Below are 57,671 nucleotides of genomic sequence, written 5' to 3'. Positions count from 1 at the left end.
TGGTGCGGGCGTTCCTGGACACCAGCGCCGCCGAACGGAGCAAGGACTACCGGTTCCTGTTCACGCTGCTCGGCTCGGAGTTGGCCAACAACGCGATCGCTCACTCGCTGTCGAGTGAGCACGGCAGCACCTACTCACTCACCGTGGACCGGGGTGCGACGGGGATGACGTTGACCTGTCAGGACCAGGGCACCCTGCGCCCCGTGGCCCCCGGCCCGCTCACTGCCGCGACTCCCCAGGAGATTGCGTCGGGGAGCGCGAAGGGCCAAGGGATCGGATTGGGGCTGGTCAACGCCCTCGCGGACCGGTGGGGAGACAACGGCAACCCGAAGTTCCGACAGGTCTGGTTCCACCTCTCCTACGACCTCACCCACAACCCCTGGGCGCACCTCAACACCGCAGAGGACAAGGTGGAGTGCTGATGCTGGACATCGACACCCGGGACCTGCTGGCCGTGGCCGAAGACGCCCTGACCGCCCCGACTCATCTGACTCCGGCGCAGGTGGACGTGTGGCACAACCACACCCTGCGCAACCGCCTCCCCTTGGTCCTGGAGGCTCTGCGGATCGCGCGGGAGGAGAGCGATGGGGAACTGGCGGTCCGGTTGATCGACCAGGCCATCCACGACCACCCCGCACCCACCCGGGTACCCGGCAACAGGCCAGTAGCGGGCACAGTCCCGAAGCAGGAGTCGCTGCCGATCCCTGAGCACGTGCTCTGCGCTCTGCTGCACAAGCACTGGTCGATGACGGTGGAGGGAACGGCACCTGGCGAGACCTTCGTGGCTCGGCGTCCCCTCGGATGGTCCGGCGACGGCGACCCCTACGAGCGCATCACCGCCCCCAACCGCACCGAACTCCTCCGACTGCTCGCCCACCGCCACCTCGGTGTTCACCGGAGCGATCCGGAACCTCCGCCCGCTGCCTGAGAGGCCCCGAGCTCTTCCATAAAAAAGCTCTGGCGGGTGCAGCAACACCCCCAGAGCAGGCCGACAACAACCACACCTTGAAGAGAAGAGATTGCCGACATGGCCATTGTGCCGCACACCCCTGCCCTCAACCACACGAACAGCCCACCCAACGAGTCCCGGTGGGAGTGCCGCGTCTACCCCGGGCACCTCTCCCAGACCAGCCAGGTCCGCACCGACTTCACCGTGGACCTGGACCGGATGACCAGCCTGCCGGTCGAGGCGCGGGAGGACATGGTGTTGTGTCTGAGCGAGATGTTCGCCAACGCCTGTGCGCACTCCCGCTCTGGACAGGACCCCGACGGCAGGGTGGTCCGGACCCTGGACCTGCCTCGGCCGGGGACGGTGCGGGTCTCGATCATCGATGACGGCACCCCCGCCGACGCCGTTTCCGATACCTCTCCGAGGATGCCCCACAGGCGCACGAAGCGGGACTGGGAGCGCGCCGAACGCGGACGCGGCCTGCTCCTACTCGGCCACCTAGCCACCCGGTGGGGGTTCCGGCCGGTGCTGGATTTCCCGTTCTGCGCGGGGCTGGGCACCGTGATCTGGGCCGAGTTCACCCACCCCACCCTCACCGCCGCTGGTGGGGACGCCTGTGGTGGTGTCCGATGAACCGGCCCCAGGTCAGGGAGGAGATCAGGTCGGTCCTGACCGCACCCCGAGGCCACCGCTTCCCCCGGACCAACACACGCCCACCCCAGCCAGGAGTCCCGGCCCTGGAATCAGCGTCCGCCTGGACCGAGACCCACCAGGACCGCCAAGAACGTCTCCTGCGTCAGATGGGCGACAACCCCCGAGTGGCGTACATGCTGCACCACGGGCCCCTCCCGCACTGGGTCACGGTGGCCCGCCACCACCGCGAACAAGCCGCACAAGAAGCCGCCGAGGCCGCTTCCCCCGCCGAACCCGAACCGGAACCCGCTCTGCCCCGGGGCCGCCACAGGGCGCCCCGCCCCTGGTGGGGATGGCCCGCCACCGCCATCAGCTCCACCCTGCTCCTAGGCCTCAACACCCTGGAGATCCTGGGCCAGAACCTCACCCACCCCATCAGCTTCCTGACCTAGCAACACAGGACCGGGGCCCGGCAGACGTCGGGCCCCACCCGTCAAACGTCCGAGACCGACTCGGCGCCGCCGGTGTCGTACCCCTGGGCCGCTCCATCCCCGTGGGCGCGGGAGCAGTCGTGTTGACCTGCACGTTGTTGAGCATCGGATTCTTCGCCCAGCTTCACTGTCGTCGCTCGCTGAAACTGGCAGTTGCTCACTCAAGGTGTCAGGAGGCTTGGCAGATAGGGGGTGTCGGTAAGCGGAGTGTGTCACCAAGTACGAAGCAACCGGTGAGTAGCTTGTCGATGGTTCTCGCTGTTGCGATACTGAGAGAGCGCTGGATTGAGCCCAGCACTGCTGGGTTCCGGACTGTTTGTACTCGTGGCTCTGATGTTCCGTCACCTTCCCAAGCCTGTCGGTGCTGTTCAGACCGTTCGCGAGAGGATGATGGCCATGGTGATGTCCCTGAGGGATGCTGGTCGCCAGGTGATTGCCGGCGTCTGTGAAGGTGTCGTTGGCGGAGTCTGCTCCGCCTTGATGATGGGTGCAGCAGTGCCGGGCTGAGTTCAGCGAAACGATGGCGTGCTGAAGGTCCTACATCCAAGCGGGTGTAGGACCTTCATCTGACTCAAGCGAACATTCGCGCTGCCTGGCGACGCGCCCCTTACCGATGCCCCAGGTACGACCTGCCATGTGTCAGTCCGCAGAACGGAGCGCTGGCCATGCGTGCACGGGCGCCAAGGAGCCCGATAACCTGCCACCTTTGAGAAGCAGCGGGATCCACCGAGGCTGCTCATCAAGTTGTCAGTGCCCAGGTCAGTGCGGTGCAGTGCTGACAACTTCGGTGAGCGCCAACATTCACTGTGGCTCCCTCTGCCCTGGCTGCCGCCTCCTGGGTTTTCGTGACTGGGCATCCGGATCCAACGATCATCGGATCCACTGTGGCGACAGTGAGCCCGGGCGTTGCTTCTGTGGTCACGACAGCTCCACCAACAGTGACTTTCCCGCCCTGTGGGCGTGCTCGGTCTGATCGGTTCCCTTGCCTCGGCGCCTGGCTCCCAGGACCCTGTTCGCGCAGACCCACAGCTGGCAGAGCTTGCCGTCACGGCAGGCGAGGTCTGGGGCCAGCCGCTCTGTGATCTCCTCTGCGAAGTCGGGAACTCGGAACGCTGACTCCCACAGCTTCGCCGCGTCCAGGCCTCGGGGCATGAGCCCCCAGCTGTCCCAGTCCAAGAGGAACAGGCGGGGCGCGGTCAGGTTGGCCCAGTGAAGATCCCCGTGGCCGATCACCCATTGGGAGACGGTCGTGTCGATCTGGGCACCGAATGCTTCCCGGATGGAGCGGTCGATGTCCTCCTGGATGAGGGCGACACGATCGGTGTCCGTACTTGCCAGACGCTCCAGAGCGGCAGATAGCTCCTCCCACCACTGGCCGCTCAGCTCAGGAGCCCTGTCCAGCGTGTAGGCGGTGGAGACCACCGGTTCGCCGATGAGCGTCATCTCCTCGGCACGGCAGACGAGGCCGTCGTTCATCCAGTGGACCGTCTGGATGAACGACGGCTTGGGCACGGCATGCACGGCCACCGACGCCTCCAACCCGCTGAACTCGCGGGCGAAGACTCTGGCTGGCGGGCGCCAGCTGATCCGCGCCCAGGTCCCCCGCTTTGTCGGCGCCCCCACCGATGGGCGGGATCCACGTACCACCAAGCGGTCCTCAATGAGACGAACGCCAAGTCTCTCTTCCGCCTCCTCAAGCAGGTCTGGCGGTCTCACTTGGTCTTGGAAGTGAAAGGTCGTTGGAGCGGCGTGTTCGGGGGTGGGGGCGCTCAACCGGTCACCTTTCGAGGCGTTCCCGAAGATCGGTGCTGGCCTGTGCCAAGGGGACGCGGCTCTGGTCGCCCGAGACCATGTCGCGGACGGTGACCTCGCCGGACTCCTGCTCCTCGGAACCGAAGATCACCGTGAACCGCGCGTTCTGCGCGTTCGCCCACTGCAACTGCTTGCCGAGCTTGCCAGAGGACCCCAGATAGGTGCCCACCCGCAGCCGCTGCGCGCGCAGCTCGCTCGCCAACTTCATCAGCTCAGCCTGACCGCCCAGCACCGTGATCGCCACGTCGAGTCCGCCAGCGGGAGCGTCGTCGGTCTCCTGAAGCGCCAGGATGCGCTCGATGCCGATGGAACCGCCGCAGGCGGGCATGTCCGGGCCGCCCAGCGAGGCGACCAGGCCGTCGTAGCGCCCGCCCGCCGCGATCGATCCGGGAAATCCCTCGGCCTCGACCTCGTAGATCGCACCGGTGTAGTAGTCCAGGCCGCGCACCATGCGCGGGGCGAACACGGCGCGGTCGCCCAGACTCGCAGTCAGCTCCAGCAGGCTGTCGATCTGAGCGAGGCCGCGCTGGCCGCGCTCGTTCGTGGCGAGCTTGGACCGGATCAGGTCCTGGTCGTCGGAGGCGACGTCCTCGGCCAGGCGCTCGGCGCTCGCCACGTCCAGGCCGCGCTCATCAACCAGTTCCTTGGCCACCGCGCCAGCGCCTACCTTGTCGAGCTTGTCGAGCGTCGCCAGGACCCCGTCACCGTTCTCCTCCGCGACGCCGTAGACCTCCAGCAGACCCCTGAGCGCTTCACGACTGTTGACGAGGAAGCGGAACCGCTTCACCCCCAAGGAATCCAGGCCCTCGGCCAAGGCCAGGACGACCTCGGCGTCAGCCAGCGGGGAGGAAGAGCCCACCGTGTCGATGTCGCACTGCACGAACTCCCGGAACCGGCCCTCCTGGGGGCGGTCGGCCCGCCACACCGGGCCGATGGCGTAGCGCTTGTAGGGGTTGGGCAGCTTCGCCCCGTGGGTGCCGATGACCCGGGCCAGGGGAACCGTGTGGTCGTAGCGCAGGGCAAGGTCGGGCTTGCCGGAGGCCTCGTGCACCCCGCGTCGCAGGATCTTGAACAGGAGTTGAGAAGCCTCTTCGCCGTACTTCCCGGTCAGCACCTCCAGCCGCTCGAACGCGGGAGTCTCCAGCGGATCGAACCCGTAGCGCTCGAAGATGTCGCTGACGGTGGCGAACGCCGTTCGACGGCGGCGCAGGTCGTCGGCGAGGAAGTCCCTCGTTCCGGAGGGGGCTGCTGACTTGGCCATGTGAACGCTACTCCTGCTGTGACTTCACGGTTCCCGGGACGGCGTCAGACTACTGTGGGTCAGGCTCGCTAGCCGACCAGTCAGGGAAGTGCCGGGCCAGGAGCGCGACCAGTGAGTCGCGGTCTCCGGGGCTGCCGTGACCGGTGTGCAGCAGCGGTGTACCGTCGACGGCCTCCAACTCCTCCCAGCCGTTGAGCGAGTCCATGAGCGCGCGCACCCCCGTCATCAGGGACAGGGACATCTGCGGCACGATCGCGTCCAGGGCGTGTGCCTGGTAGTAGATCGAGGAGCGCCGGGGCGCGGTGGAGTCGATGCGTTCGGCGTAGTTGACCTCGCTCACCTGCGGATAGCACGAGTCCAGCAGGACCTTGGGCACGTCCCACACCGGCATGAAGCAGTCCACCTCACCGGTGCGTCGCTTGGGATAGGGGAGCGGGCGGCGGCCGTTCATCAGGCAGAACAGCAGTTCGGCCATGACGTCCTCACGGTTGTAACCCATCAGGAGGCTGGAGCCGCCGATCTCCTTGTTGAGGGCACGGCCCACGAGGTTGAGCAGCCAGGTACCGAAGAAGTGCGAGGAGTCGGGCCCGTAGACGGACCGGATCTCAGCCCACAGGGCCTGGGGCGTGGTACTCATCCCCAGCAGGGCCGAGATGTCCTCCGGATAGAGGACACGGTGGCCGAACCCGTGTCCCTCACAGAGCTCCCGTGCCCTGTCGGCGGCGGTCCCCCTCCAGAGGGGGTCGAGAACCACGGTGAAGCACAGGACCTGGTCCGCGGGAAGGTCCTGCGCTGTGGCGTAGCGGCGCAGTCCTTGGACGATGCTGCTGGAGTCGCCACCGCCGGAGATTCCGGCGACCAGCGGAAGCCCCACGCGGTGTTCGTGGAGGAAGTCCGCGATCTTGTCGAAGACCATTTCGCGGAGCTGCTCGTCGTCCACGAGGTGGACACCGTGAAGGGAGTCCTTCTCCGCGTACTTCAGGTCGTACATGGCCGCGACCGGACGGTCCGTGTGCGCATATGTGCTGAGGGCGGGCGGAACCAGTTCAGCGTCGGTGTTGCGCATGCACTGCAGGATGACGTTGCTCGCCTCCGGAACCTCCTCCAGCGTGTGTGAGATGGGAACGGGCCGCAGGCTCCCGTCGCCGGGTACTTCGTAGGCCTGGAACATAGACGGCGGAAAGCGGTTCGCGCGCAGCAGATCGGCGAACGACAGTGCGTCCTTCTGCGCCAAGGGCCTCGCCCCGTTGGCGAAGAGCAGTGTGACCCGTTCCCAGTTACTCACTCATGGCTCCTTCGTACTCTCAGGCGGACGGACTCGTCGGTCTAGAAGTGAGCGGTCAGGGCGGAGCAGGCCAGGGTCTCCTCCACCCGGGGCGCGGTCATCCTGTCCATGCCGACCAGGGGCAGGGTGAGCGTCATGATCCTGTTGAGGTCGGAGGTGGTGAGCTGCGTCGTGAGGTCGGTGGACGTCGTGAGGCCGGTGTCGTAGCTCATGTGCGCCTTTCCCGTGGGGTCGTCACCATCGCGATGACCGGAAGCGGACTGCCGTCCAGCGGGATTCGTGCTGCGAACGGCGACCGGAGCCAAAAGTGTCGCGCAGACCGAGAGCCTGACCTATGCGCACGCGCATAGCTCCACCGTTCGATGCATGCGCTGTGTTCGAAAGATCCGGCCCGGCCAGCACGAGGGTGTGCAGGATGTCGGAGGCGGATGCCCCGACCCGTCGCTGGTCCTACGCTGAACGCCGAGAGTGCGATGCACGTCATGTCTGGAAAGAGCAGGAGAGCATGATTCGCTCAGTGGTGTTCGACGTCGGAGAGACACTCATCGACGACACCCGGGAATGGGCGCGGTGGGCCGACTGGCTCAACGTCCCCCTCCACACCTTCTCCGCCGTACTGGGGGCTGTGACAGCCGAGGGCCGCAACAACGCGGAGACCTTCGACTACTTTCGTCCGGGCTTTGACCTGTCTGAGGAGCGCCAACGACGTGAGGACGCGGGCCGTGGGGAGCTCATCGAGGACGTGGACCTCTACTCCGACGTCCGGCCCGGGCTGCAGGCCTTGCGGGACGCCGGACTCTGGGTGGGGATCGCCGGCAACCAGACCGCCCGTGCCGGGGAGCTCCTCCGCCAGTTGAACCTACCGGTCGAGGCCATCGCCACCTCCGGCGAATGGGGAGTGGCCAAACCCGGCCCCGGTTTCTTCGACCGCGTCATCGCCATGGCTCCCGGGGAACCGCAGGAGATCGTGTATGTCGGCGACCACCGTGACAACGACGTCCTTCCCGCCAACGAAGCCGGGCTGCGATCGGCGCTGATCCGTCGCGGCCCCTGGGGGTACCTGTGGGCGGATCAGCCTCGGGTACGTGAGGAAGCGCACTGGGTCATCGACTCGATCAAGGAACTGCCAGGTCTGCTCACCGCCAGGGACTGACACCGGCCTCAGCGACGAAATCACGAGTCTGGACCTGGATTCGCCCGGACGACAGAAGGAGACCGGACAGCGCTCGCACGTGAGGATTGAGGCGCGTGTGCTCCGGTGCCCTTTGCCACGCGGCTCGGAGGTTGGCCAGAGCCACTTCCTGGCGTCCCAGGAGGTGGTGGGCGCGGGCCACGTCGATGAAGTAGTGCGAAGCGCGCTCTGCGGGAAGCCCCTGGGGCGGAGTCCAGCCCGCAGCCACTTCAAGTGCCTGGTCGGGGTCCTCGCACTCCAGAGCCAGAGTGACCTGGTGGACACGCACCGAAGCGCTGCCGAAGGCCGTTCCGGTGTAGACCGCCTCCCGGGTGTGCTCAGCGGCGAGGCGCGCTTGCTCCAGGTGAGGCGCGGCCTGCCGGGGGTGGCGGTTCCGCGCGGCGAACACAGCGGCACGCATGTGCAGGGATCCATAGGCCGCCCAAGAGCGCGCGTCCGAGGGCGTCAGATTCTCCGCTGCCCGTTCGAGTAGACGACGTCCCGCTTCGTGTTCGCCGGAGCAGAAGAAGGTCTCCCCGCGCACGTAGGTGGCGGCGGCCCGTGTCACCTCGTCTCCGGTCTGGTCGGCTGCCCACAGGAGAACCTGGATGGTGCGGGCGGAGAGGTGGTGGAGGCCGAACTTGTCCGCGATCGCGTCGGCGGCCCGGTACGCCTGGACCAGCAACCGGGCCGTGTGAGCACGCTCTTGCCCTTGATGACTCAACAGGGCGCGGCTCAGTTCAGGGAGAAGGTCGGGAAGGCGTCTCATCAGGCAGCTGTAATGGGAGTTCAGGCGGCATCGGATGATGCCGCTGACTTCGCGCTGGAGCTGACCGAGAGTGCGCACCCTGCCGTCATCGGGGAGGTCGTACCGGTTGACGAGGGATTCCAGCAGCACGATGCCGCGATCCCAGTCGACATCGTCGCTCCAGCCTGCCGAGGCCAGTTTCTCGGGCTCGCGTTCCGTGGGGACTCGGGGCGCCCTGTCGTGTGGGTGCTGATCCAGGGCACCGAGTCCTCGGAGGGCTTCGTGGATCTTGCGTCGGTCGCTGAGTCCCCTGCCAGCTTCAGCGCGCGTGATGGTGCTTTGGGCGACCCCACACATCCTGGCCAGAGCTTCCTGAGACAGGTTCCTGACCCGTCGGCGCAGGAAACGGATCACCCGCTGAGCGTCGCGTTCTCGGACGGCGTCCGCCATCTCCGGATCCCGCCATACCCAAGATGGGATGCACTCACAGGGACTGTGACGGGCGCTGCGGTCCCGTCCGCAGTTTCCACAACGCATCGAGGGGCTCCTCCGTTACCTGGGGGCGCAACGAGATGACTCCACAGTAACCACGGTTCCCTCTCCATATTCAGGTTCGCGCCATCGAACGTAAGCCGATGAGGAGTGGCCGGGCCTGTTTTTGTCCCCAGCCTGTGGATAACCCGGTGGAGAAACGTTACGGCGACCGCCGCCGGGAGCGCCCCAGCGGCGGCGGTCGGCTTTCGTTGCGTATTTTCGTCACGGTGAGTTGCGTCCCCGCGGCCGTTCCGCCGCAGGTCACCGCGTCATCCTCGCACCTCGGCACCGGTGGACTCGGTGCTGCGGGACCTCCTTGCGGTGGACGGGCCCACCGGGCTCAGAGCTCGGGGAAACCCACCGTGACCACCAGACCCCCCTCCGGACGTGCCCTCGCGGTGGCCTTGGCGCCATGGGCCGTCGAGATCGAACGGACGATGGACAATCCGAGCCCGCTCCCGGGCCGGTCCCGGTGCAACCGTGCCGCGTCACCACGGTGGAAGGGCTCGAACAGCTCCTCCGCGTCACCCACCTCCGCCCCGGAGTTGGTCACCCTCAGCACCGTGCGCCCCGCCGCCGTGCGTACTCGCACCTCCACCCACCCGTCGGTGGCGTTGTACCGAACGGCGTTCTCCACCAGGTTGCGCACCAGGTGCTCCAACAGGACCGGATCCCCGTCCACCGGAGCGGACTCCGCGTCCACCCGCAGGTCCACCCCCTCCTCCTCGGCCGCCCCCGCGTGCTGGGCCACCACACCGTGGGCCACCTCGGCCAGGTCCACCTCCTCGGTCCGCGCCAGCCCGCGATCGGACCGGGCGAGCAACAGCAGCCCGCTGATCAGCGCCTCACTACGCGCCACCGAATCCAGCGCCCGACGGAAGGTCGGCCGCAGATCGTCCGGGACCCGGTCCTGGGCCAACGGCACCTCCAGCGCCGCACGCTGCACCGACAACGGCGTGCGCAGCTCGTGCGAAGCGTTGGAGACGAACCGGCGCTGGGAGTCGAAGGCCCGCTCCAACCGGGACAGCATGCCGTCGAACGTGTCACCCAGCTCCCGGAACTCGTCGTCGGGCCCCCTCAGGTCCAACCTGCTGTGCAGGTCGTGCTCGGACAGGGTGCGCGCCGCGTCGGTCACCCGGTGCAGCCGCCGGAGCGGCCCGCCCGCGATCACCCACCCGGCCAACGCCGCCAACAGGGTCACGCCCAGGAGGATCAGCACCGAGTTCAGGAGCAGGTCCGACAACACCCCCACCTGGTAGTCGTCCACCAGGACGGCCAGGGGCTCGGCCCCGGTCGCCACCCAGTCGGTGGTCGGAGCCGCCTCCCCGGTCTCTCCCGGCTCCCCGCCCTCGCCGGTCGGCGCGGGAACGGTCGGAGCCGGAATGACGAGGGTCTCGGCCGGATCGCTGGTGGGCAGCGCCGCCGTCGTGGACAGCTCCACCCCCCGCATCTCCAGACTCGCGGAGACCATCGCGTAGTTGGCGGAGAGCAGCAGCGCCCCGCCGACGGCGAAGACCCCCGTGTAGACGAGGGCGAGCTTCGTCCGCAGGGTCAGGCTGGCGAACCGGTCCAGCCATCGACGCGTCACGCCGGAGACGGCGGAGTGCGGTGCGGCCACGTCAGATCCGGTAGCCGTGGCCGGGCACGGTCTCGATCACCGCGGGCGCACCGAGCTTGCGGCGCAGCCCGTGCACCACCACCTTCAGCACCCCGCTGAACGGGTCCAGGTGGGCGTCCCACACCTTCTCGATCAGGTGCGTCGCGGTCACCGGCGCACCGTCCGCGCGCAGCAGCTCCTCCAACACCCCCAACTCCTTGGGGGAGAGCGACAGCGCGCGCCCGTCACGGGACGCCGTCCGCCGCGTGGTGTCCAGCACCAGGCCCGCCCGGCTCAGCGTGGGCGGCGCCGCCGGACGCGCCCGACGGCCCAGGGCCCGCACCCGCGCCACCAGTTCCAGGTACGCGAAGGGCTTGGCCAGGTAGTCGTCGGCGCCCAGGTCCAGCCCGTCCACCCGATCCTCCAGACCACCGGCAGCGGTGAGCATCAGCACCCGGGCCTGCACACCGGGGTCCTCCGCGATCCGCAGGCACACCTGGTCCCCGTGCAGCACCGGCAGGTCGCGGTCCAGGACGACGACGTCGTAGTCGTGCACGGTGGCCATCTCCAGCCCGGTGTCACCGTCGTGGCACACGTCCACCGCCATGCCCTCACCGCGCAGCCCCTCGGCCACGGTCTCCGCCAGGTCGGGCTCGTCCTCGACCACCAGAATGCGCATGCGTTCCCCTCGCCCCGAGCCGATCGTCGGCGTTCCCGACTGACCAGCACTATCCACCGCCCGGTTAGGCCGAGGTTAACCCCGCGAAGCCCCCGCGACCGGGCGACCGGGGGCCGCAGGACCCTAACCACCGGCTAACCGCGCTCCCGCTGACATGTGCCGTGCACCCACCCAGCGGCGTCGGCCCGACCGGCGCCCGGACCAGGAGGACCACATGCGCTCACTGACCCTCACGGCCGTGGCCGCGGCGGCGGCCGGGCTCCTGCTCACCGGCTGCGGAGCCCTCGGCGGGGACGACGCGGCGGACCCGGAGGCCGCCCCCGAGAAGTCCATGGACGAGGCGATGCTCGACTACGCCGCCTGCATGCGCGACGCCGGTTTCGACATGCCCGACCCCGACCCGGACAGCGGCATGATCTCCCTCCCCACCATGGAGGAGCCCGACGAGGAGATGATGGCGGCCATGGAGGAGTGCGAGTCGCTCCTCCCCGTGGACGAGAACGCGCCCTCCGAGGAGGAGCAGTTCGAGATCGACCTCCGGATCGCCGAGTGCCTGCGGGAGAACGGCGTCGACGTCCCGGACCCCGAACCCGGAATGGGGCTCGGGATCCCGATCGAGCCCGACGACGACGAGCACATGGCGGCGGTCAGCACCTGCACCGGTGCCGAAGAGGGCGGCGGCGTCGAACTCGAATCCGTCGAGGGCGACTCGTGAGCACGGACACCGACCTCCTTCCCGAGGAGGAGACCCGTGACGAGGAGCCGCCTCGGCCCCGTCGGGGGAAGGGGTTCGTGTGGCTGGCGGCGGCGCTCCTGAGCCTCGCGGTCCTGTGCGCGGGAGCGGCGGTGACGGTCTGGGGCTGGCCCCAGGGAGCCAAGGAGGAGGAGACCACCGCCCCCGGCGCCACCGCCTCGGTCGAACGCACCACCCTCCTGCGGGAGGAACGGTTGGACGGCGTCCTCGGGTACGCGGGCGGCGGCTCGTTCTTCGCGCGCTCCGACGGCGTGCTCACCTGGCTCCCCGAGGAGGGCGCCGAACGCTCCGCCGGGCAGCGGGTCTGGGAGATCGACGGCCGCCCCGTGGTCCTGCTGCGGGGCGACACACCCGCCTACCGGACCCTGGAGCCGGGCTCCAAGGGGCCGGACGTGCGCCAGTTCGAGCAGGCGCTCTCCGAGCTCGGGTACGGCGGCTTCACCGTGGACGACGAGTACACCTGGCTCACCGCCGAGGCGGTGAAGCGCTGGCAGCGGGACACCGACGGCATGGAGGTCACGGGCACGGTCGAGCCGCACCAGATCTGGTACACCTCCGGCCCCATCCGGGTGACCGGACACGAGGCCGCGGTGGGCGAGAACGTGGGCCCCGCGACGCCGCTGGTCACCACCGCGTCCACCCGACGCGTGGTCCGGGTGGACCTGAAGGTGGGCGACCGCGACCTCGTGGACGAGGGCGACGAGGTCACCGTGGAGATGCCGGACGGTCAGACGGTCACCGGAGAGGTGGAGTCCGTGGGCGACGTGGCCCAGGTGGAGGAGGACGAGCCCGGCGGTGGCGGCGGGGGTTCGCCCACTGTGGAGGTGCTGGTCTCCCTGGACGCGGACGCCGAGGGGGCCGAGGGCTTCCTGGACCAGGCGCCGGTCAAGGTCCTCGCGCAGGGCGAGTCGCGCGAGGACGTGCTCGCCGCTCCCGTGGGGGCGCTGATCGCCCTCTCCGGCGGCGGTTACGGGCTGTCCGTGGTGGACGGCGACGGAACGGTGCGGGACGTGCCGGTGGAGACTGGCTGGTTCTCCGACGGGCTGGTGGAGGTGAACGGTGACGGCGTCGACGCCGGTACCGAGGTGGTGGTCCCCGAATGACCGCCGTGGAGTTCACCGGGGTGAGCCGCCACTATCCGGGCGGGGTACGCGCGCTGGACGGGGTGGACCTGCGCGTGGAGCGCGGGGAGATGCTCGCGATCGTCGGCCCCTCGGGGTCGGGGAAGTCCACGCTGCTCAACCTGCTCGGCACCCTGGACGCCCCGACCTCCGGGAGCGTGCGCGTGTTCGGACACGACGTCGGGGAGCTCGGTGACGACCAGCTCGCCGCGCTCCGGGCACGGACGATCGGGTTCGTCTTCCAGCAGTTCCACCTGGCGCCCAACGTGTACGCCGTGGACAACGTGGCCGACGGGCTGCTGTACGCCGGTGTGCCCGCCCGGACCCGGGTACGGCGGGCCCGTAGGGCCCTGGAACGGGTCGGGCTGGCGGACCGGGCCCACCACCGTCCGCACGAGCTCTCCGGCGGGCAGAAGCAGAGGGTGGCGATCGCGCGGGCCGTGGTGGGTTCTCCGCCGCTGCTGCTGGCCGACGAACCCACCGGGGCGCTGGACACCGCCTCGGGTGAGGCCGTGATGCGGGTGCTCCGGGAGCTGAACGAGGACGGGGTGACCGTCGTGGTGATCACCCACGACCGGGAGCTGGCAGACTCCCTGCCCCGCCGGGTGGAGGTGCGCGACGGCCGTGTGGTCGCGGACTCCGGTGCCTCGCGAGAGTCGGGAGACCCACGGGGGGCAGGTGAGCTCCACGGGGCGGGTGACGCACGCGAGCCGGGGGGCCCACGGGCTCCGGGTGGCCCAGAAGCCTCAGGTGGTTTGCGGGGATCGGGCGCCTCGGACGAGCCGGGGGACCCACGCGAGACAGGTGACGCACTGACCCCGACTGGCCCACGGGGCCCGCAGGGCTCTCCGACGCCGGGCGCCGCCCCGGGCTCGGAAGGCACCCGGAACCGGGCGGAGGCGGGTCGGTGAGGGGGCTCCCGCGCTGGTGGCGCGACCGCCGGTCACCGCTCCGCCCCGCCCGACTCTCCCTGGTGGACCGCCTGCGGACCGGGTCGAGCGGGCTGCGCGCCCGGCCCACCCGCGTGGTGCTCTCCGCTCTGGGCATCGCCATCGGGATCGCGGCGATGGTCGCGGTGGTGGGGGTCTCCTCCTCCGGCCAGGCCGAACTCGACCAGCGGATCGCCCGGCTCGGCACCAACCTGCTGTCCGTCACTCCGGGCGAGAACCTCTTCGGTGAGGCCGCCAAGCTCCCCGAGGAGGCGCGGGGGCGGATCGACCGGATGCCGGAGGTGGAGCACACCTCCCAGGTGGAGCAGGTGAGCGGCGCCAACGTCTACCGGAGCGACCTCGTCCCGAGCGCCGAGTCCGGCGGGATCGCCGCCTACGGCGTCGACCTCGACCTGCTGGAGGCCGTCCGGGCCGAGATGGCCGAGGGCACGTGGCTGAACGGGGCCACCTCCGACCACCCGGCGGTCGTGCTCGGCGCGTCGGCGGCCGGTCGCCTGGGGGTCGACCGGATCACCCCGGACACGCTGGTGCTCATCGGAGACACCTACTTCTCCGTGGTCGGCGTGCTGGAGCGATCGGAGCTGGCACCGGAGCTGGACAACGCGGCACTGGTCGGCCAGAGGATCGCGGAGGAGGTGCTCGGCGCCAAGGGCGAGGCCTCCACGGTGTACGTGCGGATCGACCCCGAGCACGTGGAGCGGGTCCGGGACGAGGTGGGCCGCAACGCCAACCCGGAGAAGCCGAACGAGGTCAGGGTGTCCCGACCGTCGGACGCGTTGGAGGCCCGGCAGGCCGCCGACCAGACCTTCCAGGGGCTGCTGCTCGGTCTGGGCGGGGTGGCCCTGCTGGTGGGCGGGGTGGGAGTGGCCAACACGATGGTCATCTCCGTCCTGGAGCGCCGGGGCGAGATCGGTCTGCGCCGCGCCCTGGGTGCCACCCGCCGCGACATCAGGGGGCAGTTCCTGGTGGAGGCGATGGCCCTGTCCGCGCTGGGCGGGGTGTTCGGGGTGCTGCTGGGTTCCCTCGCCACGGCGGGGTACGCGCTGCTGCGCGGCTGGCCGGTCTCCCTGCCCTGGTGGGCTGGGGCGGGCGCGGTGGTCGCGACGGTGGCCATCGGCGCGGTCGCCGGGATCGTTCCCGCGCTGCGTGCCGCCGCCCAGCACCCCACGGAGGCCCTCGGTACCGCCTGACGGGCGCGGCCCACGGCCACCGCCTGAGCCCACTCACGGCGTGGACGGAACGGCGGACCACGGTCCGCCCCCGGCTCCGTGGATCACGGCCGCCCCGGCCCGGGGCGGATGACCACCCAGTGCCGGACAGCCCCGGCGGCCCGTGGTCCGCCCGGCCCGTGGAGCACGGCGGCCCGGCCCCGGTTCCCCGGGACCGGGCCGCCGCCGGATCCGCACCGCCCCCGAGTCACCCCTGCGGGTCGGCCTCCGGAACCGGAACCCTCCACACCAGCACCGTGCCGCCGTCCTCGCCCCGCCCCGCGCTGAAGCCGCCGCCCAGGGCCTGGGCCCGCTGGTCCAGGTTGCGCAGCCCGCTGCGGCGGCCCCCCTCGGGGAGTCCCACCCCGTTGTCGGTCACGGTCAGGACCAGGGTGGTGGGGCGACCGGTGGCCGACTGCTCCTCCACCGTCACCGAGACGTGCACCTCCGTGGCGCGGGCGTGCCGGGCGACGTTGGTCAGTCCCTCCCCGAGGACCGCCAGCAGCTGCTCGCCCACCTCGTCGGGGACGGACGCGTCGATCGGTCCGTCCAGACTCACCCCGGGGTGGCAGCCCAGGCTGTGCGCCGTGTTCTCCGCCAACCGCAGGATCTGCCCCCGCAGCGACGTGTCCCGTCGGCTGGGCGGGTGCTGGAGGTCGAAGACGGTCGACCGGATCTCCCGGATCGTGCCGTCCAGCTCGTCGATGGTGCGCTGGACCCGCTCCCCGGCCTCCGTCGAGCTGATCAGCCGGACCGTGCTCATGAGGGTCATCGCGGACGCGAACAACCGCTGGATCACCACGTCGTGCAGGTCCTTGGCGATCCGGTCCCGCTCCTCCAGGACCACGATCCGCTCGCTGTCCCGCCGTGCCTCGGCCAGCTCCAGCGCCACCCCCGCCTGCACGGAGAAGGAGTGCAGCATGCGCCTGATGTTGGAGTCGAACGGCGCCCTGTCGGAGAGCTTGCCGAGCAGCAGGACCCCGCGGGTGTTGCCGGGGGTCCCCAGCGGCACCAGCAGCCCGGGGCCGTAGCCGCGGTGGGTGAGCATCGGGCAGTTGGCCTGGCGCAGGTCGGGGATGGCCTCGGCCTCACCCGTCTCGTACACCCAGCCGCAGGAGGAGTCCTGGATCTCCACCGGGGTCCCCAGGATCTCCTGCGCGATCGGACCGTCCGCGAACTCCGCGAACAGGTGCCCGCGCGCGTGCGGATCCGGCAGCATCACCACGGCGGTGTCCGCACGGGCGATCTCCCTGGCCTGGGCCGCCATGTAGGCCAGCACCTCGTCGGTGTCGGCCCCCGACAGCAGCCGGGTGGTGATCTCCGTGGAGGCGGCCAGCCACCGCTCGCGCAGCCGGGTCTCCTCGTACAGGCGGGCGTTCTCGATGGCCACACCGGCGGCGGTGGCCAGCGCGGTCACGATCGTCTCGTCCTCCTCGTCGAACTCCCCGCCGTTCTCCTTCTCGGTCAGGTACAGGTTGCCGAACACCTCGCCGCGCACCTGGATCGGCACCCCGAGGAAGCTCGACATCCTCGGGTGGCCCTCCGGGAACCCACCGAAGTCCGGGTGGTCGCGCAGGTCGGAGAGGCGCAGCGTGGCCTGCTCGAACGAGGGCGTGCCGAGCACGCCCTTGCCGTGCGGGAACCGGCCGATCCGCTCGGCCTGTTCCTGGGTGAACCCGACCGGGATGAACTCGGTGAAACCGCCGTCCTCACCGATCACGCCCAGCCCGGCGAACCTGGCCTCGGCCAGGTGCGCGGCGGCCTCGGTGAGCCGCCGCAGTACGGTCGCCAGGTCCAGATCGCCACCGATGTCCAGGACCGCCTGGAGCAGAGAGTGCATCCTCCCCTGAGCGGAGAGCCCCGGGTTCATCTGGGAGTGCACATCCGCGAGGAGCTCGTCCAGGGACTTCGGGGACCACCGGTGGCTCTGGGGGATCTTGGTCATGTGTGGTTCAACCTCCGCAGAGCCGTTGAGGGGTTGAGGGCTAATACCTGAATTGTCGTTGGTTTTTTCCCGGTTTGCCACATCTTGCTGCTAGGAAGCTTGTTCGAGGGGCCGGGAATTCCCCCGCAATCGAGGACAGCGGCCCGGCAATTCATGCTAACGTCACGTTCAGTTGGCGCAGGAAGGCACTCTGTGACCTCGTGTCGACTGCCCCCGCACCCCCGTTCTCCGGGGTGCCCCCCACACGAACACCACGAGCCTCCGTCACCCGGTGCCCCACCGGAGCGGACCGGCTCACTCGGCGGAAGGAAGCCCCCGGTGTCTGGATACCACGGTACGGTCGGCGCCATCGGCGTCCGCCTCGCCGTGTGCCCGGAACCGATCCGACGGGCCCTGACGCTCGCCGGTCTGGTCACCGGGGTCCTGTTCACCGTGTGGCTCGTCTCCGCGGCCCCGGCGCACTCCTCGGAGTTGCCCGGTGCCGAGAACCCGCTCACCGCGGGCGTGGTGGGAGGCACCGGACTGGTGACGGGAACCGAGACGCTCGGCGGTTCGCTCAGCGGCGCGGTCACCACCGTGGGGGAGCGCGCCACCCAGCACGCCACACAGGCGGTCGACGGCGCCTCGGAGACCGCGCGTGCGGTCGAGGCCGAGGCCTCCGAACCCGTCCAGCAGGTCCGGGACGCGGTCCGGGAGACCTCCCTCCCGCGCCCCGACCACCTGACCGACCTCGTCGTCCCGGAGACCCCGCGGGTCACCGAACCCGTGCGGGTCCCCGAGGACGAGGACCCCTCGGCCGACGACCGTCAGGACGACCGCGAGACCGGTGCCCAGGCCCCGGACGAGCGGCGCGCGGTGGCCGAGAGGCCCGCCGCCGACGCCCTGGTCGCGGCCCAGGAACGCGGTTCCGTCGAACACCGGGCCGGGGACGCCACCGAGCGCGACCGGTCCACCGACACCGCCCCCCGCTCCGCCGAGGCGCTCACCACCATCGCGGGCGGCACCGCCCCCGCGTCCGGTGGCACCGCCTTCGCGCCCGCCGTCGCCGGGTTCCTGCCCGTCACCGGCGCCCCGGCGCCCGCCCCCGGCCTGTTCGAGGCCGCCCGGCACGTCCTGCGCTCGGTTCCCGCCGAGTCCGCCGACGAGCCGACCTTCTCTCCGGACTAGCGGACCACCGGACCGCGTCCCGCGCCCGTACGCCCTGAGCGTCCCGCGCCGCACGCGACCAGCCCGGCACGGCTTCTCCAGCCACACCCTTCCCAGCGGCACCAGCACTCGGTGACCTTCTGGGGGTTGACGTGAACCCCGCACCTCGAACGCGAGGTTCACGTCAGCCGGTGGTCCGCCAGACCGACCGACTGAATCCGGATCGAACCCGCTCGCCCGCACCAGGGACGCAGGGGCTCACCGACCGGAGAGCTCGCCAGTACCACCCTCAGGACCGACGCCCCTGGCCAGGGAGACGGTCCGACGCGACGGGGCACGACACCCGCTCCGTCGCGCCCCCTCGAACAGAACACACGCTCACTCCGGAAGGACTCACATGTTCCACACCGCCCGTACCTCTGCTCGGACCCTGCTGGTGGCCGCCGGCACCGCCGGATTCGTCGCCCTCGGCGTCGGAGTCGCCGGAGCCGACACGCTCGGCGGTGCCACGGACGCCCTCCCCCTGGGCGACCTGGGAAACCAGGTTCCCGGCGCCCTCACCGAGGGGATCGCCACGCCCCTCGGTGACCTGGTCAAGGTCCAGCCCGGCGAGATCTCCGCCCAGCCCGACGTCCAGCACCAGAACAACCCCGTCGGGACGGTCGTCGGCGACACCGTCAGCACCGACACCCCGGTCACGGCCGGTCAGGACAACGCGGGCAACGTCGGTCCGCTGGACCTCGGCAAGGCCACGGAGACCCTGCCGCTGAGCGAGGCCGGCGGCGCGGTCGACCCGATCTCCATGCTGCTCGGCGGGACCGGCCTGCTCGACGGCCTCGGGGGCGGGAGCCTGCCGGTGTCGATGAGCGCGCCCAGCGCCGCCGTCGTCGAGGACACCGTCACGGAGCTCGGCACCCGGGCGCAGGAGGGTCTGCACCAGCCCGGCCTCGATGTGGTCGGCCTGGACTCCCCCGTCCAGCAGCTGGGCGAGACCGTCCCGATGAGCGAGCCGGTCGGCTTGGACGCGGGTGAGAACGCCGACCTCACCGGCGGCCTGACCACCCTGCTGCCGAAGGACGTCCGGGAGACCCTGCCGATGTCCGCCCCCTCGGAGCTCCAGGTGGTGGGCGCCACCGAGCAGGCCGTCACCGACACCGTGGGCGACGTCCGCGGCGCGGTCGACGGCCTGGGGATCGAGGAGACCCTGCCGATGTCCGGCGTCGAGGGCCTCGAACTCGTGGACCCGGCCCTCGACGGCGGCCTCCACGGGGCCTCGGGCCTGGGTGAGAAGGTCGGCGCCATGGAGGCCGGCGACGTCGCCGACGTGGCCGGTGGAGCGATCGGCACCGGTGGCCTGGTCGACGTCCAGGGCCTGCCGGAGCTGGGCGAGCCCGAGGTCGCCCCGCTGCCCCTCGCCTCGGAGCTGCCCACCAACGAGCTCCCCACGGGCGAGCTGCCGACCGGCGACCTGACCTCCCAGCTGCCGCTCGGACTGTAGGCCCACGAACGTGCGCCCGTCGGTCGTGGCGGGCGCACCACGCCTCGGGCGGTGAGCGGAACCACTTCCGTTGACGGTGGTGCCAGTGGGGACTGTGGGGGTTTCCCGGCACGTACCAGCGGAAAGTCAGAGTTCCCGCCGCCCGGGGCACCTGCCCTGCCAGGGGCACGAAGGGCCCCCGTCGCTGTTCGCGACGGGGGCCCTCCGCGTGCCCGGGTCGGTTCCGATGGAACAGCCGGATCCCACAGGGGCGTGAAGGGGCCCCGTCGCTGTTCGCGACGGGGGCCCTCCGCGTGTGCGGGCCGGGTCCCGTGGAACAGCGGGACTCCGTTGTCTGGCTGGAGCGGTCAGGCGAGGGACGCGTCGGTCCCGCACGTGTGGTCTGCGATGGCGGCTCGACGGTCCGGGGCACAGAGAAGGGCCTCCGTCGCTGTGCGCGGACGGAGGCCCTCTCCCGTGAACGGATCCCTGGCGCGTGGCTACCAGCCGTCGTCCTCGCCGGTGCCGAAGCCGAGCCCGTCCTGACACGGGTTGGACGTGGCGTCGCGCCCCTCGCCCGGACGCGCGGACGGCTCGGGCGACGAGGCGTCGGTCTCGGCCCCGCCCGCGTTGCCCTCCGGGCTGGGATCGACCGGTGTGGGCTCGTCCATGGGCGACTCCTGCGGCGCGGGCGCGTCGTCGGCCAGCAGCGCAGGCAGCGGGCGGTCCTCACGCACGGCGGCGAACAGCTCGTCGGCCTCCTCCTCGTGCCACATGACCCGGTTGGGGTCGTAGGGCGCCTGGTACCAGGGAACGGTGTGGAACGCGATGTCGGACAGGTCCACGTCGGCCATGGTGACCGCGATGGAGAGCATCCGGTCCAGTGACAGCTCGCGGTCGGTGGCGCTGTGCTGGGCGACCGCCTGGAGGATGCCGTTGAGCTTGGACGGGCTGCTGAGCACGTCGCTGCTGGTCACCTGGTCCGCGAGCGCGGCCAGGAACATCTGCTGCCGGTCGATGCGCCCCATGTCGCCACCGTCACCGATGTCGTAGCGGGCGCGGACGAAGGACAGTGCCTGGTCGCCGTCCAGGGTCTGGTCACCGGCGTCGAGGCTGAGCTTCGACCTGCGGTCCTCCATGGGCTCGGGGATGCACATGTCCACCCCGCCGATGGCGTTCACGACGTCGCGGAAGCTCGCGAAGCTCAGGTGGACGAAGTGGTCGACCCGGATGTCGGTGAGGGTCTCGATCGTCCTCACCACGCAGGGCGGTCCACCGTGGTACATCGCGGCGTTGATCATGCCGAAGTAGCCGTAGGTGCCCTCGGTCTGCCCGTACGCGTCGCACTGGGGCAGCTGCACCAGCGAGTCGCGCGGGAAGCTGACCACCGAGACGCGGTTGTCGGGCGAGATGTGCGCGAGCATCAGGGAGTCCGAGCGCTCGCCCTCGAACTCGGTCGAGTAGGCGGGGCTGTCCTCCTCGTAGCCGTCCGACCCGATGAAGAGGATGTTGACGGCGTCGCTGATCTTGTCCGGCCGCTCCTCGTCTCCGAGCAGGGCCTCGATGTCGTGCTGCACCATGCCGGAGCGCAGGGAGTGGTAGTAGGCGTAGGCGGTGCCCACCCCGAGCACCAGGAGCAGGGCCAGGGACGCGGACGTCCACATGACGGTCCTGCGCAGGCGGTCGCGCTTGCGCTTGTTCCCCTTGACCGGAGCGGCGGCTGCCGTGGCACCGTCCTCGGAACCGTCCGGTCCCGGGGCGTCCCCGTCCTTGGCGTCCGATCCGGCGTCGGTGACCGGGGAGTCCTTGGCCCCTGCCTCCGGGGTGCCCGGCACGGGAGCGGCGGCGCTGGCGGCGTCATCCCCGTCCTGGTCCCCGTCCTGTCCGGCGGTGGCGCCGGCGTCCGGCTCCGAGCGGTCCTCGTCCCCGGTGTCCGGCGCGGGCGAGGCGGCGCTGACGGCGTCGCCCCCGTCCGCCTCCCCGTCCTTCTCCCGGTCCGCCGCCTGCGCACCCTGGACCGAGTCCTCCTCGGAGGGCTCGTCGGGGTCGGCCTCGGCGCCGTCCTCCGCTCCGGACCCGGTGGCGACCGGTGCGTCGACGTCGATGACGACGGTCTCCGGAGCCTCGTCGGAGTCGGCTGAGGGCTCGTTCTCGGCCGGAGCCTCCCCGGTGGGAGTCTCGGGCTCGGTGGGCTCGGTGGGCTCGGTGGGCTCGGTGGGCTCGTCGGCGGCTCCGGAGCCGGTGGGCTCGTCGGCCGCGGAGCCGTTCTCGTGTGGCTCGTCCCGTTTCACGTCCAGCCCTTCCACATCCGACTCGGCGGAGTCCGCCGCAGTCCCCTTGGTGCCCTCAACCTGGGAAGAGGGCTCGGAGTTCTCGTCTGGTGTCAGGTCCGCGCCGGAGTCGGCGGGGTTCTCGTCAGCGGGCATCGTGACAATCTCGGTGGGTTCGGACGGCTGGGCGTGCCAACGGCCGGACACCGACCCTGGAGGGTCACGGGCCCGAGTCCGGGGAGGGCGGGGGTCGCGCGGGGGAAACACGCGGGCTGACCGGAATCCTGACCGAAAAGTCGCCGAGAGAGAGTCCCGAGGCTGGGGGGAAAGCCGGGACGCCAGCGGACAGGGATCGCCAAGTACACCGGAACCTGCGCGTGGCAGTGATCCTAGGTGAATATCTCGCTGAGTGCGTGCTCGGGTTGTCCATGCGCGCGGTTCCTGACCACAATTGCGCCGGGCAATTCCTTCGCCGGGCGGCAGTCGTATGCGGCTTTCGTGTCTGACTGTCTCATCTGTTCCCCCGTGAGCCGTGTTCGACGCGCCGGTGAAACGCGGATTATTGGTGGTGAGGCACCATTTGGGCTGGATCTCCCACCCTGTAGGGGTTTGGGAGTCTTCGCCGCCCGGGGGAGGTGAGCTGTCCGAAACGGCGGGATCAGTCGTCCCAGAAACCGCTCTCCTTCTCCTTCTTCTCCGGCTCCTCGGCGGTGGCGGTCGTGGCGCGGCCCTTGCCACTCGGCTTGGCGGCGGTCTTCGCGCTCTTGGTGGTTCTGCGGGCGGTACTTCCGGAACCACCGGCCGCCTTGGCGGTACCGGTGTGGCGCGGACGGGCGGTGACCTGGCTCTTCTCGATGGGAGCGCTGGGCTTGGGCGTCTCACCGGAGTGGATGCTCAGGGCCTCCTCCTCCACGCTGAGCATCTTGCGCACCAGGGCGGGCACCTCGGGCAGTCGGTCCGCGCGCAGGTGGGCGCCGAGCACCTCCAGAGCGTGGTCGCACAGGACCCGCTTGGCGGAGGCGGCGCCGACCCCGCTCAGCTGCTGGACCTCGGGCAGGTCGTGTTCGCGCAGCAGACGGACGACCTCGCTGAGCCGCTCGCGGGCCTTGCGGTCGGTCATCGACATGACCGTGAGTTCGGCCTCGCGCAGGAAGTCGGTGCCGTCGCCGTCGCCGTCGCGTTCCGCGATGAAGGCGCTGGTGAGGTTGCGGGCCGAGGTGCGTGTGCCGGTGCGCAGTTCGGCGCGGCGGATCTGCCGGGAGTGCAGCGCGGTCACGACCACGCTGGTGACGAGGCTGATACCGGCGCCGATCACGACGAGCACGGCGGGGTTGTCGAGCAGCATGTGTACGGGAGACCTTTCCGGGCGGTGGTCCGCACGGGACATGGCCACGGTGTTGACGGGGGCGGCGGGGTGCGGGGGTGGCGGAGGGTGTTCGAGTGCCAGCCGGTACTCGGGTGCGTGACTATTCGGCAGTTCGGTACTCGTTGTCAAGTGTCATGACGGATCGGGCGCTCGCTGGCGCGGCGCCTTCGCAGGTCAGGGCAGATGGGGGCAGGATCGACAGTTCGTCCTCCCTACCGCTTGCCCGACCCCGATCCAGGTAAACATCCGCTGTCCACAGCCTGTGGACGACGGGGCTAGCCCGCGAGGAGTTCGTTCACGGCCTCCGGCGACAGGATCTCCTCACTGACCATCGCCGCGCAGCCGCGTACCCCCGCGTCGTCCCACAGCGTGCTCGCCACGATCCTCAGCTGGCGGGTGGCCAGGGCGGTGCACTGCTGGAACACCACCTCCCGCACCCCCGCCACCAGGTGGTCGTAGGCCTCCGAGAGGTCCCCGCCGAGCACGATCAGCTCCGGGTTGAGCAGGTTGACCGCGCCCGCCAGGGTCTCGCCCAGCCGCCGCCCGGCCTCGCGCACCAGCGTGACCGCCACCGGGTCGCCCTCCGCCGCCAACGCGACCAGCTCCTGGAGTCCGGCCACCTCACGGCCCCGCTCGGCCGCCTCGACCAGGAGCCTGCGCCCGCCCGCCACCGCCTCCAGGCAGTCGGTGTTGCCGCAGCGGCACGGCAGGCCGCCGCCGTCGCGCACGGGGACGTGGCCGATCTCCCCGGCCGCGCCCAGGGCGCCGCGCAGCAGGCGCCCGCCGGAGACCAGCCCGGCGCCGATCCCGGTGGAGACCTTCACGAAGACCATGTCGTCGGTGTGGCCGTGCCCGCCAGCGATGTGCTCACCGAGCGCCATGACGTTCACGTCGTTGTCCACCGTCACCGGGACGGGGAAGCGCTCGGCGACCAGCGGGCCCAGGGCCACGCCCGCCCACTTGCCGAGGAAGGGGCGGTCCTCGGCCCGTCCCGCGTGGAACTCCACGGTTCCGGGCAGCCCGATGCCCACCCCGCGCACCTCCTCGGGGGAGCGGCCCAGCCCGGCGATCTGCTCCGACCAGGTGTCCAGGAGCCAGGGCACGGTGACGTCCGGCCCCAGCTCCATGCGGGGCGAACCGGGGGCGCGTACGAGCACCCGACCGTCGAGGTCGCACACGGCGGCCTGGCTGCGGGCCATGCCGAGGGCCGCGGTGAGGATCAGCCCGCTGGCGGCGTTGAACTCCAGGAGCGTGGGCGGGCGGCCCCCGCTGGAGGCGGCGCGGGTCCCCTCGGTGACCAGTCCGCCGTCCATCAGTTCGGTGACCCGCAGGGCCACGGAGGGCCGGGAGAGCCCCGTCGCCCGGGCGATCTCGGAACGGCTGGTGGCGCTGCCGGTGCGGATCATCTCCAGGATGTGGCCGCTGGTGGCGGTGGAGGACAAGCGTCCGGGGGTTCTGGCCATGCCTGTCATTCAACCATTCACTCGACGGTGTGGCTTGAAGTTCGTGCACTTATGTAAATTAATGTTAGGAAGTGTGCTTGGATTTTTACCATAGTGGGATTAGGGTCGAAACCGGACCGCGGACCCCGGACAGCACCCCTCGCCCCCGCGCCGCGGTCTCCTCCCCCCACCCCCGCCCCACCCCTCGCACGTCCCCCTCCCGCAGGAGCCCCACGAATGCCGCAGCAGCCCGCGCCCAGCCCCACCGACCTGGTGGTCTTCGGCGGAACCGGTGACCTGTCGATGCGTAAACTCCTCCCCTCCCTCTACCTCCTCGACCGCGACGGCCACCTGGGCGGGGACACCCGGGTCGTCGCGGTCTCCCGGGACGGGCTCACCGACGCCGACCTGCGCGACAAGGCCTCCTCCGCCGTCCGGGGCCACAGCGCCGTCCAGGTCGTCGAGCCCGACGTCCTGCGGCGCTTCCTCGGCCGCATCTCCCACGTGACCGTCGACGTCGGCGGGGACCCCTCCGGCTGGACCGACCTCGCCGCCGCCCTCACCCCCGGCCGCGACCGCGTCTTCTACCTCGCCGTGCCGCCGATGATCTCCGGGGCCATCTGCCGGGGGCTCCGGGACGCGGGCCTGGTCACCCCCGAGTCCCGCGTCGTCATGGAGAAGCCGCTCGGCCGCGACCTCGCCTCGGCCCAGGCGGTCAACGACGAGGTGGGAGCGGTCTTCGAGGAGTCCCGCACCTACCGGATCGACCACTACCTGGGGAAGGAGACGGTGCAGAACCTGCTCGTCCTGCGGTTCGCCAACGTCTTCCTCGAACCCCTGTGGAACGCCCGGTGGATCGACCACGTGCAGATCACCGCCGCCGAGACCGTGGGCGTGGGCGGGCGGCGCGGCTACTACGACTCCTCCGGCGCCATGCGCGACATGGTGCAGAACCACCTGCTCCAGCTGCTCTGCCTCACCGCCATGGAGCCCCCGGCCAGCTACGACCGCGACGCCGTCCGGGACGAGAAGCTCAAGGTCCTCCAGTCCCTGAGACCGATCACGGGCGACCGGGTCTCCGAGCACACCGTGCGCGGCCAGTACACGCGGGGGACCGTCCAGGGCGAGGAGGTCCTCGGCTACCTGGACGAGGCGGGCGGCCCGGCGACCAGCGACACCGAGACCTTCGTGGCCCTGCGCGCCGAGGTCGCCAACTGGCGGTGGGCGGGCGTCCCCTTCTACCTGCGCACGGGCAAACGCATGGAGCGCGCCCGCTCGGAGATCGTGATCCGCTTCCGCGACGTCCCGCACACGATCTTCCCCGGGGCCACCGCCTCGGGAGCGGGCAGCCTCGTCATCCGCCTCCAGCCGGACGAGGGCATACACCTGACCATGCTGGCCAAGACGCCCGGCGCCGGTGCGCTGCGGCTGCGGCCGGTCCCGCTGGAGCTCAGCTTCGCCGACACTTTCGCCACCCGCTCTCCCGAGGCCTACGAGCGGCTGCTGACGGACGTGTTGGCCGGGGACTCCACCCTCTTCATGCGCCGCGACGAGGTCGAGGCCGCGTGGCGGTGGGTGGACCCCGTCATCGAGGCCTGGAACGGCCTCGGCTCACCCCCCGAGACCTACCCCGCCGGAAGCTCCGGTCCCGCAGGAGCGCAGCGGCTCATCGGCCGTTCCGGCAACACGTGGCACGAAGAGGAGCAGGCATGACCGCGCACAACCCCGGCACCGCGACCCCCGGCACCGGGACGCCCGCCGCCGTCCACCCGGTGATCGACGAGGTCACCCGGCGACTGACCGAGCGCAGCGCCCCGACCCGCTCCGCCTACCTGGCCTGTGTCCGCGAGGCGGTCGGTCAGGGCCCGGCCCGCACCTCCCTGGGCTGCGCCAACCTCGCGCACGGCTTCGCGGCCTGCGGGGTCGGTGACAAGCTCTCCCTGGCCGGGGACGTCACCCCCAACCTGGCGATCGTCTCCGCCTACAACGACATGCTCTCCGCCCACCAGCCACTGGAGACCTACCCGGCCGTCATCAAGAAGGCGGTCGCGGAGGCGGGCGGAGTCGCCCAGTTCGCGGGCGGGGTGCCCGCCATGTGCGACGGCATCACCCAGGGCCGGGCGGGGATGGAACTGTCCCTGTTCAGCCGGGACGTCATCGCGATGTCCGCCGCCGTCGCGCTCTCCCACGACATGTTCGACGGCGCCCTCATGCTGGGCGTGTGCGACAAGATCGTGCCCGGCCTGCTCATCGGCGCCCTCTCCTTCGGGCACCTCCCGGTGGCGTTCGTGCCCGCGGGCCCCATGCACTCCGGTCTGCCCAACAAGGAGAAGGCGCGGGTCCGCCAGAAGTTCGCCGAGGGCAGGGTCGGCCGCACGGAGCTGCTCCAGGCCGAGTCCGCCGCCTACCACTCGCCGGGCACCTGCACCTTCTACGGCACCGCCAACTCCAACCAGATGCTCATGGAGGTCATGGGCCTGCACCTGCCCGGGGCCAGCTTCGAGCAGCCCGGTACCCCGCTGCGCGAGGCCCTGACCGCCGAGGCCGGACGCCGCGTGCTGGGACTGACGGCCCTGACCGAGCACCACACCCCGGTCGGTGAGCAGATCGACGAGAAGGCCGTCGTCAACGCGGTGGTCGCGCTGCTGGCCACCGGCGGCTCCAGCAACCACACGCTGCACCTGGTCGCCATCGCCCGCGCGGCCGGGATCCAGCTGACCTGGGACGACTTCGCCGCGCTCTCCGAGGCCGTGCCGCTGCTCACCCGCATGTACCCCAACGGCGCCGCCGACGTGAACCGCTTCCACGAGGTGGGCGGCATGGCCTTCCTCATCGGTACCCTGCTGGACGCCGGGCTCCTGCACGAGGACGTCCGCACCCTCGCCGGACCGGGCCTGGACCACTACCGGCGGGTGCCCGAACTGACCGAGGGCGGCGAGCTGACCTGGGTGGACGGACCCACTGAGAGCGCGGACACGACCGTGCTGCGACCGGCCGACGACCCCTTCGCCCCCGACGGCGGACTGCGGATGCTGGAGGGCAACCTCGGCCGCGCCGTGATCAAGGTGTCCGCCGTGGCGTCCGAGCGGCACGTCGTGGAGGCCCCCGCGCGGGTCTTCGCGGACCAGGCCGAACTCCAGACGGCCTTCGCCGCCGGTGAGCTCACCGGGGACTTCGTCGCGGTGGTCCGCTTCCAGGGGCCGCGCGCCAACGGCATGCCGGAACTGCACAAGCTGACCCCGCCGCTGGCCGTCCTCCAGGACCGGGGGCAGAAGGTCGCGCTGGTCACCGACGGGCGCATGTCCGGGGCCTCGGGCAAGGTGCCCGCCGCCATCCACGTCTCGCCCGAGGCGGAGGCGGGCGGCCCGCTGGCCAGGGTCCGGGACGGCGACACCATCCGGTTGGACGCGGTCCGGGGCACACTGGAGGTCCTGGCCGACCTCGACGGGCGCGAGGACGCCCGGCCCACGGTGGACTCCTCCGCCGGGACCGGACGCGAACTGTTCGCCGCCCTGCGCGGGGCGGTCGGCCCGGCCGAGACCGGTGCCGGGGTCTTCGGCCACTGAGCCCGGACGGGCCCCGGGTCCGCCGCCCACTCTCACCATCGGTACCCACTGACCACTTGGAGACAGCCATGACGACGATCCCCCGCTCAGGTGCGGACGTGCTCGACCTCGCACCGGTGATGCCCGTGGTGGTGGTCGAGGACGCGGACCAGGCCGTGCCGCTCGCGCGCGCCCTGGTGGCGGGCGGCCTGCCCGGCATCGAGGTCACCCTCAGGACCCCGGCGGCCCTGGACGCCATCGAACGCGTCGCCCAGGAGGTGCCGGAGGCCGTGGTGGGCGCCGGGACCGTCGTCAACGGCGAGCAGGCCCGCGCCGCAGCCCAGGCGGGCGCGCGCTTCCTCGTCAGCCCCGGGTGCACCCCGGCCCTCGCCCGGGAGATGGCCGACACCGGACTGCCCGCCCTGCCGGGGGTGGCGACGGTGTCGGAGGCGATGGCCCTGCTGGAGCTCGGGCTGACCGAGCTCAAGTTCTTCCCGGCCGAGGCCTCCGGCGGGACGGCCTTCCTGAAGTCGCTCACCGGTCCGCTGCCACAGGTCCGGTTCTGCCCCACCGGCGGCATCACCGCGCGGAGCGCCCAGGGCTACCTCGCGCTGCCGAACGTGGGCTGCGTGGGCGGGAGCTGGCTGACCCCCGCCGCGCTGGTCGGTGAGGGCCGCTGGGACGAGGTCACCGAGCTCGCGCGGGCGGCCGCGGCGCTGGAGCGCTGAGGCGGAGGCCCGGGCGGCCGACCCCGGTGCGAACCCCGCTGTGCGAGGCCGCGGCTCGCGTGGCAGCGCACAGCGGGGGAGTGGCCGCTCAGGTGACGGCTCCGTCGCCACCGGCGCGGCCCCCACGCATCCCGACCTCGTCGGTACCGGAGCGGGCGTCGACCAGGACCTGCACGCCGTCCAGGACCCGCTCCAGGCCGAAGGTGAACTCGTGGTCCGCCGCGTAGAGCGCCCGGTGGGTGGTGCCGACCGACACGCCCACCCGGGCGGCGGTCGGGTGCTGGGACTCGTCGGCCAGTGCGGCCAGCAGGGGGTCGGCGGTCCGCCACCACTGCTGGTCGTCCATGCCCGAGTCCCGCGTCAGCCACTCGGAGTTGACGGTCTGCCGCGCCGTGCTCTCCACGTAGCCGTTGACCAGGCTGACCGTGGAGTCCATCTCGACGTCGCTCAGCCCCAGACCGTCCACGGCGGAGAGCTCGTGGTCGTACTTGGCGATGAGGTTCGGGCCGAGCAGGCGCGTGGTGACGGTCTGGAGCATCCACGGGTGGCGGATGTAGAGGTCGCGGTTGGCGTGCGCGATCCGGTGCAGGCGCTCCCGCCAGGTGCCGGACCGGTCGCCGGTGTCCAGGTCGGCGTAGGCCGCGTCCACCATGAGGTCGATGAGCTCGCCCTTGCCGGGGACGTAGGTGTACAGGGACATCGTGCCCACGTCCAGGGCCTCCGCGACCCGGCGCATGGACAGCGCGTCGAGCCCCTCGGCGTCGGCCAGTTCGGTGGCGGCGACCACGATCCGGTCGACGCTCAGCCCCGGTTTCCCCCTGCGGCGGCTCGCGGGTTCCTGGGTGCGCCACAGCAGGGCCAGGCTGCGCGCGGGATCGCCACTCTTGCTGTTCTGCGGGGACATCGGTCCGTCCTGGTACTGGGTCCGTAGGGCGTACGGGTCAGTGTACGTCCGTGGAACCCCGCCCCCGCGCGCGCCGGAGGGGAGGGGCGGGGTCTGGCCGGGTACCGAAGAACTCGTGCACGAGGGCCACCAAGGACCACATCGGGTGCCGGGGCGGCTCTGGCTCCGGGCGACGGTCATCCTGCGAGGCCGCCCAGCCGCACTGCTCCTAGCGTTCGATCTCGGGGCCCTTGGGTGGCGGTGACGGCGAACCCTTGCGTGCGGATGCCCGCGCTCGTAGATCCATCGGCTTGCCGGCCGACGGACCACCCCTGCTGGCACGCCGGACGGCTTCGGCCGCCTTGGCGGTGGCGATCTTCGGTTTGGCCCGTTCATCCAGGTCGGCCATCCTGGAGGGCCAGTCCTGTCCGAGCTTGGCCTGCACCTCGGGGCTCTGGGGAGACTTCATGCGCTCCTGCGTCTGCTGGAAGCCGGTCACCGTCTCAGGTGTCCAAGGGCGTTCCTCCCGCTCGTGGCGCAGGGTCTTGGCCAGCGACTTTCCCTTCCACCTGCTGTCCGCAGTGTCGTAGCAGGGTGTGTTCTCCCCGCGTCGCCACATGCGCGCGCGCTCGACCAGGCCGGGTTTGTCTTCGATGATCTGCGCCAGTCCCTGAGTCCCCTCGTAGGAACGGTCAGCAGCTTCCTGAACGGTCAGACGGCCGGCCCCGCGGTCCCGGACCTGCTCGAAGTAGCGGGCGTTGATGCCCTGGTCGCTGAGGGTCTTGTCCACCGCCATGAGTTCGGCGGTGACGTTGTATCCCTTCTGTCTGTAGCTCTCCATCATCTGGGCGCTGTACTCGGGGTTCTGCGCTGTGTCTTGGACGATGACATTGAGATTGCGCTCGCGAGCGTACTCGGCGGCCAGGCGCATCCACTCTCGTCCGTCGGCACGGGTGGCGGCCGTCATGAGCTTGTCGTCGCGCTGCATCAGCGCGTCGTAGTCGTCGTGGTACGGCTTGTACAGGTCGCTGTCGAGGTCGACGTAGCCGCCCTGCTCAAGAAGGGGCCGTTCGACCTCCTTCTGCAGGCGGCTCTTGCCCGAGCCAGGCTGGGAGATCAGGAAGAGCGCGGTGGGGCGTTTCTGGGGGGTTTTGCCTTCGAGGAGGTCGGGCACGATCCTCTGCCGGAAGATGTGCTTGTTGCGTTCCGCGGGGAGCCGGTAGTCCTCGGCGTTGAAGTCGTTCACTGCATCCTTTCCCGCACGGTTCGCGTCAGTTCGCTGTAGTACGCGCGGGTGCGGGCGACCTGATCGGCGTCTGCCGGGTCGAGGCTCTGACGGTGCGCGATGCAGGCGCGCCGGTCGGCGTTGGCTTGCTGGATGAGTTCGTGATCAGGGTTCGGCTTGGCCTCTTCACGGGCGATGAGGGCGTTGTAGGCCCCCATGGCGCCATGGATGGCTTCCAGGGCGGCCTCGTAGAACACGGCCTCCTGCGCACTCCAGGTGCGCATCGGGGGAGTGTGGTCACTGGTCATGTACTTCTCCTCTCCGTATTCGTTGGAAAGCCCGGTCCGATTATCTCCCCTATCCGCCCGTAGGTGTGGGGGCCGGTTCGGGCTCGCGTCGGCGGGTCGGGCTTCGAGGGGACCAGGGGAGGATGCCTCCACGATTTCGCGGTGCGGGGAACTGTTCGGGCCCAGGGGCGTGGACACGTCGTGGCGGACCACGTCAGGGCCGGTCAACCTCTCCCAGGATCCCGCACGATCCCCCCGATCCCTCACAGCGCCGCCTAGGGGGTGGAGGGTGATCAGGTCCAGCACTCTGGCCGCAATCGGCCACATGCGTGTCAGGCCCGGTCGGTGCTCTCGGGTGCGCTACGCGGTGAACTCCTCCGCGTGCTCGGCGGCCCACTGGGCCAGGGTGCGGCCTGGCCGGCCGGTGACACGGAGGACGGTGTCCTGGACCTGCCCACCGACCTCCGGGGGGTTGGCCGCCAGGTCCAGGGCGAAGGCCACGTACTCCTCGTCGTGTCCCTCGGCGCGCAGGCGCCGGGCGGTCTCGTCCGGGCCGAGGCGGACCAGCGCGACCTCCCTGCCGATCGCGGTGGAGAGCCGCTCGGCCTGCTCGGCGGGGGTCAGGGCCTCCGGGCCGCTGATCGGGTACGACCGCCCGCCGTGGCCGTCCTCGGTGAGGGCGCTGACCGCCACCGAGGCGATGTCGGCCTCGTGCACCATGGCGCTCGGCTGGTCGCGGGACACCCGCATCAGGCCCTCGCTGCGGATCTCCTCGGCGTGCGAGAGCAGGTTGGACATGAACTCGACCGGGTCGAGGAAGGTCCAGGCGAGCGCGCTCGCGCGCAGGGCCTCCTGGACGCCGCCCTCGTGGAAGTCGGACAGCACCGTCACCCGGCGCACACCCGCGTCCACGGCCAGTTCGACCAGGCGCGGCCCGGTCTCCAGCGGCGCGTAGTCGTCTCCGCCGAAGGTGATGAGGTGCAGGCCCTCGACCCCCGTGAGGTGCGGCATGAGGGAGTCGGGGTCGGTGAGGTCCCCCCGGACCGCCTCGGCGCCCTCGGGCACGCGGGCGCGTTCGGGGTCGCGGGTGAGCGCGCGCACGGGGTGTCCGGCGGCGACGAGCTGCCGGACGACCTCGCGGCCGACGGTGCCGGTGGCTCCGGCGATGAGAAAGGTCAAGGCGCATCCTTCCGTAGTGCGTACAGTACAGCGTACGGTAAGGATCAGGCGGGCTTGGCCGGGCAGCCCCGGAGGTGGTCGTCGACCACTCCGGTCGCCTGGAGGTAGGAGTACACGATGGTGCTGCCCACGAAGTTGAAGCCGCGCTTCCTGAGGTCCCGGCTGAGCCGGTCGGACAGGGCGGTGGTCACCGGCACCTCCTCCGGGACGGTCCAGTCGTTGACCACCGGCGTGCCCTCGACCCACCCCCAGAGATAGGGGTCGAAGCCGCCGAACTCCTCGCGGACCCGCAGGAAGGCCTGGGCGTTGCGCACGGCGGAGGCGACCTTGAGGCGGTTGCGGACGATGCCGGGGTCGGCGAGGAGCCGGTCCGTCTCGGCCGGTCCGTAGGCCGCGATCCGCTCGACGTCGAAGCCGTCCATGGCGTTCCGGTAGTTCTCCCGCTTGTTCAGCACCGTCGACCACGAGAGACCGGCCTGGGCGCCCTCCAGGACGAGCATCTCGAAGAGGTGGGTGTCGTCGTGCGAGGGCCGCCCCCACTCGTGGTCGTGGTACTCGGTCATGAGCTCGGAGGCGTTCCGGGCCCAGGCGCAGCGGTGGAGGTCGGTCATGGGTGCTCCTCGAAGCGGTGTGCGGACGGGCTCCCATCGTCGCGGAGACCGGTGACGGTCGGTGCGAAACCGGTGCTCAGGGGCAGGGGAAAGGGGAAACACGTTGTGCGGACCGTGCGGCCGGGAAAGGATGGAGGGGTGACAGACGCGCCGAGTTCCCCGCCGCCCCGTTCCACCGCCCCCACGGTGCGGCTGGTGGAGATGACCGAGCCCGTGCTCGCCGCGCTCGCGGAGGGGGACACGGTGACCGCCAGCGCCCACGTGGGCGTCGAGCTCGGTGAGCACTTCGCCACCGAGGAGATGCGCTGGCTGAGCCGCTACCGCCTCGGTCAGATCCAGGCCGTGCCCAGCCGCGCCGGGTGGCTGACCAGCGTGGTCGTGGACGACGAGCACGGAGTGGCGGTGGGCCACGCCGGGTTCCACGGGCCGCCGGACGAGCGCCGGATGGTCGAGATCGGGTACTCCGTGGTGCCGGAGCTGCGGCGCCGGGGCTACGCGCGGGCCATCCTGACCGAACTGCTCCGCCGGGCCGACGCGGAGCCGGAGGTCGCCGTGGTGCGGGCCTCGATCCGGCCGGACAACGCGGCCTCGAACGCCACCATCGCCGGGTTCGGCTTCGAGCACGTGGGCGAGCAGTGGGACGACATCGACGGCCTGGAGCTCATCCACGAACGTCCGTCCCCGCGCCCGGACCCCGCTCCTTAGGGGACCCCGACCGCGACGACCCGGGGCGCCCTCACGTGAGGCCCGGTCGAACGGCGGACCGGCGCTCTCGGGTACGTCTCCGCACCGGCCCGACCGTGGACACGGGGCCTGCCGCGACGTGCTGAGGCGCGCGCGCCGCGAGCCCCGGTCGGACCCCGGGGAGGCGTCCTCGGCTACCGTCTGACCCGTGCCCTTCCCCCACGGCGCGCCCCTGCCCACGGCTGCCCGCTCCGATCCCGCCCCCACCCCCACGGAGGAGTCAGCACGTGAGTGCCCTCGACATCAGCGGTCTCAGGCGCGTCTACCAGCGCAAGGGGCGTGACCCCCTGGAGGCGCTGCGCGGGATCGACCTGGAGGTCCCCGAAGGCGAGGTGCACGGGCTCCTCGGCCCCAACGGCGCGGGCAAGACCACGCTGTGCAAGATCATCTCCACGGTCCTGCTCCCCACCTCCGGAACCGTCCGGGTCCTCGGACACGACGTCGTCACCGGCACCGCACGGGTCAAGAGCTCCCTGGGGATCGTCTTCGGCGGGGACAAGGGCGCCTACGACCGGCTCACCGCACGGCAGAACCTCACCTTCTGGGCCTCGGTCTACGGGCTGAGCGGGGCCCGGCGCCGCCGCAGGGTCGAGGAACTCCTCGAACGCGTGGGCCTGGCGGACCGCGCCAGGGACCGGGTCGGCGGGTTCTCCCGGGGCATGAAGCAGCGGCTCCACCTGGCCCGAGGGCTGGTCTCCGACCCCGGGGTGCTCATCCTGGACGAGCCCACCGTGGGCATGGACCCGGTGGCCGCACGCGACTTCCGCACCCTGGTGGGGGAGCTGCGCAGCGGCGGCACCACCATCCTGCTGACCACGCACGACATGGCCGAGGCGGCGGCGCTCAGCGACCGGGTCTCCCTCATCGATCAGGGCGCACTGGTGATGACCGAGACCCCGGAGACCGTCGGTGACCTGGTCTCCGCCTACGAACGCGTGGACGCGCGCGGGGTCCCCGAACCGCTCCGGCAGCGGCTGGGCGCCCTGCCGGGCGTGGTGTCGGTGACCGGAACCGAGGACGGGCTGACCCGGGTGGAGACCGAGACCCCGCGGGCCACGCTGGCGGTCCAGCGCGCGCTGGTCGACGCCGAGATCCGCGACGTCTCCCTGAGTCGCCCCACCCTGGAAGAGGTGTACCTGCACCTGGTGGGCGACCGGGGGATGGCGGTGGACCGGTGAGGCGGCTGCCGATCTCCTTCGCCCTGGGCTTCGGGTTCCAGACCCGGGCCATGTCCCGCAGCGCCGACACCTACTTCACCCTGGTCGGGACCCCGTTCACCACGGCGGTGCTGATGTCGATGGTCCTGTACTCCGGCCGGTCCGACCTCGCCGCCTACGCCGTGGTGGCCCCCACCCTGATGTCCCTGTGGACCGCCGCCCTGATGTTCTCCGGCGAGATGATCAGCGAGGACCGGGAGAACGGCCGACTGGAGCCGCTGGTGGCCTCCCCGGTCGCCCTGCCGTCCCTGGTCTTCGGGCGCCTGTGCGGGGCGATGCTCGTCTCGCTGCCCGCCTTCGCCCTGGCGGTCCTGGTGGCGGGACTGGGCTTCGGCCACTGGATCACCGTCCACCATCCGGTGGTGTTCCTCCTGGCCATGGTGGCCACCGCGCTGGGCACCGCCGCCACGGCCAGCGCGCTCTCGGCCCTGTTCCTCGCCACGCCCAACGCCAGGATCGTGCAGAACACCCTGTCCATGCCCATGTTCCTGCTGGCCGGGGTGATGGTGCCGGTGGCGCTCTACCCCGGCTGGGTCGAGGGCGTGAGCCGGGTGCTGTACCTGTCCTGGGCCGCCGACCTGTTCCGCGACTCACTGACGCCCGCGCCGGTCGAGGCGGTCGCGCTCCGTCTGCTCACCGTCCTGGCCCTGGGGGCGCTCGCCTTGGCGGTGGGCTCGTACACGCTCGTCCGCTTCCTCCGGCGCGCCCGCGCCGAGGGCACCCTGGCCCGCGTCTGATGAGGGGAAGAACGGTGATCTCGCCCGTTCGGGCCGCGCGCACGGTGCTCCACAGCGCGGTCATCGCCCGAGCCGACTTCCACGCCTTCTACACGTGGCGGACCTGGTTGTTCGGCTGGCTTGTCCGGCTGCTGTCCCAGGTGGTCTTCTACAGCGCGGTCGGCGCGCTCGTCGGGGACCCGGAGTACACCCGCTACGTCGTCCTGGGCGCCGCGCTGACCCTCTGCGTGGCCGAGGCGATGTTGGCGGTGGCCTCCACCTGCTGGGACCGCCAGGCGGGCACGATGGGGCTGCTGGCGGCGTCACCGGTCGAACCCGGCCCGCACTACTTCGGTCGCAGCCTGGAGATGCCGGTCTCCGCGATGGTGACCACCTCGATCGCCCTGCTGGCCGTCCCGCCCTTCTTCGGTATCGGCTGGACGTGGTGGCAGGTCCCCCTGCTGGTCGGGATCGTCATCCTGACCTGCCTGTCCACCTACTGCATGACGCTGCTCGTCGCCTCCGCCGCGCTGGTCTTCTCCGAGGCCCGCAACGTGATCAGCACCGTGACGACGGTGAGCGTGACGGCGATCTGCGGCGCGATGGTACCGGTCTCGTTCTGGCCCGCCCCGCTCCAGTGGGTGGCCCAGACCCTCCCGGTCACCCACGGGCTGGCCGCCGTGCGGGCGGTCGAGGCGGGCGCCCCGGCGGTGACCGTCCTGGCCTCCGTGGGGCTGATGCTCCTGGCCGCCGCCTGCTGGCTGTCCCTCGCGATGCTGGCCTTCCGCCAGATCTTCGCGCGGGCCCGTACCGGGAACGGGATCCTCGACTGAGAGCCCCTCCCGGTGATCCTCCCGACCCGTTCCCCCAAGAGAGACGCGACAGTATGGCTGACTCCCACCCCGACCCCCGGGACACGGCTCCGGACACCTCCACCGGGTTCGGCTTCGGCCTGCACCACGTCCTGATCTGCCTGCCCCCGGGCGGTGAGGACGCGTGCCGGTCCTACTACGTGGACGTCCTCGGCTTCGTCGAGGTCGCCAAGCCCACGACCCTGGCCGCGCGCGGGGGCCTGTGGGTCCGCGCGGACGGTCTGGAGATCCACCTGGGAGTGGAAGAGGACTTCACCCCCCAGCGCAAGGCCCACCCCGGCATCCTCGTCCGGGAGCTCGACATCCTCGCGGAGCGGATCACCTCGGCCGGATACGCGATCACCTGGGACGAAAACCTCCCGGGCCACCGGCGCTTCCACACCTTCGACAACCACGGCAACCGGCTGGAGTTCCTCACCCCGGCCTGATCCGGCCGTGGTGCCGCCGAGGCCACCGTCCCGAACCCGCCCCGCCCAAGGTGCGCGGGCCGGGGAGGGGTACGGCGGTCAGTCGGTGCCGTGCCAGGAGCTCCACAGGGCGGCGTAGGCTCCGCCCGCCGCGATGAGCTCGTCGTGCGAGCCCAGCTCGGTGACGCGCCCGTCCACGACCACGGCCACCCGGTCGGCGTCGTGCGCGGTGTGCAGTCGGTGCGCGATCGCGATCACGGTCCGGCCCTCCAGTACCGCCGCCAGCGACCGCTCCGTGTGCCGCGCCGTCCTCGGGTCCAGCAGGGAGGTGGCCTCGTCCAGCACCACCGTGTGCGGATCCAGCAGCACCACGCGGGCCAGCGCCACCTGCTGGGCCCGGGCCGGGGACAGGGCCTCGCCGCCCGAACCCACCCGGGTGTCCAGGCCGTCCGGGAGCTCTCGCGCCCAGTCGGCGTCCACGGCGTCGAGGGCGCGCGCCAGGGCGGCGTCGTCCACGTCGGCGCCCTCGGCGGCGGCGATCGCCAGGTTCTCCCGCAGGGTTCCGGTGAACACGTGGTGTTCCTGGTTGACCAGGACGATCCGTTCGCGCAGCACCCCAGGGGAGAGCTCGGAGACGGGCACCCCGCCCAGCGACACGTGCCCGGAGCCCGGCGCGTCCGCCCCCGACAGCAGACGGCCGAGGGTCGTCTTACCCGCCCCGGACGGCCCCACCACGGCCAGCCGTTCCCCGGGGCGCACGCTGAGGTCGATCCCGCGCAGCACGTCGTGGCCGGGCACGTAGGCGTAGCGGACACCGGACAGTTCGATCCGGTCGTCCGCCGGAAGCCGACCCCCGTCCGACGACTCCTCCGGCAGCCGCTGCACGCCCCTCAGCCGGGCGAACGACGCCCCGGCGCGCTGGAGCTCCTCGAGCCGCTGGGTGACGCCGATCATCGGGTCCACCATCTGCTGCACGTACAACAGGCAGGTCACCAGGGTGCCGAGGCCGATCCCGCCGTTCAGGTACAGGGCTCCGCCCACCAGCAGGGTGACGGAGACGGGCAGCACGAAGACCGATTCCGCGACGGGGAACAGCACCGACCGCAGCCGCAGACTGCCCCGGCGGGCCCGGTACAGGACGCCGACGTCCCGGTCGGTCACCCCACGGCGGTCCGCCTGGACGCTCAGGGCCTCCACGGTGCGACCGCCCTCGGCGGTGGCGGTGGTGCCCTCCAACGCGGTGGAGAGGGCCGTCCCCTCGGCCAGGTAGGTCTCGCGGGAACGCCTCAGGTACCAGCGAGCGGCGGGCCACACCAGGGGGAAGCCGAGCAGCGCGCACAGCCCCAGCAGCGGGTGCAGCCAGGTGATCGCGGCCACCAGCACCAGGATCTGGAGCAGGCCCATGCTGATCTCCGGCAGCGCCCCGCGCAGGCTGGCGCCCACGTTCCCCACGTCGGCGGAGACGCGCGTGGTGAGGTCGCCGGTGCCCGAGCGCTCCACCACCCGGGTCGGCAGGGACAGTACCCGTCCCACGAAGTCCTCACGCAGGCGCCGCAGGACGTCCTCCCCGAACCGGTAGACGGCTCGGCGCGCGTACCGGGTGAGCAGGAGCTGCACGAAGGCGGCCGCGAGCACGCCGGCGGCGAGCAGGTCCACCGTCCCCAGGGTGGCGGTACCCGCCTGAACCCTGTCGACGATCCGGCCCAGGAGATACGGGCCGACCAGCCCGGCGCCGGTGGCCAGACAGGTCAGCAGGACCACCCGGACCACCCGCCCGCGCTCCGCGCGCAGCAGCAGGAGGGCGTCCCGGCGGACCTGGGCGCGGTCCGCCACCGGGAGTGCGTGGTTCATCGAGGGGTCCCTTCGTCGTCGGCGCCGCCCCGGCCGTTCTCGTCGTCGGAGGCCCCACGGAAGACCAGCGTCCGGTAGTCCGGTCGGTCGAGCAGCTCCCCGTGGGTGCCGACCGCCGTGACCCGCCCGTCCACGAGCAGGACCACCAGGTCCGCCCGGTCCAGCAGGAGCGGCGAGGTGCCCGCGACCACGGTGGTGCGGCCCGACCGGGTCTCGTGCAGCCGCTCGGCGATGGTCGACTCGGTGTGCGCGTCCACGGCGGAGGTGGGTTCGACCAGCAGCAGCACCTCGGGGTCGAAGAGCAGGGCCCGGGCCAGTCGGACCCGCTGGCGCTGCCCGCCGGAGAGGTTGCGGCCCTGCGGCTCGACGGCGGAGTCGAGCCCGTCCGGCATCGAGGTGACCACGTCGTCGGCGCCCGCCACGTGCAGGGCGGTCCCGATCTCGGCGTCCGTGTGGTCGCCGTGCGGGTCCAGGACCTCGCGCAGCGCCCCGGCGAACAGGTAGGACTCGTTGTCGGACACCAGGACGCGTCGGCGCACCTCCCCGATCTCCACGTCGCGCAGCGGGATCCCGCCCCACCGGGTGTCGGAGGCCGTGTAGCGGCCGAGCCGGTCCACGACGTCCGCGGCCCCGGCGTCGGCGGAGACGAGGGCGGTGGTCAGGCCCGGTGGGACACGCACCCCGGAGACGGGTTCGACCAGCTCCGCGCCCTCCTCAGGGCCGGGCAGGTCCCGGCCGCTGCCGGTGGGCGGGGGGTCGAGGGTGAGCAGGCGGAGGGTCCGGCGCACGGACACCAGGCCCTCGATCACGGCGCTGGCCCCCTCGATGAGGAAGAACACCGGCAGGATGAGGATGGCGACGTAGGCGTAGACGGCGACGGTCTCGCCCACGGTGATCTGCCCGTCCACCGCCAGACGCGCGGCCACCCACGTGACCGCGCCGAGGAAGACCACCGGCAGGCAGGCGCTGACCGCGTGGAACCAGCTGGTGGTCTCGCTGACCCGGTAGCCCTGGTGCAGCAGCTCCCTGGACCGGCCCTCGTAGCGGCGGGCGAAGTGCTCCCTGCCGCCGATCCCGCACAGCACCCGCAGGCCGGACACGATGTCGGCGGCCAGCGCGGTGGTGCGCCCCTGGTGCTCGCGGTAGACCGTCTGGTGGCCGTGCAGCCGCCCCATCAGCGGGCCGACCACCGCGGCCAGCACCGGGACTCCCAGCACGACGATGACGGCGAGCAGCGGCGAGATGGTGAACAGCAGGACCGAGACGCCCGCGTAGGCCACGACCGATCCCACCCCGGGTCCGGTCAGGGTGAGGATGTTGGCGATCCGCAGGACGTCCGAGGCCTGCACCGTGGAGAGCTCACCCGAGGAGACCCGGCGGGACAGGGACGCGCCCAGCACCGTGGAGTGGCGGGTGAGCACGCGCATGGTCCGGTGCGCGGCGTCCGTCCTGACCAGGGACATCGTCCGGTGTCGCAGGATCGACACGGTCGCGGTGGCCACGGCCGCGACCGCGGCGATCCCGGCCCACAGGACGAGGGCGCGTGAGTCCTCGGCGCGCAGGCCGTCGTCGATGGCGCGGGCGAGCAGATAGGGCGGGAACACCAGCCCGAGCATCCACAGGGTGCCGTAGAAGGAGCCCCGCAGCACCCGCCACGGCTGGGAGGCGATCAGCCACCACACGTAGTGGAGGGGGCCGCGCAGGTCGGGATCACCGGTGGGCGGGAGGGCCGAGCGGGGGAGCGGGCGAGTCCCCCAGGGGCCGGGGACACCCGTGGTCTCGGTCAACTGACACCTCCGTGTGCGCTGGGTCACGACCATCCAACCAGGGGGCGGGGACGTGCGCGGGACGAGGCCCCGAGGCGCCCGCGCGGCCCAGGCCGGACCCGCCCCAGAACAGCGCGGGACCCGGACCCGGTGACGGGCCGTCAGCCCTGGGTAAGGGGGTGACAGGCGCTCGGCGGCAGGGTAGAACGGCACGAGCGTCCACCCTCAAGAACCGAGGAGCACCACCCCTTGACCGTCAACCCGTTCCTGTCCCCCAGCGAACTGCCCTACCGTCTTCCCGACTTCGCGGCGATCCGCGAGGAGCACTTCCTGCCCGCCTTCGAACAGGGCGTGGCCGAACACCTCGCCGAGGTCGACGCGATCGCCCGTGACCCGGAGCCCGCGACCTTCGACAACACCATCGCCGCCCTGGAGCGCTCCGGTGCGACCCTCCGGCGGGTGGAGGTCGTGCTCAACACGCTGACCAGCTCCGACGCCACCGACGGCATCCGTGAGATCGAGAAGCAGGTCGCACCCCGCGCCACCCGGCACCGGGACGCCATCTCCCTCAACCGCGACCTGTGGGCGCGCATCCAGCAGGTCAGCACGGACGACCCGCAGGAGGCCTGGCTGCTGGAGCGGTACCGCCTCGACTTCGTCAACGCCGGGGCCGACCTCGGTGAGGAGGAGCAGGAGCGGCTGCGCGAGCTCAACGCGCGCCTGGCCGAGCTCGGCACCGAGTTCTCCCGCAACGTCGTCCGCGCCACCGGCGAGTCCGCCCTGGTCACCACCGACGTCTCCGACCTCGACGGCCTGGACGAGGCCCGGATCAGCGCGATCAGGCAGGGCGACGAGTACGTCCTCCCGCTGCTGAACACCACTGTGCAGCCCGCGCTGGCCCAGCTCACCAACCGGGCCACCCGCGAGCGCCTGTACACCCTCAGCGCCGAGCGGGCCCCGGAGAACCTGGAGATCGGCGCCCGCATGGCCGAGCTGCGCGCCGAGCGCGCCCGGCTGCTGGGCTACCCCGACCACGCCGCCTACAAGGTCGCGGACCAGACGGCGAAGACCGTCGAGGCGGTCGAGGAGCGGCTCGGCCAGCTGGTCGGCCCGGCCCTGCGCAACGTCGAGAAGGAGGCCGGGGTGCTCGCCGAGCACGCCGGGCACGAGATCGAGCCGTGGGACTGGCCGTACTACACGGAGCAGGTCCGCAAGGCCCGCTACGACTTCGACGAGAGCGTGCTGCGGCCCTACTTCGAGCTCGGCCGGGTGATCGAGGACGGCGTCCTCCACGCGGCGACCCTGCTCTACGGCGTCACGTTCACCGAGCGCCCGGACCTCGCGGGCTACCACCCCGACATGCGCACGTGGGAGGTGTTCGACGGCGACGGGACCCCGCTGGGCCTGTTCCTGCTGGACCCGTACGCGCGCCCGACCAAGCGCGGCGGCGCGTGGATGCACAACCTGGTCGACCAGTCGTACCTGCTGGACGAGCGGCCGGTGGTGGTCAACAACCTCAACGTCGCCAAGCCCGTCTCCGGGCCCACCCTGCTCACGTTCGACGAGGTGGAGACGGCCTTCCACGAGTTCGGCCACGCCCTGCACGGCCTGCTGTCCGCAGTCCGGTTCCCCCGGGTCGAGGGCACCAGCGTGCCGCGTGACTTCGTGGAGTTCCCGTCACAGGTCAACGAGATGTGGGCGCTGTGGCCGGAGGTCCTGTCCCACTACGCGCGGCACCACGAGACCGGTGAGCCGGTGCCCGCCGAACTCGTGGAGCGGCTGACCGCCGCCAGCCAGTTCAACCAGGGCTTCGGCACCTTCGAGTACCTGGGCGCCGCGCTGCTCGACTGGGCCTGGCACCGCCTGGCCCCCGGCGAGACCGTCGAGGACCCGGCGGCCTTCGAGGCGCGTGCCCTGGAAGCGGCCGGTGTACTGCACCCGCTGGTGCGTCCCCGGTACCGGAGCGCGTACTTCCAGCACATCTTCTCCGACGACGGCTACAGCGCGGGCTACTACTCCTACGTGTGGAGCGAGGTGCTGGACGCCGAGAGCGTCGAGTGGTTCAAGGAGCACGGCGGGCTCACCCGCGCGGGCGGCGACAGCTTCCGGGAGAAGGTGCTGTCCCGGGGCGGGAGCGTCGACCCGATGGAGGCGGTCACCGACTTCCTCGGCCGCGAGCCCGGGATGGGCCCCCTCCTCACCCGCAAGGGCCTGAACTAGGCAGCAGGGCCGGAGCCGGGGAGGCCCGAAGCACCCCGGCCCGTACCGGCGGGGCCCGAGCCGGGGTGTCCCCCGCGGCCCGCTCGCGGCGGGTCGCGGGGCCGGGCTCAGCCCTTCGGCGCGCGGGGCTCACCCAGACCGGCGCGCCTCCGCACCCGGCGGCCGACCCCCTCCACCGCGCGCAGCGCGTCCCGGACGTCCCGGTGCGAGGGGGTGAACGGCAGGTTGTGGATGGTCTCCTCCGGGGCCGTCGCGGCCGCGACCACCCGGTCCAGCAGCGCGTCGTCGGCCTTCCCCAGCCCGGCCTCGGTCAGGGTGGTGGGCAGACCCGCCCTGGCGGTGAACTCCGCGAACTCCTCCACCTCGGAGGTGGGCGCGCCCTCCAGCAGCAGCTGGGTGAGGGAACCGATGTTGACCTTCTCGCCGTGCGCGAGGTGGTGGGTCTCGTCGACCGCCGTGAGGCCGTCGTGCACCGCGTGCGCGGCGGCGAGGCCGCCCGACTCGAACCCGAGGCCGGAGAGCAGCGTGGTCGCCTCCACCACCGCCTCCACGTCCGGGGTGACCAGGTCGTGGTCCACGGCGTCCAGCGCCGGGAGCGCGGACTCCCACAGGATGTCCCAGGAGAGCCGGGCCAGGGCGGTGCCCGCGCGGGTGGGACGTCCCTCCACCATGTTCGTGGCGTCGGTGCCGCGCAGGGCCCGGGCCTCGATCCAGGTGGCCAGGGCGTCGCCCACCCCGGCGGCCAGGAACCGCGTGGGAGCCTGGGCCACCAGTTGGGTGTCGACCACCACCAGGGCCGGGTTGCGGTCGTAGAAGCGGTAGGACTCGAAGGCGCCCTTCTCGGTGTAGACCACGGAGAGGGCGGAGGTCGGGGCGTCGGTGGAGGCCACCGTGGCGGCGCTCACCCAGGGGACTCCGGCGTTGGCGCCCGCGGCCTTCGCGGCGTCGATCGCGGCGCCGCCGCCCAGGCCGACGATCACGTCGTGGTCCTGTGACCGGATGACCTCACCGACCCGCTCGGACTCGGTCCTGGTGGGTACACCCCCGAACCGCTCGAAGATCAGCGGCACCCCGACCTCCGCGAAGGAGCGCTCCAGTGTCGCGCCGACCAGCCCCCGCACGACGTCGTCGGTGAGGACCAACGGCCTGCTTCCCACGCCTCCGACCAGTGAGCCGAGCCGCTCCATCGCGCCCCGGCCCTGGACGTAGCGGCCGGGTGAGGCGAAGACGCGCAGAGACGGAGTGTTCTGGGCCATGGGAGTTCCCCCTGTGGTTGGTGGTTCTCCTCCCGGCCTGGCCGGTGGACGGGCCACCCAAACGTCCCGCACCACAGGTTGCCCTGTTCTTTGCCCCACACCACCGGACGCGCCCCCACCCGGGTCGGGGCGCGGGCGCGGCGGTCTCAGGCTGTCGCGGCGGCCTCGGCCTTGGCCCTGCGACGGCGTACGGCGGCCGCCCCGACCGCGCAGATCGTCACCAGCAGGGCGGTGCCGCCGACCACGGCCATGACACGACCGCGCGTGGGTTCCCTCGGCAGGTCCAGGGCGAACTGCTCGGCCTCGACCGCGTCCCCCGAGCGCGGCCCCATCTGTCTGGTCAGCGCCCCCACCGGGTCCAGGAACCCCGTCCCGAAGGCGGCGCCGGCGTCCGGGTAGGCCGACAGCACCAGGCGCTCGGCGGTCTGCGCCGCGCTCAGCCCGGGATCGTGGGAGCGCACCAGGGCGGCCACACCGGCCACGAACGCCGCCGCGACCGCGTCCCCCTCCGCGACCGCGTGCCCGTCCCCGCCCGGCGCCAGACTCATCACGGACTGGCCGGGCGCGCTGAGGTCGGGCGCCGAGATACGACCGTCCGCCGTGGCGGGCGGCGGCATCAGCGGCGCGCCCTCCGTACCGGTCGCCGTCACCCCCAGCACCTCGCTCCGGGTCGCCGGAACCGCCGCGTAGGCGTCCCGCTGGACCATGGCCGTGGACGGCGCCACCACCAGGACGTCCTCCTCCACGGCGGTGTCCACCGCCGCTTCGAGCCCGGAACTGCCCAGGGGGACGGCGACGCCCACCAGCACGACGTCCGCTCCGCCGGAGACCGCGTCGGTGATCCCCTCCGCGACCGCGTCGGCGTCGGCACCACCCCAGTCGTCCGTGACCGGCACCGACAGCACGCGGGCCTCCGGGGCCACCCCGACGAGGCCGCTGTCCGGCTGCGGCCGGGCGGCGACGATCCCGGCCAGGAAGGTCCCGAACCCGGTGCAGTCCTCACCGGCCCCCTCCACCACCCCCTTGAGGGCGGCGGAGGAGTCGTCCACCGCCGAACCCACGACGGCCACGGTCGTTCCGGCCCCGGAGGAGGCGGACCGCGCCCGGGGGAGGCCCAGGGCGTTCTCGGTCCACAGCTCCTGGTCCACCGTCTCCTCGGAGGACGGCACGCACTCGTCCCCCACCAGTTCAGGTGCCACCTGGGGCAGGGCGGGCGCGACCTGGTCCGCCGCCGCGGGCGCGGCCGCCACCAGGAACAGCGCGGCCGTCAGACACACCCCAGCCCCGAACCGAAGCCGCTTCCGTTCCGCTCCGTTCGACACGGGGCCTCCCGTTCCTCTCCACCGACCGCGCGGCGGTCGCTTCCTCGTCAGGGCCACTCCACGGACACCCGTCAGCCGCGGGCGTCCGCCTCCTCGGTCTCGGGGTCGAGCGCCAACTGCACCTTGACCGGGTCGCGCCGGTCGAAGCGCAGCGCACGCCCCGGAGGCAGACGCTGCGGGCGCAGCGATCCGAACAGCACGCCCTCGGAGGGCGGGCAGGACAGCACCATGCTGGGGGTGTTCGCGTCGATGAGCATCCGCAGCGCGGGCTCGCCCATGGCACGGCTGAAACCACCCGCGCCGCGCGCCAGGATCAGGTGGAACCCGATGTCGGCGCCGTGGGGCAGCATCTCCATGAGCGGGGACAGGGGCCCGCCACCACCCGAGGAACTCAGCAGGTCGTAGTCGTCGATGACCACGAACAGCTCGGGCCCGGTCCACCACGAGCGCTCGCGCAGCTGCTCCGGAGTGACCTCCGGGCCGGGCAGCCGGGGCTTGAGCGCCGCGGCCGCCGCCATCATCATCTCGCGGGCGCTCTCACCGGTCACCGCGTAGCCGAGGCGCTGTTCCTCGGGGATCGCGTTGAACAGACCGCGTCGGGGGTCCACCACGACCACGCGTGCCTCGGTGGCGCTGTACCGCTCCCGGATGGTGCGGGTGACCAGGCGCAGCAGGTTGGTCTTGCCGCTCTCGTTGTCACCCACCACCAGCATGTGGGGCAGCACCGAGAAGTCGTGCCACAGCGGCTCCAGACGGCGCTCCTCCAGACCCAGCGCGATCTTCGGGCCGTCCTCGGGGGGCGGCAGGTCCGACGCCGGAAGCGACAGGGGCAGCAGCCGCACCTGGGGAGCGGACGGGCCGTCCCACCGCTCTCTGACCGCCTCCACGACACCGGCCACGGAGGCCTCCGGCCCCTCCTCCATCTGGGGGAGGGTGGACAGGAAGTGCTTGTACTCGGCGGTCAGGCCGCGACCGGGGATCCGGGGGACCTTCTCGGCCTGGCGCATGTTGATCGCGGAGTCCACCGCGTCGCCCAGACGCAGCTCGAACCGGGTGACCAGCAGGTCACGCAGGCTCGACTGCACGTCCGCCCAGCGCGGCGAGGCCACGATCAGGTGGATGCCGTAGTTGAGGCCGCGCTGGGCGATCTGCGTGATCTCCGCGATGAGGTCGATCATGTCCGAGCGCACCGTGGCCCAGCCGTCGATGACCAGGAACACGTCACCGTAGGGCTGGTCGGAGAACTCCCCGGCCGCCCGACGCCGGCGGTAGGCGCTGATCGAGTCGACGCCGTGCTCCGCGAAGAACTGCTCACGGCGCCCCAGCAGCGCGGTCATCTCCGCGACGGTACGGGTGACGCGTTCGAGGTCCATGCGCCCGCAGATACCGCCCACGTGCGGCAGGTCCGCCACTCCGCGCAGCGTGCCGCCGCCGAAGTCCAGGATGTAGAACTGCACCTGCTCCGGGGTGTTGGTGAGCGCCAGCGCGGTGATCAGCGAGACCAGGAGGGTGCTCTTGCCGCTCTGCGGACCACCGATGACGGCGGTGTGCCCGCCCGCGCCGCGCAGGTCGGCGGTGAGCGGGGTGCGCAGCTGCTCGAAGGGGCGGTCCACCAGGCCCACCGGCACCGACAGCACCGGCTCGGCGCCCCACGCGGGCAGCGAGGTCGCGCCCGCCGACCGCAGCATCTCCGCCACGGTGGGGGCCTGGTCCAGGGGAGGCAGCCACACCTGGCGTGCGGGCGGACCGACGTCGCGCACCGCTTCCAGCGCGGTCTCCAGCAGGCTCGTGTCCGACTCCTCCACCGGCTCCGGCTCGGGCTCCACGGGTGAGGCGGGCGGCCCGGCCACGTACCCGGGCAGGAACGGGGTGATCTCGCGGGCGGCGGTCGACGCCCGGGCCGCGCGGCGCTTGGCGCGGTAGGGGCCCGAGACGTACGCGGCCTTGAACCGCGTCAGCTCCTCGGTGTCGGACTTGAGGTAGCCCGATCCCGGTGCCGGGGGGAGCTGGTGGGCGTCGGCCACACCGAGCACGCCCCGGCTCTCCATCGCGGAGAACGTGCGCAGCGCGATCCGGTAGGAGAGGTGGCTCTCCAACTGGTGCATGCGGCCCTCGTCCAGCCGCTGGGAGGCCAGCAGCAGGTGCACGCCCAGGCTTCGGCCCAGACGGCCGATCATGACGAACAGCTCCATGAAGTCCCGGTGGGCGGCGAGCAGCTCACTGAACTCGTCCACGATCACGAAGAGCGTGGGCATGGGCTCCATGGTCGGGTCGCTCCGGCGGCCCTTCTCGTACTCGTGCACCGAGCTGAAGTTGCCCGCCGAACGCAGGAGTTCCTGGCGGCGGATCAGCTCGCCGTGCAGGGCGTCCTGCATGCGTTCCACGAGGGAGGTCTCGTCGGCCAGGTTGGTGATCAGCGCCGAGGTGTGGGTCAGCCCGTCCAGGCCGATGAACGTGGCGCCGCCCTTGAAGTCCACCAGGACGAAGTTGAGCTTCTCGGAGGAGTGGGTGAGCGCGAGGGACAGCACGAGCGTGCGCAGCAGCTCGCTCTTGCCGGAACCGGTGGCGCCGATCAGCATCCCGTGCGGGCCCATCCCGCCCAGCGCCGACTCCTTGAGGTCCAGTTCCAGGGGAGCCCCCGAGGCCGCGATGCCGATGGGCACCCGGAGGCGGCTCTCCGGGCGCTCGCGCTCCCACTCGCGGGCGGCGTCCCAGGTGTGCAGGTTCGGGATGCCCAGCAGGGTGGTGAGGTCGAAGTCGGTGGTCAGCGGTTCCACCACGTCTGCGGCGACGCTGACGCGGTAGGGGGCCATCATGCGGGCCAGGGAGCGGGCCCGGGGGAGGTCCAGGGAGTCGGGCCGACCGAGGTGGGAGAAGGATTCCCGCCCGGAACGGTCCAGCTCACACATCTCCATGGAATCCTTTTCGACCCGTAGTGAGAGTGTGTGAGGCGCCCCGTCCCACATGCGCTCGATGCCCACTTCGATCACGATCGCGTTGCGAAAGCCTCCGCTGAGCAATCGTGAACCTTGCGGCACGGATCCGCCGTCGACGATGATGACGGTGAACGGCTCGTCACGCCCGGGCACGGCCTGAGGGTCGAAGGGCGGCCGGTCCGCGAGCTCGGGACCGACGAGTCTTTCCAGCTCAATGGCGTCGGAGGCGATCAGTCGGACGGGCCCCGCACCGTCCCGCTCCGTCGGGTGCATGCAATGGGGGAGCCATTTCATCCATTCCCAGTCCGCCATTCGCTCATCGTTCACACAGGCGACCACACGCAATTCGTCCGGCGCGTGAAAAACTGTGACCTGTCCCACGAGTGCGCGCACCATTGCACGGATGGTTTCGGTTTCACCGCGCAGACCCAGATGCGCGAATCCCCGTAGATAAAGCGAGACCGGCAAGTCCGCGACGGTGCCGTAGGCGTTGATGAAACGGCGCAGCGCGTGCGCGCAGAGCGGTTCCAGGTCCTCCACCGGCTTGGTCGACAGCGGGGCGATGCGCGTCTGGAGGGGCTGCTCGCCCACGCCGATCCGGATCTCCGCGAAGTCGTCGTGTGCCCCGCGCCGCTCCCACAGCCTGCTCGTACGCACCAGCGACCACAGGGCGTCGGGGTCGGGTCCGTTCCACGCGCGGGCCTCACGCTGGGCGACCACGACCTCCCGCACCCGGCCGCGCATCTGGCCGAGATAGCGCAGGTAGTCCCGGCGGTCGCCGGAGAGCCGACGGCTGCGTTCGATCCGGACGCGCAGGATCTGGCCGCCCACCATCGCCACCGCTCCGACGAGCATCATGCCGCCCGCGATGAAGGGCATGGCAGTGCCCAGGGCGCCGCCCCCGCCGGGCCGGATGAACATCATCACCATCGCGAGCGAGCTCAGCGCCATCGGCAGGTACATGAAGACCCCCGAGATGCTGTTCTCCTGCTCAGGGAGGACCGGGGGTTCCTGGAGGGAGAGCTCGCCCTCGGGCGGCTCGGGGCCGGGTCGACGCGCCGGCCTGCGGACGAGGATGGTGCTGATCAGCGTGTCCCTTCTCTTTCCCCTGGTCAGAAGGTTCTCGAGCCAGGGGCGCCGGGCGGACCGACCGGGGGGTAATTCCGACGGGCTCGAATGGAGGAACCCCAGAGCCGGATTCGGTCTCCGGGGCGGGGCCGGGGCGCTCAAATGAGCAAAGGTATCTCCGAGCCAGAGTTTTCCGAAACGTCATGACCGGAATTCCGGAAGTGATGCTACTCTATCCCAGCATTTCCAGTTCGGGTGCGCCGTGCCCCTGCCCCCGGGTGTTCCGCCGAGGAATGGCGCAGCCCGGCCCTTCTCCCCCTCCACGGGTGTCTTTATCCCCCACCCGTAATCCGACCCAGCCACTGTCGTCCAGCGAGGAGGACCGATGTCGGACGTCGTCTCCGCCGATCTCTGCCGCCTGGTCGTGCGCGCGCCCAACGCCTCCTTCGAGATCGCCGTTCCGTGCGACCTGCCGCTGGCCGAGCTGCTGCCCACGTTCCTGCTCTACGCCGAGAACGAGAACGAGGACCTCGACGAGAGCGGACTCGAACACGGAGGGTGGGTGCTCCAGCGACTGGGCTCACCCCCGCTGGACGAGTCCGAGACCGCGGAGACGCTCGGCCTCACCGACGGCGAGACCCTCTACCTGCGCGAACGCGCGGACCAGATGCCGGAGATCCACTTCGACGACCTCGTCGACGGCGTGTCCGACACCCTGTCCGAGCGCGCCGACGGGTGGGGGCCGCGCGTCGCCAGGCGCACGCTGACCGGCACCGCCGCGGTGGGTTTCGCCGGAGCCCTCGCCCTGCTGATGCTGCTCGGCCCCACCTGGATCGCCGGCACCACCGCCGCCGCCACGGCGCTGCTCCTGCTGCTCGCGGCCGGGGCCGCCGCCCGTGCCTTCGACGCGCCCGTCGCCGGTGCCGTCACCGGGGGCTCCGCCGTGCTGTTCATGGCCTTCGCCGGATCCACCCTGCCGGGCGGCGACCCCAGCAACGCCCTGATCGGGGCGCGGATGCTCTCGGGCGCCTCGACGGCGACCGGAGCGGCGGTCCTGGCGATCGCCGCCGTCGCCGCCTGCCTGCCGTTCTTCACCGCCATCATCGGCACGGCCCTGTTCACCGCCGCCGCCGGCGCCCTGCTCATGTTCTGGGACAACGCCCCGCCGCCCGGAGTCGCCGTCTCGGCCGCCGCCCTGGTGCTGCTGCTCTGCTCGTTCGCCCCGGCCCTGGCCTTCCGCCTGGCGGGCATGCGCCTGCCTCCGCTGCCCGACGGCGTCAGCCAGCTCGGTGAGTACATCGACCCCCACCCGGCCCGCGACGTGCGCACGCGCACCAAGCGCGCCGACCACTACCTCGGCGCCCTGCTCGCCATCGTGGCCGTGGTGTGCGCCGTCTCGATGACCGTGCTGGCCGCCCACCCGAGCGGACTGGCCTCCACCGCGGGCGTCTGCGTCGCGCTGATCCTGCTGCTCCAGTCGCGGGGGCTCAGCGGAGTGTGGCACCGCGTGTGCCTGTTGGCCTCCGGCGTGTACGGGCTGGTGGCGATGGCCGTGGGAGGCGGCCTCGTGGGCGGTGACACCGCTCGCATGGTGCTGTTCGGCCTGCTGCTGGTCGCGGCACTCGGGCTGCTCCTCGCCGCCTGGTCCGTGCCGGGCACCCGTCCCATCCCGCACTGGGGCCGGGCGGGGGAACTCATCCAGAGCCTCGCTGCCATCGTCCTCGTGTGCCTGATCCCGGGGAACCTCGGGCTGCTGGCGTTGATGAGGGGGATCGGCGGATGACGCGTAGCGGAAGGCGGGTGGTCTGATGCAGACCCGTCGCGACCAGGTACAGGCGCACTCGTTCATGGTGCGCCGTCTCTCCACGGCCATGGCCGCCGCCGCGCCGGACGCGGCCGAGGAACCCCTGCGGCGCACCCGGAACGGCGCCTTCATCGGGCTGATCCTCGCGGTGCTGCTGTGTGTGGGCTTCCTCGTCTTCGGCCTGATCTTCCCGGGCGGCTCCACCTCGTGGCGCAACGAGGGGACCCTCGTGGCCGTCAAGGGCGGCGCGGGCCGCTACGTCTTCTCCGACGGAGTGCTCTGGCCGGTGTCCAACCAGGCCTCGGCCCTGCTTCTGGCGTCCAACCCCAAGCCGGTCCAGGTCGCCGCCGACTCGCTGGAGGGCACCCCCGTCGGATCCCCGCTGGGCATCGCCGGGGCCCCCGACGGACTCCCCGCCGCCGACGCGGAGGGCCCCATGGTCTGGCAGGTGTGCGCCACCACCGTCAACACCGGGGACGGCGTCGAGACCCTCACCTCGCTCACCCTGGGCCGGTCGCCGTTCGGCTTCCCCGTCGAGGCGGACGACGGCGTCCTCGTCCGGGGGCCGGGCGGCGGGGTCCACCTGCTGTGGAAGGGCAACCGCCTCGCCATCGACGAGGAGAACGGTGCCCTGGAGTCCCTGGGGTACGGCACCGCGGTGCCCCACCCCGTGGCTGCCTCCGTCCTGGACGGCGTGCCGGCCGGACCCGCGCTCTCCGCGCTCGACGTCGACGGCCGGGGCGAGGACGGGCCGCGCGTCAGCGGTGCGGACACCCGGGTGGGACAGGTCTTCAGCGTCCCGGCCACGGAGGGCGGCGCCGAGCAGTTCTACGTGCTCACCCGGGAGGGACTGACCCCCACCGACGCCACGCACGCCCGCCTGCTGCTGGGCCACCCGCTCACGGTGGAGGAGGCCTACGGGGGCGGTGAGGCGGCGCCGGTCGAGCTGACCGTCAACGAGCTGCGCTCGCACCTGTCGGGCGAGGAGCCGGTGACCGGTGACGGCCTGCCCGCCACGCCGCCGCCGCTGACCGACCCCCAGGGCGCGGCGCTGTGCGTCATCGACCAGGGAGACGGAGCCCTGGCGCTCGCGCTCACCTCCCCGGCGGACATCGGCGGCCGCGCCGCGCGGCCCCCGGCGGGCAGCAGGGCCGCCTGCACCGCCCCCGACCTCATCGACATCCCGTCCGGGGAGGGCGGCCTGGTCAGAGCGGCCCCGGCCGGAGGGGCGGCGCTGCGAGGCTCCTACTTCCTGGTCACCGACACCGGGGCCAAGTACCCGGTGCCCGACGCCAAGGCCGCCGAGACGCTGGGCTACGCCCCCGGCGGGGCCTCCGCGGTCTCCACCGCCCTGTTGGACCTGCTGCCCACGGGGCCCGACCTGACCCCGCAGGCCGCCGCGGAACCCGTCGGCGCCCTCGCGGAACCGGGGGAACCCCGGTGCCTTTCCGACTGACGCCCCACAGAACCAGGAGACTCCCATGTCGATGATGCGCAGTACCGACCAGGCGATGCGGACCGGCCGCGACGCCATGGAGACGGCCCACACCACGTGCAACGGTGTCTACACCAGCGTGGACGGCGTGCGGGACCTGCTCGGCGGCAACTGGCAGGGCGGCGCGGCCACCCAGTACGACACCGCTCTGGTCAAGTGGCTCGAGGAGCTGCGCCTGATCACCAACGACATGAACGACATGATCGGCATCCTCGGCGGCACCGAGCGCAACTTCCACGCCATGGAGGACGAGAACATGCTGTCCGCCAACTGGATCACCCAGCTCAACCCGAACCAGGCCGACGTCGCTCGCTGACCTGATCCGACCCCCCACCCGATTCGCACGCCTCCGCCACCGGGGGCGCACCATCGAGAGAAACCGGAGCCATACCCGTGGACGGATTCGAGATCAAGTACAGCGGTGCTGACGACGCGGGCATCGACCTGCGGAAGCAGACCGACATCATCGAGCAGGCCATCAACGAGCTGGACGCCAAGGTCCAGGCCGTCAAGTCCGACTGGATCGGTGAGGCCTCCGAGCAGTACGACCAGCGGCTGCTGTCCTGGCGGCGCAACGTCGCCGACATGCGCGCGCTGCTGGGCCACGCGCAGGTCTCCCTGGGCGACATCACCGAGCGCTACCGGCGCGGCGACCTCCAGGAAGCCGGGAACTGGAACGCCCGCCGCTGACCCCCACCCTCGGCCGCGGCGACGGTCCGCCGGGTCCACGCCGCGGCCGAGGGAACACCGCACCACACCGGATGACGCCGCACCGCGGCTTGACGAAGAGCTGGACAGGAGAGGACGGGGCAGGACGTGTCAGAGGAGAAGACCAAGGTCACGCTGGACTACCTCAAGACGTTGCAGACGGCGCACATCGATCCGCTTCGGGAGAAGGTCTCGAAGATCAAGACGCAGGCGGCCGAGTTCTACCCGGGTGGCGAGGGCGCCTCCGCACCCAACGTGCCCTTCGGGAATCCGAAGCTCCTTGACTACGCGGGCGGACTCTCCTCGGAGGTCGGCACCGTGCTGTCGCAGTTCACCACCCTGATCACCGACCTGGAGACCCGCCTGGTCGGGATGTCCGCCGGGATCCGGAACAGCGCCATCACCTACGAGGAGTTGGAGTCCGACGCGGAGCTGGACGCCACCCAGGTCGGCCAGATCATGTCCAACGGTGCGCCCACGGGCGGCGGTGGCGGCGGTGGCGGTGGCGGTAACGGTGGCGGCGGCAACGGCTCCAACGATTCGCCCAACGAGACGCCCGAGTCGTCCTGAGCCGAGGCCCTCGGCACAGCGTCCGTCCGCTCCGTCCCCCCGAGCACCCCTTCGCCCCACGAACCCGCCCCTGAGGAAACTCCATGGCTGACGAGGACCTCCCCGAGAAGGAGGGGACCGACCCCGCGGTGCCCGACGGTACCGCCGAGGTCAAGGAGATGGCCCACGCCATCAACGCCTTCGCCGACGAGGACGACAAGGGATCGGCCCCTCCGATGGGCTCCGCCCAGGCGGTGAAGGACACCAACTGGCTGAGCAACTACTTCTGGAACGTCAACAACCCCAAGAGCGCGGACGAGTGGTTCGGTTTCGACAGCCGGGCCTCCGATGCCGAACAGCTCGGCGGGTACGAGTGGGGTTTCGCGGTCTACTCCGGTATCCACATCAACGACGCCGTCAAGGACACCGACGGCACGGTGTGGGGCAACTTCATCGACCGGATGCGCACCATCCTCAACGCCGCCTCCGGTCCCGGGACGGGAACCTTCAACAGCAGTGTCCTCAGCCGCATCGAGACCGACCTCGGCGACTTCCGTGACTTCTCCACCGCCCGCTACGACGAGATGTGGGCCCTGGCCGAGGAGATGAAGCCGGGCAACGAGAAGTTCGAGGGCGCCGGAGCGGAGGCCCTGCGTGGGTACCTCAGGAAGCTGGCCCTCGAGTTCCAGAACATCGCCACCTACGTCGAACCGGCCATCGGAGCCGTGAACTCGGCGCGCCTCGCCGCCAACCCCACCTACCTCCAAGCGGTGATCGGCGCCTTCAACACCTGGCAGAGCAGCTCCGACCGGAGTCCCCGCTCGACCATCCGCAACTGGTGGGAGGAGCAGCGGGACAAGGTCACCTGGGAGGACAGCATCATCAAGATCCGCGGTATGCGGACTGATGAGAAGGCCACCTGGGAGACCTTCGAGACCGAGATCAAGGAACGCTGGTGGGACAACCTGGCCGACCTGCGCAAGGCGGCCACGGAGGGTATCTCCACGGTCTCGACGACCTACAACACGTCCGCGGCGGAGATCCTGCCCTTCACTCCCGTCACGGTCACCCCGCCCGGTGGCGGTGGCGGTGGCGGCGGTGGTGGCGGCGGCGGTGACGAGAACGGTCCCCCCTCGGTGGACGAGATCCTCGAAAGGCTGTTCGGCGGCGGAGATGGCGACGGCGACGGTGACGGCAGCGGTGGCGGCGGTGACGGTGACAACCGCACCATCGAGGACATCATCGACGAGTACCTCAACGGCGGCAGCGGTGAGGGCGGCGGCGGTGGCGGCGACGGGAATGGTGGCGGCGGAGACGGAAACGGCGGTGGGGGCGGCAACGGGCCCCTGGGCGACGGCCGCACCATCGACGAGATCGTCGAGGAGTACCTGAACGGTCAGGGCCCCAACAGCGGAGGGTCGGACATCCCCGAGGGCGGCGGACCCGTGCCCGGAGGTTCGGGCGAGCTCAACGGACCGCCCTCGCCCGGGTCGGGTGACCTCAACGGTCCGCCGAGCCCGCCCGGTTCGGACACCCCGGACGGACCACCCCTCACCCCTGTCGGCGGGTCGATGACCTTCGATGGAGGTGGTGGGGGCTCCGGTGACGGCGTGGGCGGACCCGGCGGAGGCCCCCTCGACGGGATCGGCGGCGACCCCTCCTCCTCGGGCGGGGGCGGCGGGTTCATCCCGCCACCGGTGGCGCCCGGCATGGGCAGCCTGGGCGGCGGTGGTGCCGGCGGCGGCTCGAACAACTCGGGACGCCGGGAGCAGGGGACCCCGCTCCCCGACGGCAGCGCCCTGCTCCCGGACGGCAGCACACGTCTGCCGGACGGCACCGTCGTGAGCCCCGACGGCAGCACGCGCCCGCCGGACGGCAGCGGGCGGATCCCTGAGGGGAGCACGCCACTCCCGGAGGGGAGCGCCCGGCTCTCCGACGGCAGCATTCGGCTACCTGACGGGAGCGTCCTGAACCCCGACGGTTCACGGGCCGAGGGCGGCAGCGGCGATCCCTCCAACATCGGGGGCCCGCCCCCGGGCGGTGTCGGTGATCTCGACTTCTCCTCCTCCACGGGCGGAGCGGGCGGCAGCGTGCCGCCGCCCCCGGCTCGCGTCCCCACCGGGGGCGACCTGGACCTCTCCTCGGGTGGTTCGGGCGGGGGCGGAAACGGGCCCGGTTCTCCGGTTCCGGGTGGGTCCGGTGAGATCGGTGGTCCGGGTAACGCGGACCGGCCCGGGCTGCCGGACACCCCGATCATGGGTGGTTCGGGCGGCAGCGGTGACGGGCCCGGGTCTCCGGTTCCGGGTGGGTCCGGTGAGATCGGTGGTCCGGGCAACGCGGATCGGCCCTCGCTTCCCGATCCCCCCGCCCTGGGTGGTTCCGGCGGCAGCGGCAACGGTGACGGGCCCGGTTCTCCGGTTCCGGGTGGGTCCGGTGAGATCGGAGGCGGCTCCGACCGGCCCTCGCTCCCCGATCCCCCCGTCCTCAGCGGCGGTTCCGGAGGCGGCGGGGGCAGCGGCTACCCGTCGCCCGGCGGCATCGGTGGTCCGGGTGACCTGAGTTCCTCCGGCCCGGGCTCGGGCAGCGGCGGCGGCAGCGGGTACCCGGGTCCCGGCGGCATCGGTGGTATCGGCGGTCCCGGTGACCTGAACTCCGGCTCCGGCCCGGGGTCGGGCGGCGGCGGGATGACCCCCCGCGCTGACTCGGGTTCCGTGGGCGGCGGTGCCGACGGCGGCGGAGGCGGCCGGGGCAACGGACCGGGTGGGACCAGCCCGTTCGGCAACTTCGGCGGCGGCCAGGGGGACGGCTCCACGACGGGCGGAGGTCCTGGCACCCCCGGGGCGCCCGGCACACCGGGCACCCCCGGTATGCCCATGATGCCTCCGGGCGGCATGGGAGGCGCCGGTGGTGGCGGCGGTGGCGGCGGACAGGAGCGCAGCCGCACCACGTGGCTCTCCGAGGACGAGAAGGTGTGGGGCACCACCGCACGGGGCGGCCCCGCCTCACTGGGACGCCCCGGAACGCGAAAAGACAAGGGAGTGAGCAGCGTTGGACATGTCCCTGCAGGGTCAGATGGAGAGGTCTCTCGAACAACTTCGTCAGACCCAGGAGCGGCTGGCGGAGGCAAGCGCAAACCTGGAGTCGGTTACCGCCGAAGCGGTGTCCAAGGATCGGATGCTCAGCGTGACGGTGAACGCCAGAGGCGAGATCGCTGAGATGAGGTTCCACACCGAGAAGTACCGGATGATGGCGCCCGCCGAACTCGCCGCGGCCGTCATCGAGGTCGTCGAACGAGCCCGGCGCGACGTCGCCCAGCAGGTCTCGACGTCCATGGGCGGGTTGGTTCCGGGCGACTCGGCGGCGCGTGAGCAGGCGGTGGCCGGAGACCCCTCCGCCCTGCTGGAGGAACTGGGCCTGGGCAACGTGCACCCGCCCAGGTGACA

Annotated in this window: 47 protein-coding genes and 1 pseudogene (1 of these 48 running past the window's edge); 27 read left to right on the top strand and 21 right to left on the bottom strand. The window is 71.6% G+C overall.

The annotated features are described in order from the left end of the window. From ACRWK8_RS01735 to ACRWK8_RS01720, 4 genes are all read left to right on the top strand, one after another. Nucleotides 1–422 carry the 3' portion of an ATP-binding protein gene (locus ACRWK8_RS01735; protein WP_431867896.1) on the top strand. It extends 157 nt beyond the left edge of the window, so the window shows 422 of its 579 coding nt (coding positions 158–579); its start codon lies off the left edge, out of view; its stop codon occupies nucleotides 420–422. Further along, nucleotides 422–928 carry a hypothetical protein gene (locus tag ACRWK8_RS01730; protein WP_431867894.1) on the top strand — a complete coding sequence of 169 codons (507 nt, stop codon included), beginning with the start codon at nucleotides 422–424 and terminating at the stop codon, nucleotides 926–928. The genes ACRWK8_RS01735 and ACRWK8_RS01730 overlap by 1 nt, the downstream gene beginning before the upstream one ends. A 99-nt stretch (nucleotides 929–1,027) precedes the next feature. Beyond that, complete coding sequence (locus ACRWK8_RS01725; RefSeq protein WP_431867892.1) at nucleotides 1,028–1,582, top strand: ATP-binding protein; 555 nt, start codon at nucleotides 1,028–1,030, stop codon at nucleotides 1,580–1,582. Further along, nucleotides 1,579–2,034 carry a hypothetical protein gene (locus ACRWK8_RS01720; protein WP_431867890.1) on the top strand — a complete coding sequence of 152 codons (456 nt, stop codon included), beginning with the start codon at nucleotides 1,579–1,581 and terminating at the stop codon, nucleotides 2,032–2,034. The genes ACRWK8_RS01725 and ACRWK8_RS01720 overlap by 4 nt, the downstream gene beginning before the upstream one ends. Nucleotides 2,035–2,991: 957 nt before the next feature. Here ACRWK8_RS01720 and ACRWK8_RS01715 read toward each other — a convergent pair. The 4 genes from ACRWK8_RS01715 to ACRWK8_RS01700 all read right to left on the bottom strand — a co-directional run bounded on the left by ACRWK8_RS01715 (nucleotide 2,992) and on the right by ACRWK8_RS01700 (nucleotide 6,643). Then, nucleotides 2,992–3,600, bottom strand: coding sequence for a phosphotransferase (locus tag ACRWK8_RS01715; RefSeq protein WP_431867888.1), 609 nt, complete (start codon nucleotides 3,598–3,600; stop codon nucleotides 2,992–2,994). Nucleotides 3,601–3,850: 250 nt separating this feature from the next. Further along, on the bottom strand, nucleotides 3,851–5,146 hold the full coding sequence (gene hisS, locus ACRWK8_RS01710; RefSeq protein WP_431867886.1) for a histidine--tRNA ligase: 1,296 nt from the start codon (nucleotides 5,144–5,146) through the stop codon (nucleotides 3,851–3,853). Nucleotides 5,147–5,195: 49 nt separating this feature from the next. Beyond that, a complete protein-coding gene (locus ACRWK8_RS01705; protein ID WP_431867884.1) occupies nucleotides 5,196–6,431 on the bottom strand; it encodes a hypothetical protein in 1,236 nt (411 codons plus the stop codon). Between the two features lie 41 nt (nucleotides 6,432–6,472). After that, entirely contained in the window at nucleotides 6,473–6,643 is a 171-nt protein-coding gene (locus ACRWK8_RS01700; protein WP_352387866.1) for a hypothetical protein, read from the bottom strand. 293 nt (nucleotides 6,644–6,936) lie between these two features. Here ACRWK8_RS01700 and ACRWK8_RS01695 point away from each other — a divergent pair, with 293 nt between their 5' ends. After that, complete coding sequence (locus ACRWK8_RS01695) at nucleotides 6,937–7,584, top strand: HAD family hydrolase (protein WP_431867882.1); 648 nt, start codon at nucleotides 6,937–6,939, stop codon at nucleotides 7,582–7,584. Here the strand turns inward: ACRWK8_RS01695 and ACRWK8_RS01690 are convergent. The 3 genes from ACRWK8_RS01690 to ACRWK8_RS01680 all read right to left on the bottom strand — a co-directional run bounded on the left by ACRWK8_RS01690 (nucleotide 7,568) and on the right by ACRWK8_RS01680 (nucleotide 11,160). Further along, nucleotides 7,568–8,764, bottom strand: a complete 1,197-nt coding sequence (locus ACRWK8_RS01690; protein WP_431867880.1) for a helix-turn-helix domain-containing protein — start codon at nucleotides 8,762–8,764, stop codon at nucleotides 7,568–7,570. The two genes, ACRWK8_RS01695 and ACRWK8_RS01690, sit on opposite strands and share 17 nt — an antisense overlap. Before the next feature lie 460 nt (nucleotides 8,765–9,224). Continuing rightward, the gene (locus tag ACRWK8_RS01685; RefSeq protein WP_431867878.1) at nucleotides 9,225–10,502 is read right to left on the bottom strand and encodes a sensor histidine kinase; all 1,278 of its coding nucleotides are present in this window, start codon (nucleotides 10,500–10,502) and stop codon (nucleotides 9,225–9,227) included. A gap of 1 nt (nucleotide 10,503) precedes the next feature. Next, nucleotides 10,504–11,160, bottom strand: a complete 657-nt coding sequence (locus tag ACRWK8_RS01680; RefSeq protein ID WP_431867876.1) for a response regulator transcription factor — start codon at nucleotides 11,158–11,160, stop codon at nucleotides 10,504–10,506. Between the two features lie 214 nt (nucleotides 11,161–11,374). On the opposite strand from ACRWK8_RS01680, the gene ACRWK8_RS01675 reads away from it, so the two are divergent. From ACRWK8_RS01675 to ACRWK8_RS01660, 4 genes and pseudogenes are all read left to right on the top strand, one after another. Next, complete coding sequence (locus ACRWK8_RS01675) at nucleotides 11,375–11,875, top strand: hypothetical protein (RefSeq protein ID WP_431867874.1); 501 nt, start codon at nucleotides 11,375–11,377, stop codon at nucleotides 11,873–11,875. Further along, a complete protein-coding gene (locus tag ACRWK8_RS01670) occupies nucleotides 11,872–13,017 on the top strand; it encodes a peptidoglycan-binding protein (RefSeq protein ID WP_431867872.1) in 1,146 nt (381 codons plus the stop codon). The genes ACRWK8_RS01675 and ACRWK8_RS01670 overlap by 4 nt, the downstream gene beginning before the upstream one ends. Further along, a pseudogene (locus ACRWK8_RS01665) lies at nucleotides 13,014–13,679 on the top strand (ABC transporter ATP-binding protein); the annotation flags it as partial. The gene ACRWK8_RS01670 and the pseudogene ACRWK8_RS01665, both read left to right, overlap by 4 nt. A 263-nt stretch (nucleotides 13,680–13,942) precedes the next feature. After that, the gene (locus tag ACRWK8_RS01660) at nucleotides 13,943–15,175 is read left to right on the top strand and encodes an ABC transporter permease (RefSeq protein WP_431867870.1); all 1,233 of its coding nucleotides are present in this window, start codon (nucleotides 13,943–13,945) and stop codon (nucleotides 15,173–15,175) included. A 226-nt stretch (nucleotides 15,176–15,401) separates the two neighbouring features. Here the strand turns inward: ACRWK8_RS01660 and ACRWK8_RS01655 are convergent, their stop codons facing one another. Next, the gene (locus tag ACRWK8_RS01655; RefSeq protein WP_431867868.1) at nucleotides 15,402–17,138 is read right to left on the bottom strand and encodes a GAF domain-containing sensor histidine kinase; all 1,737 of its coding nucleotides are present in this window, start codon (nucleotides 17,136–17,138) and stop codon (nucleotides 15,402–15,404) included. A 318-nt stretch (nucleotides 17,139–17,456) separates the two neighbouring features. Here ACRWK8_RS01655 and ACRWK8_RS01650 point away from each other — a divergent pair, with 318 nt between their 5' ends. Both ACRWK8_RS01650 and ACRWK8_RS01645 read left to right on the top strand, forming a co-directional pair. Next, nucleotides 17,457–18,305, top strand: a complete 849-nt coding sequence (locus ACRWK8_RS01650; RefSeq protein WP_431867866.1) for a hypothetical protein — start codon at nucleotides 17,457–17,459, stop codon at nucleotides 18,303–18,305. 376 nt (nucleotides 18,306–18,681) lie between these two features. Continuing rightward, nucleotides 18,682–19,782: a hypothetical protein gene (locus ACRWK8_RS01645; RefSeq protein ID WP_378735697.1), complete on the top strand. Its 1,101-nt coding sequence runs from the start codon at nucleotides 18,682–18,684 to the stop codon at nucleotides 19,780–19,782. Nucleotides 19,783–20,261: 479 nt separating this feature from the next. Here the strand turns inward: ACRWK8_RS01645 and ACRWK8_RS01640 are convergent, their stop codons facing one another. The 3 genes from ACRWK8_RS01640 to ACRWK8_RS01630 all read right to left on the bottom strand — a co-directional run bounded on the left by ACRWK8_RS01640 (nucleotide 20,262) and on the right by ACRWK8_RS01630 (nucleotide 24,860). Further along, entirely contained in the window at nucleotides 20,262–22,187 is a 1,926-nt protein-coding gene (locus tag ACRWK8_RS01640; RefSeq protein WP_431867864.1) for an LCP family protein, read from the bottom strand. 502 nt (nucleotides 22,188–22,689) lie between these two features. Then, entirely contained in the window at nucleotides 22,690–23,376 is a 687-nt protein-coding gene (locus tag ACRWK8_RS01635; protein ID WP_431867862.1) for a hypothetical protein, read from the bottom strand. 296 nt (nucleotides 23,377–23,672) lie between these two features. Beyond that, nucleotides 23,673–24,860, bottom strand: a complete 1,188-nt coding sequence (locus ACRWK8_RS01630) for an ROK family transcriptional regulator (protein WP_431867860.1) — start codon at nucleotides 24,858–24,860, stop codon at nucleotides 23,673–23,675. A 216-nt stretch (nucleotides 24,861–25,076) separates the two neighbouring features. Between ACRWK8_RS01630 and zwf the strand changes: the two genes are divergently transcribed. The 3 genes from zwf to eda all read left to right on the top strand — a co-directional run bounded on the left by zwf (nucleotide 25,077) and on the right by eda (nucleotide 29,112). Beyond that, on the top strand, nucleotides 25,077–26,552 hold the full coding sequence (gene zwf / locus ACRWK8_RS01625) for a glucose-6-phosphate dehydrogenase (protein WP_431867858.1): 1,476 nt from the start codon (nucleotides 25,077–25,079) through the stop codon (nucleotides 26,550–26,552). Continuing rightward, entirely contained in the window at nucleotides 26,549–28,405 is a 1,857-nt protein-coding gene (edd, locus tag ACRWK8_RS01620; RefSeq protein WP_431867856.1) for a phosphogluconate dehydratase, read from the top strand. The genes zwf and edd overlap by 4 nt, the downstream gene beginning before the upstream one ends. Before the next feature lie 68 nt (nucleotides 28,406–28,473). Continuing rightward, nucleotides 28,474–29,112 carry a bifunctional 4-hydroxy-2-oxoglutarate aldolase/2-dehydro-3-deoxy-phosphogluconate aldolase gene (gene eda / locus ACRWK8_RS01615; RefSeq protein ID WP_378735710.1) on the top strand — a complete coding sequence of 213 codons (639 nt, stop codon included), beginning with the start codon at nucleotides 28,474–28,476 and terminating at the stop codon, nucleotides 29,110–29,112. An 88-nt stretch (nucleotides 29,113–29,200) separates the two neighbouring features. Here the strand turns inward: eda and ACRWK8_RS01610 are convergent, their stop codons facing one another. The 5 genes from ACRWK8_RS01610 to ACRWK8_RS01590 form a co-directional block, all read right to left on the bottom strand. Beyond that, entirely contained in the window at nucleotides 29,201–30,016 is an 816-nt protein-coding gene (locus ACRWK8_RS01610) for a TetR/AcrR family transcriptional regulator (RefSeq protein WP_431867854.1), read from the bottom strand. A 208-nt stretch (nucleotides 30,017–30,224) separates the two neighbouring features. Then, nucleotides 30,225–31,241 carry a zeta toxin family protein gene (locus tag ACRWK8_RS01605; protein WP_431867852.1) on the bottom strand — a complete coding sequence of 339 codons (1,017 nt, stop codon included), beginning with the start codon at nucleotides 31,239–31,241 and terminating at the stop codon, nucleotides 30,225–30,227. Continuing rightward, entirely contained in the window at nucleotides 31,238–31,528 is a 291-nt protein-coding gene (locus ACRWK8_RS01600; protein WP_431867850.1) for a hypothetical protein, read from the bottom strand. Before ACRWK8_RS01600 ends, ACRWK8_RS01605 begins: the two co-directional genes overlap by 4 nt. A gap of 339 nt (nucleotides 31,529–31,867) precedes the next feature. Next, the gene (locus ACRWK8_RS01595) at nucleotides 31,868–32,686 is read right to left on the bottom strand and encodes an NAD(P)H-binding protein (RefSeq protein WP_431867848.1); all 819 of its coding nucleotides are present in this window, start codon (nucleotides 32,684–32,686) and stop codon (nucleotides 31,868–31,870) included. Between the two features lie 44 nt (nucleotides 32,687–32,730). Further along, on the bottom strand, nucleotides 32,731–33,297 hold the full coding sequence (locus tag ACRWK8_RS01590) for a DNA-3-methyladenine glycosylase I (protein ID WP_431867846.1): 567 nt from the start codon (nucleotides 33,295–33,297) through the stop codon (nucleotides 32,731–32,733). 138 nt (nucleotides 33,298–33,435) lie between these two features. Between ACRWK8_RS01590 and ACRWK8_RS01585 the strand changes: the two genes are divergently transcribed. The 5 genes from ACRWK8_RS01585 to ACRWK8_RS01565 all read left to right on the top strand — a co-directional run bounded on the left by ACRWK8_RS01585 (nucleotide 33,436) and on the right by ACRWK8_RS01565 (nucleotide 37,274). After that, nucleotides 33,436–34,002, top strand: a complete 567-nt coding sequence (locus ACRWK8_RS01585; RefSeq protein ID WP_378735724.1) for a GNAT family N-acetyltransferase — start codon at nucleotides 33,436–33,438, stop codon at nucleotides 34,000–34,002. 266 nt (nucleotides 34,003–34,268) lie between these two features. Next, complete coding sequence (locus ACRWK8_RS01580) at nucleotides 34,269–35,219, top strand: ABC transporter ATP-binding protein (RefSeq protein ID WP_378735726.1); 951 nt, start codon at nucleotides 34,269–34,271, stop codon at nucleotides 35,217–35,219. Continuing rightward, entirely contained in the window at nucleotides 35,216–35,995 is a 780-nt protein-coding gene (locus tag ACRWK8_RS01575; protein ID WP_352387929.1) for an ABC transporter permease, read from the top strand. Before ACRWK8_RS01580 ends, ACRWK8_RS01575 begins: the two co-directional genes overlap by 4 nt. Before the next feature lie 14 nt (nucleotides 35,996–36,009). After that, complete coding sequence (locus ACRWK8_RS01570) at nucleotides 36,010–36,807, top strand: ABC transporter permease (protein WP_378735729.1); 798 nt, start codon at nucleotides 36,010–36,012, stop codon at nucleotides 36,805–36,807. Between the two features lie 53 nt (nucleotides 36,808–36,860). Then, on the top strand, nucleotides 36,861–37,274 hold the full coding sequence (locus ACRWK8_RS01565) for a VOC family protein (RefSeq protein ID WP_431867842.1): 414 nt from the start codon (nucleotides 36,861–36,863) through the stop codon (nucleotides 37,272–37,274). A 78-nt stretch (nucleotides 37,275–37,352) separates the two neighbouring features. On the opposite strand, the gene ACRWK8_RS01560 is transcribed toward ACRWK8_RS01565, so the two are convergent. Both ACRWK8_RS01560 and ACRWK8_RS01555 read right to left on the bottom strand, forming a co-directional pair. After that, nucleotides 37,353–39,104 carry an ABC transporter ATP-binding protein gene (locus tag ACRWK8_RS01560; RefSeq protein ID WP_431867840.1) on the bottom strand — a complete coding sequence of 584 codons (1,752 nt, stop codon included), beginning with the start codon at nucleotides 39,102–39,104 and terminating at the stop codon, nucleotides 37,353–37,355. Then, the gene (locus tag ACRWK8_RS01555; protein WP_431867838.1) at nucleotides 39,101–40,891 is read right to left on the bottom strand and encodes an ABC transporter ATP-binding protein; all 1,791 of its coding nucleotides are present in this window, start codon (nucleotides 40,889–40,891) and stop codon (nucleotides 39,101–39,103) included. The genes ACRWK8_RS01560 and ACRWK8_RS01555 overlap by 4 nt, the downstream gene beginning before the upstream one ends. Before the next feature lie 228 nt (nucleotides 40,892–41,119). On the opposite strand from ACRWK8_RS01555, the gene ACRWK8_RS01550 reads away from it, so the two are divergent. Beyond that, entirely contained in the window at nucleotides 41,120–43,090 is a 1,971-nt protein-coding gene (locus ACRWK8_RS01550) for a M3 family metallopeptidase (RefSeq protein WP_431867836.1), read from the top strand. A 107-nt stretch (nucleotides 43,091–43,197) separates the two neighbouring features. Here the strand turns inward: ACRWK8_RS01550 and ACRWK8_RS01545 are convergent, their stop codons facing one another. The 3 genes from ACRWK8_RS01545 to eccCa form a co-directional block, all read right to left on the bottom strand. Further along, a complete protein-coding gene (locus ACRWK8_RS01545) occupies nucleotides 43,198–44,346 on the bottom strand; it encodes a glycerol dehydrogenase (RefSeq protein ID WP_431867834.1) in 1,149 nt (382 codons plus the stop codon). Between the two features lie 146 nt (nucleotides 44,347–44,492). After that, nucleotides 44,493–45,668, bottom strand: coding sequence for a S8 family serine peptidase (locus ACRWK8_RS01540; protein WP_431867832.1), 1,176 nt, complete (start codon nucleotides 45,666–45,668; stop codon nucleotides 44,493–44,495). 71 nt (nucleotides 45,669–45,739) lie between these two features. Continuing rightward, nucleotides 45,740–49,690, bottom strand: a complete 3,951-nt coding sequence (gene eccCa / locus ACRWK8_RS01535) for a type VII secretion protein EccCa (protein ID WP_378736178.1) — start codon at nucleotides 49,688–49,690, stop codon at nucleotides 45,740–45,742. A 367-nt stretch (nucleotides 49,691–50,057) separates the two neighbouring features. Here eccCa and eccD point away from each other — a divergent pair, with 367 nt between their 5' ends. From eccD to ACRWK8_RS01500, 7 genes are all read left to right on the top strand, one after another. After that, nucleotides 50,058–51,455, top strand: coding sequence for a type VII secretion integral membrane protein EccD (gene eccD / locus ACRWK8_RS01530; protein ID WP_378735743.1), 1,398 nt, complete (start codon nucleotides 50,058–50,060; stop codon nucleotides 51,453–51,455). 25 nt (nucleotides 51,456–51,480) lie between these two features. After that, nucleotides 51,481–52,932 (top strand): type VII secretion protein EccB, encoded by a 1,452-nt coding sequence (gene eccB, locus ACRWK8_RS01525; protein ID WP_431867829.1) that lies wholly within the window; start codon nucleotides 51,481–51,483, stop codon nucleotides 52,930–52,932. 25 nt (nucleotides 52,933–52,957) lie between these two features. Further along, on the top strand, nucleotides 52,958–53,287 hold the full coding sequence (locus tag ACRWK8_RS01520; RefSeq protein WP_357766083.1) for a WXG100 family type VII secretion target: 330 nt from the start codon (nucleotides 52,958–52,960) through the stop codon (nucleotides 53,285–53,287). A gap of 71 nt (nucleotides 53,288–53,358) precedes the next feature. Next, nucleotides 53,359–53,661: a WXG100 family type VII secretion target gene (locus ACRWK8_RS01515; protein WP_378736180.1), complete on the top strand. Its 303-nt coding sequence runs from the start codon at nucleotides 53,359–53,361 to the stop codon at nucleotides 53,659–53,661. Nucleotides 53,662–53,787: 126 nt separating this feature from the next. Continuing rightward, entirely contained in the window at nucleotides 53,788–54,249 is a 462-nt protein-coding gene (locus ACRWK8_RS01510; protein WP_431867826.1) for a hypothetical protein, read from the top strand. An 83-nt stretch (nucleotides 54,250–54,332) separates the two neighbouring features. Continuing rightward, complete coding sequence (locus tag ACRWK8_RS01505; protein ID WP_431867824.1) at nucleotides 54,333–57,443, top strand: hypothetical protein; 3,111 nt, start codon at nucleotides 54,333–54,335, stop codon at nucleotides 57,441–57,443. After that, nucleotides 57,343–57,669, top strand: coding sequence for a YbaB/EbfC family nucleoid-associated protein (locus ACRWK8_RS01500; protein ID WP_431868067.1), 327 nt, complete (start codon nucleotides 57,343–57,345; stop codon nucleotides 57,667–57,669). The genes ACRWK8_RS01505 and ACRWK8_RS01500 overlap by 101 nt, the downstream gene beginning before the upstream one ends. The last annotated feature ends 2 nt before the right edge of the window (nucleotides 57,670–57,671 follow it).

It is taken from the genome of Nocardiopsis eucommiae, assembly GCF_965344335.1.
Lineage (GTDB): Bacteria > Actinomycetota > Actinomycetes > Streptosporangiales > Streptosporangiaceae > Nocardiopsis > Nocardiopsis eucommiae.
This window is presented reverse-complemented; position numbering and strand designations above follow the sequence as displayed.

Excerpts from the sequence above, each read along its gene's own strand:
- ACRWK8_RS01730 (WP_431867894.1), top strand. The coding sequence starts at position 422 with ATGCTGGACATCGACACCCGGGACCTGCTGGCCGTGGCCGAAGACGCC.
- ACRWK8_RS01725 (WP_431867892.1), top strand. The coding sequence starts at position 1,028 with ATGGCCATTGTGCCGCACACCCCTGCCCTCAACCACACGAACAGCCCA.
- ACRWK8_RS01720 (WP_431867890.1), top strand. The coding sequence starts at position 1,579 with ATGAACCGGCCCCAGGTCAGGGAGGAGATCAGGTCGGTCCTGACCGCA.
- hisS (WP_431867886.1), bottom strand. The coding sequence starts at position 5,146 with ATGGCCAAGTCAGCAGCCCCCTCCGGAACGAGGGACTTCCTCGCCGAC.
- ACRWK8_RS01700 (WP_352387866.1), bottom strand. The coding sequence starts at position 6,643 with ATGAGCTACGACACCGGCCTCACGACGTCCACCGACCTCACGACGCAG.
- ACRWK8_RS01695 (WP_431867882.1), top strand. The coding sequence starts at position 6,937 with ATGATTCGCTCAGTGGTGTTCGACGTCGGAGAGACACTCATCGACGAC.
- ACRWK8_RS01680 (WP_431867876.1), bottom strand. The coding sequence starts at position 11,160 with ATGCGCATTCTGGTGGTCGAGGACGAGCCCGACCTGGCGGAGACCGTG.
- ACRWK8_RS01675 (WP_431867874.1), top strand. The coding sequence starts at position 11,375 with ATGCGCTCACTGACCCTCACGGCCGTGGCCGCGGCGGCGGCCGGGCTC.
- ACRWK8_RS01655 (WP_431867868.1), bottom strand. The coding sequence starts at position 17,138 with ATGACCAAGATCCCCCAGAGCCACCGGTGGTCCCCGAAGTCCCTGGAC.
- ACRWK8_RS01645 (WP_378735697.1), top strand. The coding sequence starts at position 18,682 with ATGTTCCACACCGCCCGTACCTCTGCTCGGACCCTGCTGGTGGCCGCC.
- ACRWK8_RS01640 (WP_431867864.1), bottom strand. The coding sequence starts at position 22,187 with ATGCCCGCTGACGAGAACCCCGCCGACTCCGGCGCGGACCTGACACCA.
- ACRWK8_RS01635 (WP_431867862.1), bottom strand. The coding sequence starts at position 23,376 with ATGCTGCTCGACAACCCCGCCGTGCTCGTCGTGATCGGCGCCGGTATC.
- ACRWK8_RS01630 (WP_431867860.1), bottom strand. The coding sequence starts at position 24,860 with ATGGCCAGAACCCCCGGACGCTTGTCCTCCACCGCCACCAGCGGCCAC.
- zwf (WP_431867858.1), top strand. The coding sequence starts at position 25,077 with ATGCCGCAGCAGCCCGCGCCCAGCCCCACCGACCTGGTGGTCTTCGGC.
- edd (WP_431867856.1), top strand. The coding sequence starts at position 26,549 with ATGACCGCGCACAACCCCGGCACCGCGACCCCCGGCACCGGGACGCCC.
- eda (WP_378735710.1), top strand. The coding sequence starts at position 28,474 with ATGACGACGATCCCCCGCTCAGGTGCGGACGTGCTCGACCTCGCACCG.
- ACRWK8_RS01610 (WP_431867854.1), bottom strand. The coding sequence starts at position 30,016 with ATGTCCCCGCAGAACAGCAAGAGTGGCGATCCCGCGCGCAGCCTGGCC.
- ACRWK8_RS01600 (WP_431867850.1), bottom strand. The coding sequence starts at position 31,528 with ATGACCAGTGACCACACTCCCCCGATGCGCACCTGGAGTGCGCAGGAG.
- ACRWK8_RS01590 (WP_431867846.1), bottom strand. The coding sequence starts at position 33,297 with ATGACCGACCTCCACCGCTGCGCCTGGGCCCGGAACGCCTCCGAGCTC.
- ACRWK8_RS01565 (WP_431867842.1), top strand. The coding sequence starts at position 36,861 with ATGGCTGACTCCCACCCCGACCCCCGGGACACGGCTCCGGACACCTCC.
- ACRWK8_RS01560 (WP_431867840.1), bottom strand. The coding sequence starts at position 39,104 with ATGAACCACGCACTCCCGGTGGCGGACCGCGCCCAGGTCCGCCGGGAC.
- ACRWK8_RS01545 (WP_431867834.1), bottom strand. The coding sequence starts at position 44,346 with ATGGCCCAGAACACTCCGTCTCTGCGCGTCTTCGCCTCACCCGGCCGC.
- eccD (WP_378735743.1), top strand. The coding sequence starts at position 50,058 with ATGTCGGACGTCGTCTCCGCCGATCTCTGCCGCCTGGTCGTGCGCGCG.
- eccB (WP_431867829.1), top strand. The coding sequence starts at position 51,481 with ATGCAGACCCGTCGCGACCAGGTACAGGCGCACTCGTTCATGGTGCGC.
- ACRWK8_RS01520 (WP_357766083.1), top strand. The coding sequence starts at position 52,958 with ATGTCGATGATGCGCAGTACCGACCAGGCGATGCGGACCGGCCGCGAC.
- ACRWK8_RS01505 (WP_431867824.1), top strand. The coding sequence starts at position 54,333 with ATGGCTGACGAGGACCTCCCCGAGAAGGAGGGGACCGACCCCGCGGTG.